Source organism: Aliikangiella coralliicola (assembly GCF_007004725.1).
GTDB lineage: Bacteria > Pseudomonadota > Gammaproteobacteria > Enterobacterales > Kangiellaceae > Aliikangiella > Aliikangiella coralliicola.
Genome location: NZ_ML660163.1, coordinates 549,424 through 601,365, shown reverse-complemented (window position 1 = coordinate 601,365; position 51,942 = coordinate 549,424). Strand labels below are relative to the sequence as shown.

Annotated in this window: 35 protein-coding genes (1 of these 35 only partly in view); 19 read left to right on the top strand and 16 right to left on the bottom strand. The window is 40.9% G+C overall.

Going from position 1 to position 51,942, the window contains the following annotated elements:
* From FLL46_RS11290 to FLL46_RS11275, 5 genes are all read left to right on the top strand, one after another.
* Positions 1 to 1,226 (top strand): RHS repeat domain-containing protein (locus FLL46_RS11290; RefSeq protein WP_210418668.1); only part of this gene is annotated, 1,226 nt, incomplete at its 5' end.
* On the top strand, positions 1,226 to 1,690 hold the full coding sequence (locus tag FLL46_RS11285) for a hypothetical protein (protein WP_142893616.1): 465 nt from the start codon (positions 1,226 to 1,228) through the stop codon (positions 1,688 to 1,690). The genes FLL46_RS11290 and FLL46_RS11285, both read left to right, overlap by 1 nt.
* A gap of 39 nt (positions 1,691 to 1,729) precedes the next feature.
* Entirely contained in the window at positions 1,730 to 1,897 is a 168-nt protein-coding gene (locus tag FLL46_RS26950) for a hypothetical protein (RefSeq protein WP_168204132.1), read from the top strand.
* A 154-nt stretch (positions 1,898 to 2,051) separates the two neighbouring features.
* Positions 2,052 to 2,408 carry a hypothetical protein gene (locus FLL46_RS11280; RefSeq protein WP_142893615.1) on the top strand — a complete coding sequence of 119 codons (357 nt, stop codon included), beginning with the start codon at positions 2,052 to 2,054 and terminating at the stop codon, positions 2,406 to 2,408.
* 1,713 nt (positions 2,409 to 4,121) lie between these two features.
* On the top strand, positions 4,122 to 4,463 hold the full coding sequence (locus tag FLL46_RS11275; protein ID WP_142893614.1) for a hypothetical protein: 342 nt from the start codon (positions 4,122 to 4,124) through the stop codon (positions 4,461 to 4,463).
* 184 nt (positions 4,464 to 4,647) lie between these two features.
* Here FLL46_RS11275 and FLL46_RS11270 read toward each other — a convergent pair whose 3' ends face one another.
* The 6 genes from FLL46_RS11270 to FLL46_RS11245 all read right to left on the bottom strand — a co-directional run bounded on the left by FLL46_RS11270 (position 4,648) and on the right by FLL46_RS11245 (position 12,590).
* Positions 4,648 to 5,526, bottom strand: coding sequence for a bile acid:sodium symporter family protein (locus FLL46_RS11270; protein WP_142893613.1), 879 nt, complete (start codon positions 5,524 to 5,526; stop codon positions 4,648 to 4,650).
* 184 nt (positions 5,527 to 5,710) lie between these two features.
* Positions 5,711 to 6,082: a cupin domain-containing protein gene (locus FLL46_RS11265; RefSeq protein ID WP_142893612.1), complete on the bottom strand. Its 372-nt coding sequence runs from the start codon at positions 6,080 to 6,082 to the stop codon at positions 5,711 to 5,713.
* Positions 6,083 to 6,259: 177 nt separating this feature from the next.
* On the bottom strand, positions 6,260 to 7,213 hold the full coding sequence (tal, locus tag FLL46_RS11260) for a transaldolase (protein ID WP_142893611.1): 954 nt from the start codon (positions 7,211 to 7,213) through the stop codon (positions 6,260 to 6,262).
* Positions 7,214 to 7,427: 214 nt separating this feature from the next.
* Positions 7,428 to 8,960, bottom strand: a complete 1,533-nt coding sequence (gene gndA / locus FLL46_RS11255) for an NADP-dependent phosphogluconate dehydrogenase (RefSeq protein WP_142893610.1) — start codon at positions 8,958 to 8,960, stop codon at positions 7,428 to 7,430.
* A 184-nt stretch (positions 8,961 to 9,144) separates the two neighbouring features.
* Positions 9,145 to 10,263: a phosphoribosylaminoimidazolesuccinocarboxamide synthase gene (locus tag FLL46_RS11250; RefSeq protein WP_142893609.1), complete on the bottom strand. Its 1,119-nt coding sequence runs from the start codon at positions 10,261 to 10,263 to the stop codon at positions 9,145 to 9,147.
* Positions 10,264 to 10,790: 527 nt separating this feature from the next.
* The gene (locus FLL46_RS11245) at positions 10,791 to 12,590 is read right to left on the bottom strand and encodes a collagenase (RefSeq protein WP_142893608.1); all 1,800 of its coding nucleotides are present in this window, start codon (positions 12,588 to 12,590) and stop codon (positions 10,791 to 10,793) included.
* Positions 12,591 to 12,928: 338 nt separating this feature from the next.
* On the opposite strand from FLL46_RS11245, the gene FLL46_RS11240 reads away from it, so the two are divergent.
* The 3 genes from FLL46_RS11240 to FLL46_RS11230 all read left to right on the top strand — a co-directional run bounded on the left by FLL46_RS11240 (position 12,929) and on the right by FLL46_RS11230 (position 16,729).
* Positions 12,929 to 14,926, top strand: coding sequence for a TonB-dependent receptor (locus FLL46_RS11240; RefSeq protein WP_142893607.1), 1,998 nt, complete (start codon positions 12,929 to 12,931; stop codon positions 14,924 to 14,926).
* A 229-nt stretch (positions 14,927 to 15,155) separates the two neighbouring features.
* The gene (locus FLL46_RS11235; protein WP_142893606.1) at positions 15,156 to 15,983 is read left to right on the top strand and encodes an SDR family oxidoreductase; all 828 of its coding nucleotides are present in this window, start codon (positions 15,156 to 15,158) and stop codon (positions 15,981 to 15,983) included.
* Positions 15,984 to 16,132: 149 nt separating this feature from the next.
* On the top strand, positions 16,133 to 16,729 hold the full coding sequence (locus FLL46_RS11230) for a YdeI/OmpD-associated family protein (RefSeq protein ID WP_142893605.1): 597 nt from the start codon (positions 16,133 to 16,135) through the stop codon (positions 16,727 to 16,729).
* A gap of 36 nt (positions 16,730 to 16,765) precedes the next feature.
* On the opposite strand, the gene ctlX is transcribed toward FLL46_RS11230, so the two are convergent.
* Positions 16,766 to 17,707, bottom strand: a complete 942-nt coding sequence (gene ctlX / locus FLL46_RS11225) for a citrulline utilization hydrolase CtlX (protein WP_142893604.1) — start codon at positions 17,705 to 17,707, stop codon at positions 16,766 to 16,768.
* Positions 17,708 to 17,865: 158 nt separating this feature from the next.
* Between ctlX and FLL46_RS11220 the strand changes: the two genes are divergently transcribed.
* A complete protein-coding gene (locus FLL46_RS11220; RefSeq protein ID WP_142893603.1) occupies positions 17,866 to 18,318 on the top strand; it encodes an Lrp/AsnC family transcriptional regulator in 453 nt (150 codons plus the stop codon).
* A gap of 116 nt (positions 18,319 to 18,434) precedes the next feature.
* Here FLL46_RS11220 and FLL46_RS11215 read toward each other — a convergent pair whose 3' ends face one another.
* Genes FLL46_RS11215 through FLL46_RS11200 form a run of 4 tightly spaced genes read right to left on the bottom strand, consistent with a single transcriptional unit; the run spans position 18,435 to position 24,951 of the window.
* Positions 18,435 to 20,483: a S8 family serine peptidase gene (locus FLL46_RS11215; protein ID WP_142893602.1), complete on the bottom strand. Its 2,049-nt coding sequence runs from the start codon at positions 20,481 to 20,483 to the stop codon at positions 18,435 to 18,437.
* Positions 20,484 to 20,499: 16 nt separating this feature from the next.
* Positions 20,500 to 23,316, bottom strand: a complete 2,817-nt coding sequence (locus tag FLL46_RS11210) for a CHAT domain-containing protein (RefSeq protein ID WP_142893601.1) — start codon at positions 23,314 to 23,316, stop codon at positions 20,500 to 20,502.
* A gap of 11 nt (positions 23,317 to 23,327) precedes the next feature.
* Positions 23,328 to 24,221 carry a hypothetical protein gene (locus FLL46_RS11205; RefSeq protein WP_142893600.1) on the bottom strand — a complete coding sequence of 298 codons (894 nt, stop codon included), beginning with the start codon at positions 24,219 to 24,221 and terminating at the stop codon, positions 23,328 to 23,330.
* Positions 24,214 to 24,951 carry an RNA polymerase sigma factor gene (locus FLL46_RS11200; protein ID WP_168204131.1) on the bottom strand — a complete coding sequence of 246 codons (738 nt, stop codon included), beginning with the start codon at positions 24,949 to 24,951 and terminating at the stop codon, positions 24,214 to 24,216. The genes FLL46_RS11205 and FLL46_RS11200 overlap by 8 nt, the downstream gene beginning before the upstream one ends.
* A gap of 386 nt (positions 24,952 to 25,337) precedes the next feature.
* On the opposite strand from FLL46_RS11200, the gene FLL46_RS11195 reads away from it, so the two are divergent.
* The 4 genes from FLL46_RS11195 (at position 25,338) to FLL46_RS26945 (ending at position 29,940) form a co-directional block, all read left to right on the top strand.
* Positions 25,338 to 25,883, top strand: a complete 546-nt coding sequence (locus FLL46_RS11195) for a hypothetical protein (RefSeq protein WP_142893598.1) — start codon at positions 25,338 to 25,340, stop codon at positions 25,881 to 25,883.
* A 12-nt stretch (positions 25,884 to 25,895) separates the two neighbouring features.
* Positions 25,896 to 28,514: a VWA domain-containing protein gene (locus tag FLL46_RS11190; RefSeq protein ID WP_142893597.1), complete on the top strand. Its 2,619-nt coding sequence runs from the start codon at positions 25,896 to 25,898 to the stop codon at positions 28,512 to 28,514.
* A 529-nt stretch (positions 28,515 to 29,043) separates the two neighbouring features.
* Positions 29,044 to 29,604, top strand: a complete 561-nt coding sequence (locus FLL46_RS11185; protein WP_142893596.1) for a glycine-rich domain-containing protein — start codon at positions 29,044 to 29,046, stop codon at positions 29,602 to 29,604.
* 171 nt (positions 29,605 to 29,775) lie between these two features.
* A complete protein-coding gene (locus tag FLL46_RS26945) occupies positions 29,776 to 29,940 on the top strand; it encodes a hypothetical protein (RefSeq protein ID WP_168204130.1) in 165 nt (54 codons plus the stop codon).
* Between the two features lie 226 nt (positions 29,941 to 30,166).
* Here the strand turns inward: FLL46_RS26945 and FLL46_RS11180 are convergent, their stop codons facing one another.
* The 4 genes from FLL46_RS11180 to FLL46_RS11165 form a co-directional block, all read right to left on the bottom strand.
* The gene (locus tag FLL46_RS11180; protein WP_142893595.1) at positions 30,167 to 31,621 is read right to left on the bottom strand and encodes an MATE family efflux transporter; all 1,455 of its coding nucleotides are present in this window, start codon (positions 31,619 to 31,621) and stop codon (positions 30,167 to 30,169) included.
* Between the two features lie 24 nt (positions 31,622 to 31,645).
* Positions 31,646 to 32,422, bottom strand: coding sequence for a class I SAM-dependent methyltransferase (locus tag FLL46_RS11175; protein ID WP_142893594.1), 777 nt, complete (start codon positions 32,420 to 32,422; stop codon positions 31,646 to 31,648).
* A gap of 275 nt (positions 32,423 to 32,697) precedes the next feature.
* The gene (locus FLL46_RS11170; RefSeq protein ID WP_142893593.1) at positions 32,698 to 36,798 is read right to left on the bottom strand and encodes a hybrid sensor histidine kinase/response regulator transcription factor; all 4,101 of its coding nucleotides are present in this window, start codon (positions 36,796 to 36,798) and stop codon (positions 32,698 to 32,700) included.
* Positions 36,799 to 36,824: 26 nt separating this feature from the next.
* On the bottom strand, positions 36,825 to 37,220 hold the full coding sequence (locus FLL46_RS11165) for a hypothetical protein (RefSeq protein ID WP_142893592.1): 396 nt from the start codon (positions 37,218 to 37,220) through the stop codon (positions 36,825 to 36,827).
* 251 nt (positions 37,221 to 37,471) lie between these two features.
* Between FLL46_RS11165 and FLL46_RS11160 the strand changes: the two genes are divergently transcribed.
* The 4 genes from FLL46_RS11160 to FLL46_RS11145 all read left to right on the top strand — a co-directional run bounded on the left by FLL46_RS11160 (position 37,472) and on the right by FLL46_RS11145 (position 44,809).
* Positions 37,472 to 38,164: a hypothetical protein gene (locus FLL46_RS11160; RefSeq protein WP_142893591.1), complete on the top strand. Its 693-nt coding sequence runs from the start codon at positions 37,472 to 37,474 to the stop codon at positions 38,162 to 38,164.
* 183 nt (positions 38,165 to 38,347) lie between these two features.
* Positions 38,348 to 43,489, top strand: coding sequence for an RHS repeat-associated core domain-containing protein (locus tag FLL46_RS11155; protein ID WP_142893590.1), 5,142 nt, complete (start codon positions 38,348 to 38,350; stop codon positions 43,487 to 43,489).
* 313 nt (positions 43,490 to 43,802) lie between these two features.
* Positions 43,803 to 44,099, top strand: a complete 297-nt coding sequence (locus FLL46_RS11150; protein ID WP_142893589.1) for a hypothetical protein — start codon at positions 43,803 to 43,805, stop codon at positions 44,097 to 44,099.
* Positions 44,100 to 44,512: 413 nt separating this feature from the next.
* Positions 44,513 to 44,809 carry a hypothetical protein gene (locus tag FLL46_RS11145; RefSeq protein WP_142893588.1) on the top strand — a complete coding sequence of 99 codons (297 nt, stop codon included), beginning with the start codon at positions 44,513 to 44,515 and terminating at the stop codon, positions 44,807 to 44,809.
* Positions 44,810 to 44,895: 86 nt separating this feature from the next.
* On the opposite strand, the gene FLL46_RS11140 is transcribed toward FLL46_RS11145, so the two are convergent.
* Positions 44,896 to 46,482, bottom strand: a complete 1,587-nt coding sequence (locus FLL46_RS11140; protein WP_142893587.1) for an amidohydrolase family protein — start codon at positions 46,480 to 46,482, stop codon at positions 44,896 to 44,898.
* Between the two features lie 214 nt (positions 46,483 to 46,696).
* Here FLL46_RS11140 and FLL46_RS11135 point away from each other — a divergent pair, with 214 nt between their 5' ends.
* Together FLL46_RS11135 and FLL46_RS11130 are read left to right on the top strand one after the other, a co-directional pair.
* Positions 46,697 to 48,961 carry a winged helix-turn-helix domain-containing protein gene (locus FLL46_RS11135; protein WP_142893586.1) on the top strand — a complete coding sequence of 755 codons (2,265 nt, stop codon included), beginning with the start codon at positions 46,697 to 46,699 and terminating at the stop codon, positions 48,959 to 48,961.
* Between the two features lie 615 nt (positions 48,962 to 49,576).
* Positions 49,577 to 51,942: the beginning of an FG-GAP-like repeat-containing protein gene (locus tag FLL46_RS11130; protein WP_142893585.1), read on the top strand. The gene runs 4,924 nt beyond the window's last position; 2,366 of the gene's 7,290 nt are visible here — the first part of the coding sequence; it begins with the start codon at positions 49,577 to 49,579; its stop codon lies off the right edge, out of view.

Genomic DNA, 51,942 nt, shown 5'->3' with positions numbered 1-51,942 from the left:
ACAAATCTTATGACCCGTTTGGCAAACCGAGGAAAGGCAATCTGGAAAGTGTTGAACCACCGACTTTAAGAGACGTGGCTTATCAGAGTGGTTTTATTTCAGAACCGGATGATTTAAAACTCGAAACCAGAAGAGGCTTTACTGACCATGAGCATCTGGATGATGCGCAGTTGATTCATATGAATGGCAGAATCTACGATTACAACGCTGGCAGGTTTCTGAGTGTTGACCCTTTCATACAATCTCCGGGTAACAGTCAGAGTATGAATCCTTATTCTTATATTATGAATAATCCGCTTTCGGGGACGGACCCGAGTGGGTATTATTCAGTGACTTGTCATGGTGCAGGATGTGGAGCGGCAAGTCCTGAGGCGCAGTCACGGGTTAAAGTAACTGATAAAAACGGTAATACTTTGTGGACAGGGAGCATCGACAAACTTAAGGGGTCTCACACGCCAAACACAGATTTGCCTTCCGGAACTGGAGGGAATTTCAGTATTCTTAACACGGATGTTGATAAGTGGTTTGATGGGGTGGTAAAGAATGCTGTAGAATCGATTTCTGGTGATGTTTCGTCGCGGGATTTTGAAGGCACCAGCGAGGCTAATGTAAATGCAGCTACAGGAAATCCTACCGTAGCAACTCCTGCAATAAGCGGGGGAAATATCGCAAAAGCTGTTTCAAAATCGCTTCTCAAAGGGGGGCCTGTCGCGTCAGCAATTATTGGTGTTGTCACTCCTTCTGATGCGGCGGTTGCGACGATGTCTGAAGCTGATAAAAAAGAATGGGCAGAGTCGAGAGCTAGAGCGGAAGAAATGATATCTACTGCCCGCCAAGCTGATGGCGCGGTGGTATTATTTCATGGCACAAGTTATGAGTCAGGAGTAGCAATATTAGGAGGAGCACCTCTTAGTGCTGAGTTTGCGAGTAAGCTAAAATATCCTTCTGAAGTAGATATATCAGATATCGGTTTTTATTTAACACCCGATCCAGATGTAGCATTTATGTTTGCGGCAAGGAGAAAAGATCCTGTTATCTTGCAGTTTACTTTCACTAAGACAGCTTTTAATAATGTTATGAATAGTGGTGGAACTATTCGACCAATTCCCGCAGGAAAATTACCAGCGTCACCTGGAATAGAAGTAGTTCTATTTCCGCAATCATACCCAATGTTTAATGCAGAAAGAGGTGCAGGGCAAATACTTGTAAATGGAGCCAATTACTAATGAGTGAATTAAAAGTAATAACTAATACCGTTGGAAAAATAAAAAAAGCAAAACATCTTTATCTTAAAGATCAAGATATTTCAGCTAATGAGTTAGCTGAAAACTTAGTTGATGATGCTAAGCATTTGGGAGTTAAAGCAAGTGTAAAAAAAATTGGTTGTTGGTGGTGTGTATACAGTGATACTGATTGGCTTGAAAAGGGGACTGATGAATCAATCGTTGAATTGTTCAATAATCTTAGAGGTCTCGCAAATGCACCACAAAATTCTTTTCGTCGTGAAGTATTGTTAACTGCATTTGCGGATCATGTTTTAACATGTAAAGATGAAGTGTGTGTGTATATTAAAGGGAAGGAAAAAACACAGAATGAGCTTAGTGATATATTAAAAAAAATCCCAAAAGGAAATAGAATTGTCGCTTTTTGCATCGAACCAAATCAAGAGAAAGATCAGGGACAACCATGACTATTCACTTGAGTGGTTGGGTTGGTAGAGTGTGATTGCTTGGCTTTATTTCAGGCGATGCCATTATTACCACTACGCAAAAAAGCGATAACACGAATTATCAAATCGGTTCATCGTGACCGGCTTGGCTCGGTGGTGACCATCACCGATGGCGATGGCACACAGGATTTTCCCGGCTTTAATACCAATGCCGAGCAAGCGGGGTAGCCTTGATAATTATCAAGGTTTTCTCAAAGTGCGAGAAGTTGGTAAATTTTTTGAAACGCGAATTCAAGTAATAAGTGCAATTTTGGAATGTTCGGGGTCAGTTTATCTGCATAAAAATACGCAAATACATCCGTTTAGACCTGAGTGTAAATAAATGCATAAAAATTATGAAGTTTTAAGTGAAAGAGACTGGCCAAAAAATAGGTATATTCCTATAGCAACGGTTAATCTTCAGCCAGAGTATTTTGTAGAAAATAATAAGGCTAAGTTTTTCCAATCTGAAGAACAGATTGGTCTAGTGCAGACTGCATATCTAAAACTTAATAGCGGTTTATATGTAATGTTAATGTTTATTGAGTTCACACCTGAGGAAGGTATATCGATATGCGTGCAAGAGTCTTTAAAGCAACCTGTGAAAGAATACCTCAATGAAATAATAAATATATTGATGTTAGATAGAAAGGTTATTTCATGGGAAATAGACCAATTTGTTTGGGAAAGTTTATTTTAATCCGCGAACTCATATCATAAGTGCAATTCCCAGTTAAATTTAAAGCATAATGGGGGGACCTCCCCAAATATTAAAGGACACCCATAATTTAAAAAGGTTAATGTTTTGAGTTTTTCTTTAATTGAGGAAGATTTCCAGAGAATAAATTTCTACGGAGAGAGACAAGTCTTAAGTCATTGAAATTAATTGATTAGCCAAAACGGAAATTTCAATGTGAATTGTTTTCAGACTGCTCTGATTTCAGAGCAGCTTAATGGACATCCAAACGGTATGGACGTTGGTATTTCACAACACTCGAATACCTTGTGTTCATTCAAGGAAGGCTAGTTTGACTCTGGATGTAAAAGTGGAGAATGGGTGTGCTAAACGAAATATCTTTATTTATTAATGAGTATCAAACGTCTATCTTTGTTGTACTTTTTGCTTGGTTTGTTATTGCAATGTTTTTTATTTTGATAAACTATTCGAAAATGAAAAACAATGAACTAGATGCGCCTCTTCTGCTAAAATATTTTCAATATCCAGTTTTTATTTAATAAGTATATTAAAGAAACGGGTAGAAGATTCAGGATTCGCTTTCTAGTAGTATCATTCTTTCTTGCATTGAATGGAGCTTGTATTGCAATTTTTCTTTCAATGTTGGATTAAATCTTAAATAGATACTCTGCTTATGGTCAATCTCTTACATCATTGTAGAAGATTGACCATGACTTCGGCAGTGATAACTTAAAACGAGATTATGCCTACGTACCACAGTGGCAGAAAAGAGATGTTTTATTTTGGTAAATATTACGAAAATATATAAATTTAAACATCGTGTACAAATCTGTGGTTTCCGTTTCATCACTGACCAAGACTCAGATTTTTTACTAGAGAAGCAAGTAGCCTCGATGAAAATCGAGGTTTTCTTAACGTGTGAGTAACAGTTGAATTATTTGTTAAGTCTTGTTGTTTCCAATTTGCTGTAAAGTTTGTTTTTTGATTTCGTAAACTCCATCAAGGCTACCTTGCTAATGGATTAATAAGTAAAGGTGATAAGTGGGGAAGAGCAGTATGAAAAAACACGTGATACTAATATTTATTTTTATATGTTTTTTATCAGTATTTTATTGCATAGAGACAAAAAGTAATGACTGGTCCTCGGAAGTTATCGTTTACAAAAGTAATGTAATATGCGGACTAAAAGTTGTTTCTGATTGGCGTAAAGGCTTTGTAGAGTTATGTGTTAAGAAGTTCGACAATGAAATATTTATATACAGCGATACATCTCGAGAAACATTCTATTTTATCATTAAGACTCTGCAGCCTGAGTTAAAATCTTCTTTTGGGATTCGATTAAGAACTTACCGGTTGGACAATGAATCGATTATGATACAGCTTGATTCTTGCATTATTGATGAAGGTTGTAGAGTGTCCGTCGATAGACGTTTGCAAGCTGCATTGTAATGTTATTCAGGTAGGCTAATGCGAAAAGAGAAAACAAAACCTTAAAACGGACACTCTGCGTAATAAAAATCAATTTTGCTAAACAGAGTGTTTTTTATTTGATCCATCGTCCACTCGATTCATGCTTTTCCGATTGAGAAAAAGATCGAAACTCTCTTTAGGTTCCTAGTACGGGAAGGAAAAAAACGTGTTAAAATCTCGAAATCGAGTAATCGGATATTGATGCTCGTTAAGTACAAAGTTATAAATGAAATAAAGGAGTAGTAAATGAAAAAAGCAATATTGGCAATGGTTGTTATGATGTTTAGCTGGCAAGTAAGTGCTGGCGCTTATTCATCTTGGGCTATACCAACTCAATTAGAGTATGTTAATGGTGGGATTCTAGTTAGTGGTGCATTTGGAAATCCAAACAATTGTGCAGTTTCAAATAAAGTATTTATATCAAGCGAGAATGTAGGTAGCGGCGAAAAGTTTCAATCACTGCTATCAATTTTACTTACTGCGTTCACTGCTAAAAAAGAAGTTAGGTTTCGCTCAGATTATTGCTTTAATGTTACTTTTCACGGTGAACAAGTTAGTGAAAGTCGAACTGCTGTTTATATAAGATGATATTTATTGAAAGCAAAAGAGGGAGAAAATTCAGCCATATGATAAGGTTGGCCAAGGAGGGAAGATGTCGAAGTTATTTTTGTATTTTTGAAAGTTAAAGGACTATCAAAAGGACATTAAGTAAGTCTTTATTTTGACCCCTCATCCGAAAAATATTTTGGGCGTCTCCCATGAGTCGCCCTGGTTATTGATAAGTTTGCGGCGCAACCCTTTTTTGATTCACCAGTTTGCCGAACAGCGCACCTGTTGCGAACATTATTAAACTATATGTGATAGATGGAATTGTCATTAATGCACTTTGTAGGATGGTCCCCGTCACCAGCAACGCGAGAGTTCCATTTTGAATACCAACTTCAATGCCAATACTGATAGCCTGGCGTTGACTTAATCCAGTTAAGTTTGCAATAAAATACCCGAGAGTTAAGGTTAGAACATTCAAAACCAGTGTAGCCACACCAGTTTGCACAAAGTAACTTGCCACATTTTGCCATTCCTTAGCAAGAATTCCTGCAATAATGACAAACAAAAATACAACAGAAAAAATCTTAACAGGTCGTTCCGCTTTAGCGCAAAATTTAGGGTATTTAACATGAAGCAACATACCAATTGCAACCGGCACAACTGTGATTACTAGCAATTGAATGATCGTCCGTAAAATTGGAATGGAAAATTCTTGTGACTCGTCCATAAACCAGCCTATCATCAAGACACTTAACAATGGAATTGTAAAAGGCGTTAAGATACTTACTACGGCGGTTAAGCTTATCGATAATGCGGTATCGCCATTTGCTAAATAACTAAACATATTAGAAGTGACGCCACCAGGACAAAACGTCAATATCATTAAACCTACGGCTAGCTCAGCGGAAAATCCAAACATCATTACGATAAAGTAACCAATCATAGGCAACAATGCCATTTGGCAAATTATTCCAATAACCACCGCTTTAGGCCGGGTTAGTACCCGTGTAAAATCTTTGACTTTTAATGATAAGCCCATTCCCCACATAATGATAAACAGCGAAAATGGCAATACAACCTGAGATAAAAACGTCGTTTCCATATCGACTCCTCTCTGCTATTAATATTTTAAATCAGGGCCGTAGGTTGGGTTAATAACCCAACAGCGAAGTATAAAGCTAAGCGAGCCCTGAACAATTATATGAAACGCCAAAACTGGTGGCCTTTCTCGTTCTTATTTTCAACAAAGCTTCTTGAATATCAAGGTTTGGTGAGATTATTGGCCGTTAGTTTTTCGATTTTTTTGTCGTGATAGGAACGCCCTCAACGCCCGCATAAAACACAATGATCTCAGCAGGCTCCTTACCTTCGTTTATACCATAGTGCCACTTGTTGACGAGTTCAACAATGGGATCTCCAGCTTTCATATGCAAAGTTTTTCCTTCGTCTGACACGACTGTCAATTTTCCTTTTAGTAATACACCAGCGTTAATCACCGAATGTTTGTGCAAAGGCAGTTTGGTTCCCGCTGGAATGGTGATTTTCAGAATGGTAACTTCCGGTTGACCTTGCTCATAATGGGGAAGCTTATCTCCAGTCCAGCTTGACTGAGATTTTGCGAGTTGTTCGACTTGTGTTTCTTGATTGTTTTTAGACATTACACTCGTGGAAAACAAAGTGGCAATGCCTACGATATAAATTAGATATTTGATTTTAATCCTCCCCGAATAAAAGCGAACTTATCAATTCGCTTTTATATCAGTTATACACTTTGAGATGTTCAGCCGCTTCTTCAGAAAAAAGAAAATCAGCAGATTTTTATAGTCAGAGAATTTCTATAAAGAGTCTGCTATTAACTTTTCTAACTTGATTTGATCTGCCGCAAAAAGCCGGATCCCTTCCGACGTTTTTTCGGTTGCCATCGCATCTTCATTTAACTGCCAACGGAATTCGCTTTCTGTTAACCGGGCCGGACGTTCTTGAATTTCGGTCGCCGGGTTTAGCTTTCGAGTGATCGGCATATTATTTTGAGATAACTCATCCATTAGTGCGGGACTTATTGTTAGTCGATCGCAACCCGCTAGCTCTATAATTTCTCCGGTATTGCGGAAGCTTGCTCCCATCACAACAGTTTCGTAACCCAGCGATTTATAATAATTATAAATTTTAGTTACCGATTGAACGCCAGGATCTTCAAATGCAGGAATATCAGTTTTGCCTGTTGCCTTTTTATACCAGTCGAGAATTCTACCGACGAATGGAGAAATCAAATAGGCGCCTGCCTCGGCGCAAGCTCTTGCCTGGGCGAAGCTGAATAGTAAGGTGAGGTTACAATTAATCCCTTCTTTTTCTAGTATTTCCGCGGCACGAATGCCTTCCCAGGTAGAAGCTATCTTGATCAATATTCTCGACTTATCTACACCGACAGATTGGTAGAGCTCAATAATTCGTCGGGCTTTTGCAACGGTTTTTTCTGTGTCAAAAGATAAACGCGCATCAACTTCAGTGGAAACTCGGCCTGGAATTAAAGACAGCAGTTTTTTACCAATGAGTACGCTCAGATAATCGACGGCTTCGGCGATTTGTTGATTGGCATCATTAGAAGCTTCTTTTGCGAAATTAATCGCCTGCGTGAGCGTTTCTGCATAGTCTGGTAATGCGGCGGCTTTTAGTAACAAAGAAGGATTTGTGGTGGCATCTTGCGGTGCGAAATCTGCAATTGCATTAAAGTCACCTGTGTCCGCGACGACGGTTGTCATCGATTTCAGTTGTTCAAGTTGATTGGGCATATCCTGGCCTTAGCATGATGATCTTAATTATTTACCGACAATAGAGATTTGTTGATGTTGAGTCAATAACGACTTCATGACGGTTCGGTATATAGCTAAAGGAGGGAGAGGGCGCTAACTAGCAATTATGAGTTATGAATTATGATTGATTTTGTTGGAAATGATGGAGAGCCCAATAGGGCCCTCTATTTTATGAGCAGGTTTTGTCAATGGATTACGCAGTTACTATTGGACGGTCTTTGCTGGCCCATTCTACGTGGAATTTTTTTCCAGATGGTTGATCAACTCTCTCGAATGTATGAGCACCAAAGAAATCCCTTTGAGCTTGTAGTAGATTGGCCGGTAGCGTTTCGCATCGGTACGAGTCGTAGTAAGCAATTGCACTACTAAAAGCGCCGCAGGGAATACCCAGTAATGTTGCGTTAGCGATTGCTTGTCGCCAGTTTGCCTGGTGAATGTTGATCTGCTCGATAAAAAAGGGATCCAACAATAAATTGTGCAGATTTTCGTTGCGAGAATAGGCATCAGTAATTGATTGTAAAAATGCTGCTCGAATAATACAGCCCGCTCGCCAGATTTTAGCGATATTGGCGAAGTCGAGAGACCACCCATGTTCGTCAGAAGCCATCTGCATTAGCTGAAATCCCTGTGCGTAGGCACAGATTTTTGCGCAGTAAAGTGCATCATGCAAACATTGAATAACAGATTGTTTATCTTGTTTTAATGCATGATTGAGCTTCGGACCTTGCAGTAATTTTGAGGCGGTGACTCGGTCATCTTTTAATGTCGATAAAGATCGAGCATAGACAGCCTGAGCAATGGTTGGTGCCGGGCTTCCTATTTCTAAACTACTGACAGCGGTCCAAAGTCCGGTTCCTTTCTGACCGGCTTTGTCGAGAATTATGTCGACAAGAGGCTGTCCGCTCTCACTGTCTTCCTGTTTCAGCACTTCAGCTGAAATTTCTATCAAATAACTTTCTAGTACACCTTCATTCCACTGACTAAATACTTCGCCGATTTCCTGAGGTGACATGGCTAATCCTTCACGCATGACATGGTAGGCTTCGCAAATGAGCTGCATGTCAGCGTACTCGATGCCATTGTGAACCATTTTGACATAGTGGCCGGCGCCACCAGGACCTATGTATGTCGCGCAGGGATCGCCAATTTTAACCGGGTTGCCAGGTTCGAATCGTTCAATCGCACGGCCTGTGTCTGGATCTACTTTCGCAGCAATCGCGTGCCAAACGGGCTCTATTCTAGCCCAGGCATACCTGTCGCCACTGGGCATGAGTGATGGGCCAAAACGCGCACCAACTTCGCCGCCTGAAACCGCTGTTGAGAAAAAGAAGAACTGTCCTTCATACTCTTTTTCGCGGCGTACAGTGTCGGTCCATAGACTATTTCCCATATCGACAATGATGTCATCGGCTTTAATTCCTGCATCAATCAATTTGTGGCAAACGTCGTCAATGATATGCCCCGCAGGGATCGATAAAATGATCAGGTGTGGTACCGATAATTTGGCGAGAAGTTCAGTGTATGAAGAGCAGCCGATAATTCTACCGCCTGTTCCAGATTCCGTTTTATCTTGCGCGATAGCCTCTTCAATTTTTTGATGTTCGAGGTCAAATGCCGCAATCTTATAACCGTTGTCAGCAAGATTTAATGCCAGGTTTTTACCCATAACGCCGAGGCCGATAAAGCCAATGTCGCAAAGGTTGTTTGACTCAGGTGATAGGGACATTTTGGAGCCTCTGGTTTTGTTGTTGATTTGGTGAGAGTGTTATTAAATATTATCAGTAAATATTATTAATAAGTACCGATTGAAACGAAAAAGGGTACTCAATGTACCCTTTTTTCAAGCTCGTTTATCAAGCCGATAATTAAATCGGCTAACAGGTGGCCAAACCCTGTCAAAGGCAATCCGACTAGTCGATCAGTCCATAGTCATTTTTCAGAATCTCGATGATTTCTGCTTTGGGATTGTCTGACAATACAATTTTTTCACCAGTAATTTTTTCTGCCACTTCCGTGTAGGTTTTTGAAACTTCCATCAATACAGATTCTGGGAGTTCATTGTCAGCTGCCAGGGCTGTTCTTTCATCCATGCGGCTTTTGTTAAGCAGAATATCTGGCTCAGGAAAATGGTTAAGCAATAATTGACGGAAAGCTTCTTTTGATTTCTCTACAATTTTACCTTCGCGCTGCGACGGACCGTCCCAGATGCGAGAAGAGTCTGGTGTACCAACTTCATCCATATAGATGAGTTTATCGTTACCTGATTTATCGGTGACGTAACCAAACTCGAATTTGGTATCGACGAAGATTTGGTCAAGTTTGGCCAGCTCATTGCTAATCATGTCAAAACCTTCTTTTAGCAATTTTTCATATAAATCGATATCTTCTTTGCTATGGAATTTGAAGGCTTCGTGATTATCTTCAATATTTTGGCGAGTGATGTTAACGTCATCCTGTGCTGGAACACCCGGAATTCCTTCAAGAATACCTTTGGTTGACGGTGTAATAAGCAGCTCAGGTAATTTCTGATCTTTTTGTAAGCCTTCTGCAATTTCAATTCCGCAGAATTCACGCTCACCTTTCTCGTAGGCTCGCCACATTGATCCAGTAATATATTGGCGAGCAATCGCTTCAATCATTACAGGTCTGGCTTTTTGCACAATCCACACAAATGGGTGAGGGATATCAAGAATGTGGCTATCAGCCAGGCCATTTTCGCGGAACAATTTAAACCAGTGGTTAGAAATAGCGTTAAGTGCAGCGCCCTTTCCAGGAACACCATTCATGCCACCTTCACCTTTCCAGATGCACTCAAAGGCTGAAATTCGGTCGCTAATGACCATAATTGCCAACGGCGAGTCAGCTGCTACATCGTAGCCTTTTTCCTCGATCAGGCGTCGGCTGTCTGCTTCTGTCAGCCAGTAAACGGAGCGTACTTTGCCGCTGTGTACTGGGAGATCAGTGCGAATTGGAAGGTCGTCGTTAACTGCTAATACCTTATTTGCAAGTCGGTTTTCAGCAAGACTCATATCAAATTGTCCTCTTTAAGACTTAGTTTATTAATGCTCTAAAATTGTAATGCGCTAAACATTTAGAATTATCTAAATTGTAGGCCTAAAAAATGCCGCTGATAATATAAATTTGCTGCCTAAGTAAGCTACTTAGTCATGTCAGCTTTAAATGGTAATACCAGGGTGATGATTTTTTAGACGCAGGATTATACCAGAACAATTTTTAGGCGCAAAAATAGTCGATGGTGAATTTATTCGAATCAGGTTGGATATTACGCTTTGGCTGCTATTATCCCCTCTCCCCAACCCTCTCCCTTAGGGAGAGGGGGTTTGTAAATGTGTAAACCGAAGAAATCGTTTACATAATCCTTAAACTGGCGGTTTATCATTTTCCCCTCTCCTTTGAAGGAGAGGGCCAGGGAGAGGTAGAAATGTCTCAGTGTGAGACCAAGCTGAATCAAACATTGTAAGTCGAATTCCCTCTCCCCAACCCTCCCGGAATGCCGCACCACCCATAGGGAGAGGAGGTAACTGAGAGCAATTCTTTAATCCACATGCCTGTGCTGCTCGCTGTAGCGAATTTCTTCTGGCATTAAATAATCACGATACAGGTATCGATATAACTTTCTTGGTTTGGTTCTTTTCACTTTATCCTCTGGTTGATAAGCGGCGAGATGGCCGTTCAGCCAACTAACGTAATTGCCCTGATGGCGCTCAGCCAGTGTCCCGAGCAGGGTTTCGTAGGTTTTAAAATCGTTATTTTTTAAAGCGTTAGCGAGTTGCTGCAGATTTTCGCGGTCAAATTCTGCAAGATAGCGGATCGCCAGATAAGACCAGCGATAAGTTAATTCCAGACCATCACTATATTTGGTAGCGAAAATAGTCGCTAAGGTGGGCCAGTCTTGTTTCGGGTTTTCATCCAGTAGTTTGAAAGCTCGTTGATTGTCACTCCCTTTAGAGACGTACTCTGCTAATCCCTCAGACCACCAGACTAACTTTGACGGAAAATGACCGAAGCGCCCATATTTAACAAATCGGCCATCGAGATAATGAACGTATTCGTGATTTAAGTTCCAGACGCTAAACTCTGGCCGGTCCCAGAAGGCTTCGAAAGAGTAAAAGGTTGCCTGATTACCTTTTTTTGAAGGATCACCTTCAATGTACATGCCGCCGTTGTTGGTATTGATATTAAATAACAACTGACCGTGTTGGTTATACTGGCTGTAGTTATCAAAGATCACCACCCGCAAAGAGTCATTTAAATCATCGCTGGTAGGCTTATTTTCTGTTGCTAACAATTCATGAAAAAATGACTCTTGTGAAGTGAGTTTGTCGCAAGAGTCAGCAAGTTCTTTAGCAGTCATCTGGTTAGCGCGAATAAATAGTGAATCGGAACAACGATGGTTTATCGGGAGCGCGTGATCGATTGTTGCGATTTCACAACGACCTTTGAAAGTTTGCTCGCAATCGTCGGTGACTCTAAATGAGTTAACGAGATAGCGATTAGAGAAAACGAACTTTTTATCTTGTTCTGATAAAAAGTCAGCGTTGTCGATAAGTGCCATCATTTGCTGATCGATGTAATCGCCGTCTTCGTCGTTACTAATGACCTGAACATAAGCGGTGGCCCAGACGCCATGTTGAAATTGCCAGTTATTAGCTGCTTGCGACTTTGTGAACTTTAACAGACTGTCAGCGAGTTGCCTGTCACTAACCAGCGCATCTTTTACCGGTTGATTGCGACGTGCTTCATAAGCCAGAAAAGCGATACTTCTCAGTGATTCCCACAGGGTAAACTTCTTCTGTTCTGTCGGCTTGGTCGTATCGGGCTGTGTAAATTGATCGAGTATTTTGATCAGATGCTTACGATGATTGGCAATGCGAGAGTGCATTTTTTTGTCACTGAAGTAGAGATAGAGCGCCACCAGGTAATTTTCCTGCAATCGCAAAGCTTGTTCGTCAGTTTGGTAAAAAGCGGAAGATTCGGCAATTCCCAGTAAAACTTTATCCAGATTTTCCTGTTGTTGTTCTGTTAACTCGATATCGGCTGCGAAGTAATAGTAACTGCGGAGATAATAAAGCAGATCATTCAGTTGCTGACTGTCTGATTGGGTTGAGTTGAGCACGCCAATGTGATTAATCACTTCGCTTAAACGGTTTGGTGCGTCGTGCTCAAAGTTGAGACTCCAGGTTTCTTTCTGGTTATCTAGTAGGTCTTGCGTTAAAGGGTTTTTATGAGCGCAAGCCGCCAATCCCAGAATAGGAATCAATAGGCTGAACAGGCGAAACAGTCGGTGTCGACTAAGAATTTTTGGGCGTGCCGCGAATGAAGATTTGATTACCACTTTTTGCTCTCCTTTATTTATATTGTACGCAATATTATATCTGCGAGCAATAAAATGCAAAATTCTCTGGAAAATTCAATGTGGTAATGAGGTTGATTAAGTGTTGCAGAAATGATTCACAGTCGCTTTTTCTGATGGCTACTTTAAGCGAGAAATGATGATATTTAAGTCAATATTCACAAAGTTACAATAGTTACAATATTTATCTTTAAAAATTCCTTTGCATACGATAGGTTAGCTCTCTTTTTGCCGCAGAATTATCTTCGGTTGGCTAGTGGCTAACGAGACGAATTGCGGTACTGATGAAATCTGAGAAATTAAGTGGTTAGCTGGTGGTAATGCAAAACAAAAAGCAAAACTTGGGGGCCTTTACATTGTGTCGAGTTACATTGTGCCGAGTTACTCTGGCATTATTGCTCGCTGGTGTCTCTCAAACGATATTAGCCGATGAAGAAACAGCGGCTGATGATGGAATCGCCCAAACTATTGAAACCAGCGAAATCAGTGAAACCAGCGAAACAGGCGCTTTTGATATGCCGTCGGGGACCGCACCAGTGGTGGTGGTGACTTCTTCCCGCCACAGCAAAGACGATGCCTTAATCAATGATTTTATTTCTCTGGAAGAAGTCGCGACGGCGCCTGGTTCAGTGACTGAATTATTGGCTGATCAACCAGGGCTAACAGTGAATGGACAACCGGGTTTATTTCAAACGCTCAGTATTCGAGGTTTAGCACGTCAGCGAGTTCATGCTTACATTAACGGCATGCGAATCACTTCCGAAAGACGTGCCGGGGTGGCGGCTTCATTTGTAGACCCGTTGTTGCTGTCGGGCGCTGAAGTGACTCAAGGGCCGGCTTCGACTTATTATGGTAGCGGCGCGATCGCGGGTTCAATTCACCTGATGACTCGCCAGGAGGATTCTCCCTGGTTTCATGTGGGATTTAATTCCGATGGCAACGAATGGGTCACCGCGGCGGGAACGGGAAATGAGCGTTATGCCGCCAGTATTGCTTACCGTGAGCGGAATAACGGTGAGACCGTGACAGGCGATCCGAAAAATAACCATTTTTCTCAGCATTCACTTTTCTACATTCGTCATTTTGAATTTGGTGATTACAATCTTGACTGGCAATTGATTGAAAGCAGTGGCGATGATATCGGTAAAGATAACTCCCGTTTTCCAGATAGTAGAATTACATCCTATCCGGAAGAAAAGCACTTATTAACCCAGCTGACCCTGACGACCAATGCTGATTGGGTGGCGAGACTTTATTTCCATGATCAAAGCTTGATTACCCAGGATATCAGGCCGGCTAATAGAATTAACCGGGTGAATACCGACTCACTGGATATTGGTTTTGCCTTTGAAAACCAGTGGCAACAGGGAGACTTTAAAGGGTTGTACGGATTTGACTATTTTGGCCGACGGGGCGTCAAAAGTTTCGAAACAGAAACCAGTTTACAAACCCAGTTGTCGACTGGTTTTAGTGCACTTGATGACGGTGAAGAAAACGAAGCAGCAGTGTTTGCCACGGTTAACCGCGATTTTGAAAGTTGGTCAATTCATGGCGGTTTACGCGCGAACTATCAATCACAAAAAAGTGCGGTTAGTAACAGCATTTCTGATGACTATACCACCTATTTTTTAACGGCTAAGAAGCCGCTTGGTCAGTTTGATCTTAGCTTCAGTTATGGAACCGGTTTTCGATTCGCCAGTTTGTCAGAGCGCTTATTTACCGGAACAACCGGACGCGGTCAAACCATTGGTAATGCCAACCTTAAACCCGAAGAATCAAAAGCCTACGATTTAGGGATAACTTATTCCGAGGACGCATACCGTGTGGATTTTCATCGGTTTTTTACCGACGTGGAAAATTTCATCGAAAGAGTCAGTGTTGATGATGACACCAGAACTTATCGAAATGTCACTAATGGTGAGATTGATGGTTGGCAGTATCAGGTTGCCTTTTTTCCAAGTAGTCAATTGACGGTAGAATTATCTGGTCAGGAAATCAGTGGCGAAGATAACCTTGGTAATCCTCTAGCGGATATTCCAGCAAAACGACACCAAATTTCGTTTATGTACGAGCAGGAAAACTGGTCAGGTCAAATGACTTATGGTCGGCGTTCGAAAAAAACTGAAGTTGGTGGCGGTGAAATTCCACTGGAGTCTGCGAACATCGCGTCACTCAAATTTAATTATAAATTCTCGAATGATTGGACCATGCAAGTTGGTATTGAAAATCTTGCGGATGAAAAATACTTTAATTCTGCTGATGACTTGGGTACATTAGCAACTGGCAGAGAGTTTTCGATTAGTGTTTACTCAAATTAAGCCATTTTAGGTGCGAATTGTTAAGTTTAGAAACAGTTAGATATCCAAGGTGCTCATTAGCGAATATGTGAGAAGAGCGCAAAAATTAAAATAATTAGATATCAGGTAGAAAACTGTCCAGGGGAGTCAACGGATTTGAAAAAACTTTTTGATCAATAAAATGACGCCATTCTGAGTGAAACCACCGAAAACCTCGAAATGAAAGTACCTAAAAATCGAGGTGAAATGCATGAAAAGAATTTTTTTGTTAACGGCAATGTTCATTGTTTTAGCAGCCACATCATTTAGTACTATTTCTCAAGTCAACGTTTCTCAAGCCAATACTTCAAAGATTACAACTTCAAAAGTCGCAACTTCTTCAAAAGCTGCAACTGCCGCAAAAGCGACCGTCTTAATAACGGGGGCCAATCGAGGCATTGGGTTAGCCCTGGCTGAAAAATTCCATCAGCAGGGTTTTCATGTTATCGCAACAGCACGCAAACCCCAAAAAGCTGATAAGTTAAAAAAGCTGGGTGTTCAAATTGAACAATTGGATATTATCGATCCTAAGAGTATTGCTGCGCTTAAACATCGTCTTGGCAATATGCCGATCGATATCCTGATTAATAACGCCGGTATTGGTGGTCACAGTACCCGAAAATTCTCTGACTTGAATGTGGAACGATTAATGCGAGTGCTCAATGTTAACAGTTTAGGCGCGTTAAGAGTTATTCAGGCTATGCTGCCGAATTTGGAAAAAAGTAATAAAAAAATTATCGCCAGTGTCAGCAGTAAAATGGGCAGTATTGAATTAAATACTAGTGGCGGAGTGTTAGGTTATCGAGCCAGTAAGACGGCGCTAAATAGTTTTAATAAGTCTTTATCGATTGAATATGCTGATCGCGGGTATGTTTTTGTCGTGTTGCATCCGGGTTGGGTTCGTACCGATATGACAAGCGACAGAGCGACCTATTCCACCCAGGAAAGTGCGGCGGGATTGTTCAAAGTCATTAGCAATTTGAAGCGAGAAGATAATGGTCGTTTTTTTGACTTACATGGAAAAGCGCTCAGTTGGTAGTCTCGTTTGGTGATTTGGACTGGTTATGATTCGTCAATCAGGTTGTTTAATTCAGTCTGTTTTATTCAGGTGGTCTATTCATTTAATTAAAGTACCTGTTTATTAGTTGATAAAGACTTTTCTGACAAAAATAGCGATGGGGTTATTTTATGAAAAAAACTGCTAATGTCGATGAGTATATTGATGCTCATCCTGAGTGGAGCGAGCTACTGGTAAAATTGAGAGCTATTTTACTGGCCACTGAATTAGAAGAGACCATTAAGTGGGGAGCGCCTGTTTACACTTTGAAAGGAAAGAATCTTGTCGGCATTGGCGCGTTTAAAAGTTATGCCGGTTTGTGGTTTTTTGACGGTGCGTTGCTTGAAGATAAGCATCATAAATTAATTAATGCGCAAGAAGGTAAAACGAAAGGAATGCGCCAGTGGCGAATGCAAGATATTGTGGAGCTAGATGAGAAGGTTCTATCGTCTTACATCCGTGAAGCAATCGTGTTATCGCAAAGTGGTCAATCGATTCAACGAGCCAAACCGAAACCGCTAGAATTACCTGAAGAATTCGCACAAGCTTTTGCAAAAGATCAGTCACTAAGTCAACAGTTCTATCAGTTGACACCTTATAAACAAAAAGAGTTTGCGGAGTATGTGAGCTCCGCAAAACGAGAAGCAACTCGTCAAAGCCGACTGGAGAAATGCATCCCTTTAATTTTAAAAGGAACCGGTCTAAATGATAAATACCGCAACTGTTGAAATCACTTTGGTTGAATAAATATATTACCAAGCGAACTAACGGAGTTCGAGATGAATGCCTGCCAGCATACATCGGATTGAACCACCTGCAGATTCAATGGTTGGAATATCGATGACAACTGGTTTTGCGTATTTTTCTATCGTTGAAATTTGCGATTGTGTTAATGCGCGAAACGCTGTGCGGGATATTGCCAGTAGCTTCCCTTGCGATGATGTTAATTCTAATGCGTTTGCAGTGAAGTTTTCGATTTGATTGCTGGAGAGTTCAATGACTTCCTTACCTGATGATACTAACAAGTTAAGAACTTGCTGACGCTCAGCTTTATCCGGTATGAGGTCAAGACCCACAAGTGCGAACTTTTCCGCGATACTTAAAAATACATTGGTATGGTAAATGGGCGTTCCAGACTTGTCTCTGGCTTCGAAGAACATTGGTCGGTAATTAAAATCACTACAAAACGCCGTTAAAGCCTCAAAGCTGGTTCGGTTTGATTTTACTGCGTAAGCAATGCGGTTAATATGATCCAGTACGACCGAACCGGTTCCTTCTAAAAAAATATTTTTATTTTCAAAATGAGAGTAATCGATTATTTTTTCGACTCGGTATTGGGATTTTAACAACTCAATTATCTCTTTCTTTCTCTCTTTTCGTCGGTTTGCGAAGTACATGGGATAAATTCCAATGCTCCCATCGGCGTGAGTTGAAAACCAGTTATTGGGAAAAACAGAGTCTGGCGTTAGCTTTTTTATATCTTCGAACAAGTGCACTGTGACGCCGTGAGAGCGAAGAATGCTGACTGCATTGGTCACTTCTTCCAGAGCACGTATTGAGGTTTCATTTTGGTTTAGCTCTGATTGTTGCACTTGAAATGTGTTGTCTGAGGTTGTCTCAGGATTTGAGCGAAAATGATGCGGTCTAACCATGACCACCGCGCGGGGAGATTGCTGATTGAAATTGATTTCGGTGAAATGTGACATTTTTAAAATCCTGAATATTGGTTTTACTCACAATTTTCGGCGTAAATCGGGCTAATTATAAGTTAGCACATCAGTATATTTTGATAAGTTACATATCAAAGTGATAAGCTAAACTTTCATTATGTCACTCTGGTAGAAAGGTTAACCTGAGGTTAGTTATGCAAAATATCGATGATATTGATCGCCAGCTAATTGGCCATTTACGCAACAATGGGAGGGCGCCTGTCGCCTGGCTGGCGAAAAGCATTGGTGTTTCTCGAGCGACGATTCAGAATCGAATGAAACGGCTCGAAAAACGAGGATTAATTACCGGCTATACCGCTTTGGTTAGCGCTGGGGCTGACGAGCAATTATCAATTGTTAATGCATTAATGAGTATTGAGCTGGAAGGAAATGTTTTTAAAAAAGTACAAGAAAGTTTGATTTCTGAGCCGAGCGTTCGCGCGATTCACTCTACTAACGGTCGATGGGACATCATTGTGGAAATTCAAACCCCTTCACTGGAAGAGTTTGATCGTGTGTTAAAGCGAGTGCGCTCAATTGTCGGTATTTCTTCTTCTGAAACCAGTTTGTTATTGTCTTCTCGGCGAATGGGGGCGGCCAAACTATAAGAATGAAACTCAATTTCGGCGTTAATACCTGCCAATAATGTTGGGTTTTGCAACCCAATCTACAATTTTTTACTAGCTCACAGCCTCTTTTTGGAGAAAGTGACCTAGTGATGAGCTTATTCGGTCAACAAAATAGGAACCCATTCGCGATAGCTATCGTTGACTAAAAAGCTTAGATAGGTAGGGCTGTTCAAGGCTTCTGGCGTCAAGTCTGAAATAACGATTTTATCGCCCAGACTGAAATCAGGAATAGTATATATTTGGTCATTAATCACCAGGTTCACGTCACTAATTTCACCGGAATAACTTGAAGAGGATTGCATCACAAGTGATTTGTTCATATTACTTTTTAAGCAGTTAGGGCAAGCTTCTGAATCTGGTTGCGGCATCGTCCAGGGCGTTGTTGCGACGCTTCCATGCTCAATAACGCTGCAGTCGGCGTCCTTGGTTGATGAGCAGCTTGCCAACTCCGCAAGTTCGAAAACATCGTTTGCAGGATTAGTGAAAATGGAAGTGCCATTCAAGTCGATAAGTGCTGGCGTCCATTGACAATCGGCAGGGCCGATGCAACTGCCGTCTTTGCAAGCGTAAGCGAGTGAGCGACACATTGAAGCACGACGTGAAAGTAGCGGTCTGCTAGAAACGCCAGAATAAAAGTCAGCTTTAATATTGAGTTGCTCTCCGGCTGAGAAAATTAAATCCATCACCTGTTCCGCGGAGAGCTCCGGTCGATGTGACCAGATCATACTAGCGGTGGCTGAGACTACTACCGTGGAAACGGAGCTGCCTGTTAGTACCTCTGTATTGGTCGCCAGAGTATTTTTAATGGCGGCGTGATCGCCGAAAGCAACAATACGTGCGTTGGCTCTTGGCCGACTGTTGGACAATGGATTTCCTAAAGAGTCTATTCCCGAGACTCCGTAAACCAGACCGGTTAAATGAGTCTCAGATTCTTTTTCTCTATTTTCTTGTGGGTCTTTGTGGTCATATCTTTGTTCTCGTTTTTCGGCAGAAACACCCGTTAGCGTGTAGCATTCTTCTGCAGACGGTCTGGGCAGTTCCTCCCAGAGCGCAGGTAGCATTGCCTCGTAGTCAGTTAGTTCACTTTTACTTTTATTTCCGGCCGCACTAATGACAATGGCACCACGACAAACCGCATTGACGATTGAATCATAGACACTTTTGACTGCTGCAGAAAATTTCGCTGGATTTGAGTCGTGTCCTCCCCATGAGTGGCCGTTCCAGCCGAGAGATAAGTTAATGATAAGGCGACTTGATGGCGCTTTTTCTTGCCACGCCTGTAGCTCCTTTTGAATGGCCAGGGATAGATCAGTGATTGAGCCGAAAAAGCCGCCCTGGTAATCGTCACGAAAAGTAAAATATTCGCCGTCACGGATTTCTGCCACGTAAGCCAGTGCCAGCTGACTGGTTAAGTTTGCATAGCAACTTGTCGTTATTTGATCACACAAAAGCTTCTGAGCAATTTCTGCTAATGAAGCGCCATGGGGGGAGCGAGTAAGACTGGATTGTGGCGAATGTTCTGCTGTTGGTAGCGTATCGAGTAATGCCAGACGCACCGGTGAAACTTCAGGTGAAATGGGAGGGAGCTCTAACTTACCAGTTTGTGATAGCAACTGCTTTTCTAAAACTGCAACGACATCGGCAGCAGCCGAAGGTGAAGCAAGTGAGGCAACGACAACACAATCTCGCTCCGCATTTCCTTCGAGGTAACCTGCATCGATCAAACTCTTTATTTCTTTTGGAATAGCTGTTGTTGAACCTGGCGTCAAACTGCTCAGTTTTTTATAAACGCAGTAATTCTCCAGCGTTCTATTGGATGTAATGTCGTCGGTATCAAAAAGTTGCGTTTCTACCCACCCTGAAGCCTTTGGACAACGCTTCGATTTATCGGTTTTTATGGTAATCCACCGGTTGTCCAGACATCCATCGCCGATGGTCAGGCTAAGGGCTTTGCTGGTAAAAACGCAACAGATAATCCCCAGAAAAACGGGTATCGACAAGGTATTTTTCAGGATATTTTTTATCCTTAAAAAATTGCTGTTTAATGGTGTTAAAGCCTGTCTATTTAAAAACGGTTTAATTAATGACAATCCGTTTGAAGATCGTTTGTTTGACGAGAGTCCGTTTGTAGACGAAAAGTTCATAGTAATCACCCTCAAACTATAAGGTTATAACACGGAATGCCAGCCAGTCGTGTTCAGGTTGATGTTCGATTAAATCCAGTTGGGCCTGTCGAAAAGTTTCAGCAAAGTTATTTCCACTTTTCCAGTGTTGATAGAACTGGGTCATTAAAAGTTTTGCCTGTTTGTCAGCAACCGGCTTGCTGGTAGCGATAACTTGTTCGCTTCCTGCAATAACGAAAGCGTGAGCCAGTCCCAAAGATTCCGTTGAAGTCATACGCCCTGGCGTCGATGAATTGCACGCGGAAAGCACGACCCACCGAGGAACCCTTTTGAGCATTAAAATATCCGTACTATTTAAATTGACATTTTTTGTTAGCGGGATCTGGTATTGGCTAAGATAATCTTCTGTTGAGAAAACATGCCCCGCATAATGAAAGTGCTGAACTTCTTGTAATTTTTGTTTCACCTCTTCTATGACTGTCTCTTCGTTAGTCAGTGTTTTACTACGCCAATTTTTTCGAGCAATAAAATTTTCAATTGACTTGGCTTCTAATTCCGTTTCCTTGAGGTCGCCCAGGGAATTGGCAACTATCAATGACTGGTTCGATATGTGATCTCGATCTTTACCCAATTGAAGACGTTTTAGGTCGACTCCGTAAAGCACGTTTTTGTATCTGAATAAGTTGGCGTCTTTATAGGGGATCGTTCGGAAGTCGACCGATTTCATTTCGCCGAATGGGAATACGATAACTGTTTTAGCTTCATCGATTGACTGAGAGAAAACGTCCACCCACTCGCTTGCCATTTGTGCATGGTTAGCTGACTGATTTTCGTTGAGCTGAATAAGGTGTGATTTCATTTCGGTTTGCTCATATGAAAAACCAATCCAGCCATTGGTGATGGGGTAGAAAAAGAGAAATAATTCATTCTCTTTTGGTTCGCCGAAATGAAATTCAGTGCTCAGATTGGCCGAATTTACAAGGCGGACGCTTTCATCAAATAATGTGGCGAGTTTTAGCTTTTGCTCTTCGAGCAATCGATTAGCATTGTCAATTTGATCGAATGGAAGACTCCATTCAAGGGTTTGTTGTGCAATAATCGACTTTCTTAAACGCTTTATGCGGCTGACCAGAGTTATCCATTCTCTATTTTGAGCCAGGTTTCCTACTGCTAGCTGGTTCATTTTAAAAATGCTACTCAACCAGTGAGAGCGAAATTTTCGTGCTTTCTCCAAGGCTTCTCGCATCTTTCCACTTCGACTTAACAGATCGACATAGCGATAGCTAAAATTTACTTTACTGGCTAAAAACTCAGGTTGTGACCCTGTAACCGGAATGCTCAGTGTATTATTGAAAACTAGCTGTTCCGCGCGTTCATAGTAGACGATTGCGGAGTCTGCCTCTCCTTTTCCTTCATGAGCTTTTGCAATGCCGACCAAAGCTTTGAGTAAAAAGTTTGAATACTTTACTTGATCTGCGAGTCGCCACAGCTGCTCAAAAATGACAATGGAAGCATCGTAGTTGTTTTGCGCCAGTTCAAACAAGGCTTCTAGTTCCAGTATTTCTAACTTCTGTTGGTAGGAAAATTGAGTCTCGATTTTTTTTACCTGCTCCAGTCTGCCATAGGCAGCATCCAACTCGTTTTCAAGATAGTGATATTTCGAAAGATTAATTAGTACGTTAATTCTGTCGGTGGAGGTTTTCGGACAAGATTTTTCGAGTAGTTGTAGCGAGTGAGTCAGTGCCGGCAATGGCGAGTTATTTTTTGTTGAAGGCTGGGTTTCAAGCAATTGATTTTGTGCCCAGCCCAACCCGTTGTGATACTTTGCTTTACGACAATCAGACCAGGCATCAGGAATCTTATTGATAATTTCTTTACGAATCGCAATAGCTTCAGCAAACTTTCCGCTGTTGACCAGTATTCGTGAGTGCATGTGTTCAGTATCAATCTCTTCTCGTTCTAAATTAAATTTGTGAGCAATTTTTTGCGCTTCAAAATAGCGTGATTCTGCCAGGCGAATTTCGCCCAAATAACTATTTAAGTGAGCTGTATAAAATGTTCGGTAAAAAACTGATTTGGCATCATTGTCGACCGATGGCAATGAGTCAAGAATAGCTTTTGCACTAATAGGATTATCTTTAAGAATAAGGTAGATATAGATTAATACCGTCGAATTATCGATAATCTTGTTGAAAGTTTCATTGACAGAGAATAATTCATTAGCACGGTCAAGATAAAACGCGGCGCGGTCAACTTCATTGTTCGCCAGGTATGCTCGGGCGAGGTAATGCATAACTAGCGCCTTATCGACATTTTTCTTTTCCTTTAGTACCAAATGAAGTTTATCTATTGCTCTTTTAAATTGATGCGATTGAGTGATCTTTTTATGTTCTACCAACCAGTCTGGTTCTGTTTGTTTTGATATGTTTATTGACCATTCTTCAGAAGACTCTCTGTCTTCGATAGTTAGCCGATGCTTTCCAATGGGTATTTTAATTTCAAAAAATAGCCCTTGTGCCCTGGGAATGAGTTCGACTTTGCTATTTAGAAAACTTTCGCTGATATTCGCTTCTTTTTCTGTCACATCACTGTTTATTGTTTCGCTGGAGAGTAATATCTTAAATCGATCTTCTTTTATGGATGGTATCCAGAAGCTTAATGATTGGGAAGTGATTAATTGACAACCTTTTTGGGGGCTCAAGTAATCACAGCCTGATGTAATGACATTAAATGCGACCACTTTAGAGCTCGCCGGATACCAATGGTATGACGCGATCAATAGAACACCTAGCGTAAAAATAATGTAACTTATTTGACTTCCATAATGATTTTTTGACAGGTTAGATTGGCGCATTGCTCTTAACTTTATTTCGCGTGAATAACGATGGGCTGAGTGAGATAGAGCCAATCTTCAGAATAGTAACTCTCAACTTGTTGATTGATTTTACCTGCGATAGTTTCGAGTTTTGGGCTATGTCCTTGTTTGGCGATAACCACGACCAGAGTTGATGGGTAGCTTCCCTGATTGACAAATACTCCGTTGAGTTCAGGTTTTACTTTGAAAGAGCCTGAGTCGGCTTTGGTAATATGGCTTTTTACCCTCGTCATCTCGTTTTTGTATTCAAGCAAAATAAATACGTCAACTTCTCCTGTGACAGCGTGTTTCGGTCTTAACAATATTGACGGGCGATTTTCTGGAAAGAAAGCGAGTCTTTCAAAACCTGAAGAGTTTGTTTCTAACGTTGGCTTATTTTCCAGGCTGGGATTTTTTTCAGTGTTAACTTTATTGTCGTTTCTATATTGTTTGTTATAGCCGCCGACTTCAATGGAGTAAGCAGGAAGTGTATGCTGCTGTGTCGAGTTGATACTGATAAAAATGAGGGCGAAGCTAGCAAGTGCTGACGCTGCAATCGAGAGGCTAGTAAAGGATTTTAGTTTGTCCTTTAATTTACTAACATACTCGATCAGGTTATAACCATGAGTTTCTTTATTGGTAACATCGGATGCTATTTTTGCTTGAGGTGTATCCTCGAAAAAAGTGCTAACGATATTATGCTCAATATCAGTCAAGGTGTCATTTTCAAGCGGTGTAAATGCATCTAGCATTGAACCGAGTGACGGATTGTGATTTGTTTCCAATTTTAGTTGCTCAACTTCCTGTTGGCTGAGCCGATTGTATACCAAGGCCTTGAGATCTTTATCGGTATCCATATCGTCAATTTCGTTGGCTAATAGCGCCAATAATTGATTCTCATTCATCGACGTAAGCCTCCTGATGTGATGTTTGCTTTTTCGCTGACGTTTTATTTTGGGCTTCTTCAAGTTCTAACTTCTGTAAAATATCTTTTGCTTTTTTGCGGAGGCGGTTTTTCCACACATAAATCGAATTTTTACTCACGCCAGTTTTTGCTGATATTTCTTCTGGCGTACGTTCAAATAAAAATAACTGTATGAAGAGGTCGTATCCCAATTCGCTAATGTCTTTTTTTAGTGACGAAATAATATTTAGCAGCAATTGTCGTTCAATAAATTGGGTTTCGATGTCCGGCACATTGCGGTGACATTCAATCTTTTGTTCGATGGTTTTGTCATCTAATCGATGAGTTAGTTTTTCTTGTCGTAAAGCGGATATGACGCGGCGTTTTGTGATCAGGCTAATAAAACTATTTAGACTCATCCCTTTATCAGGATCCCAACTTCTCAATATTTTCGAATCATTTTTGAAAAGCAGCATAAAAATATCCTGGCAGTAATCGGCGACTTCTGCGTGGATATCACAACTAGATGAATCGGAACGAGTCCGCGTGAGAATATGAGCAACTGATGATTGAATAACAGGAGTTAACAGGCGAATTAGCCTTCGAATTGCGTGCCGGTTTCCTGATATTGCCTGACTAACAATGTCCAATACTGATGAGGCTTCTATTTTGCTTTTGCAATCACTAATTAAAGATATGCCTTGCTTAGAAGCGCAGGCTTTGCTTTCCATGTTTTTTGTTCGCTCGTTCCTTGGTGACGAAACTATCATAACAGTTTTTACGCTCCTATCAAACTTTAACTCGTGTTGAGCTGGGTGAAGATTCACAAATATCTCAATCAGAAATTAAAAGCTTGATGCTTTTTAAGTTAAGGCTTCATTTTTAATATATTCGCTTCTAAAAAGGCTTTTCTTACAAGAAATTATTAAAAAAATAAAAAATAATTTTTTTTGTTAGAAAAAGGAACAAACCGCGAATATACCCCTGACACGTCTAAAAAATGAAAGTGTCATTTGCGGCGGATCTTTTTTGTCAGCCATAAACAGGCGCAGACATTTGCAACAATCGATACGCTTAACAGATGGAAATCGAAAGTTAGTTTCGAAAGGAGAAACGCATGAGTTCCGAACAGAATATTAAACGCCGGTTAGCCGGTTATTTTTGTGCGATTTTGTTTTCGCAGTGTTTGTTAATCAGCAACCCTATGGCGGCAACCAAAAAACTCAATAATCTAAATAATCAGGGCTATAACATCGAAGCGATGGTTAGTCCCAGTCAGCAAATCGTTGTGGGTAAAGTCAGCTCTTTATCTTCTCGCTGGGTCGGAAACATTATCGTGACCACAGCCAATATCGAACCATTAGAAACCATTAAAGGAAAGGCAACACGAGGCCAGCTGAAGGTTTCCTACGTTGGTGGAACTGTTGGTGTTATTCGTCAAACACTCAGCCACCAAACCACTTTAGAAGAAGGGGAAACTGCAATTTTATTTTTATCTGACGCGCCTAAAAAAAGTGCGTTGTCAGGAAGTAAAGTTTTTTCACACGCATCGGGAAAAATTCAGTTGTTAAAGAAAGGGGAAAGTATTTCTCGATTGCAAAGTAATGGCCGTTTGTCCAAGTTATTGGGGAATTTTCGCCAACAAGCCAAGATAAACAGGTAAGGAGAGCTAGAAATGAATAGGAAAACAATGAAACTTTCAGCTTTAGCCGTGGCATGTTTGTGTCTTGCGAATATTCAAGCTGGAGAAAATCTGGAAACACCCACCAACGGATTGTCAGTGATTAGTCACACATTGTGGAATGATGCTGCCATGCCATTAGAGTGGCGACTTCATGAAGACGGTGTGGTAAATAACGACGCCAACATGCAGGGGACGCCGGCAGTCAGTAATCCCGATGCAGTTAATGAAATTTCTGATGCTTTTACAGAGTGGCAAAACGTGCTGACCTCGGATATTTCGGTCGTTTATAGTGGTGAAACGCCGGTGAGCGATTCAGGATGCGATCTGGTTAATATTGTCACCTGGTCAGATAATAATGTCACCTGGCCGGCCGGCGTTATTGCCATGGGATTAACCACCACTTATGTGGGACCAACCATCGTCTTGAACAATGGCAATCGCAATGTTGATTGTGGACAAGCCGGTGGCGCAAGTAATGTCGTTAACTTACCGTTGGCAACTTATCCGAATGGAACTAACCTGACTGAGGGAACTATTCTTGACATGGATATGACCTGGAATCCAGATGAGTTCGATTATTCTACTGCGCCAAATGCGACGCCTAACGTATTCGATATTCGAGCGGTGGCAACCCATGAATTTGGCCATTTGTTTGGTTTGTCACATACAAGTATGGCTTTTGCCGGTGTTGATGCAGCAACTATGTTTCCTTCGGTAAGTGACACAAACATCGCGTTTCAGAATAATATCAGATCGCTTGAGGAAGACGATATTGCTTCTTCCGGTCGAGGCTATCCCGCTACAGGTTTTTGGCCTGACGGTGCGGCACCTTATTCCACTGGTGCAATTAGTGGTTGGGTAAGACAATCTAATGGATTGGCCGCGCAGGGCGTTCGTATCTGGGCCTATAATACAGCTGATACCAGTCAGCCTGTTTATGAGGCATTTTCGATCAGCCAGTTTGATTGGGACCCAGCTAGCTCTGCTGGTGATTATATTATCAAAGGAATGACGCCAGGCACTTACTACGTTTGTATTCTTCCCTGGAATAATGGTGTTCCTAATACGCAAGCGGACGACGACAATCGATATAATCTAACGGTATTCAACGGTGTCGGTCATACCGGATTTCCAACGGAATGTTACGATGATGCGCCATCGGGAGCTAATGCGCCGGACTTTTCGAATATTGATACCATTCGGGAAATTGAGGTAGTGGCCGGTGAAACTACGCCGGAAATTAATTTTGTCACAGGAACTGGAGACACCGATATTGCTTTAGTGTTGGATCGCAGTGGTTCGATGAACGGCATGATGGATTCGGGAGTAAAAATAGATGTATTGAAATTGTCGGCTAATTCATTTATCGACTTTCTCGATCTAGACGGTGGTCACAGACTGGGCCTGGTTCAGTTTAACTCCGCTGTTGTTCCTTTTGTGCCTGCGTTCAACTTACAGGATCTTACCGCGGCTTCAAGACCCAATGCACAGAATGCGATTAATTCGATGGTTGCCGGTGGTTTGACAAATATTATTGCGGGCGTTCAAGAGGCTGTCAGCCAGCTAACCGGCGTTGCAGATCCTCATGATCGACAAATTGTTTTTGTGTTTTCAGATGGAATGCATAACGATCCACCGGGATCTGACTTAATGGATATCAATGCACCGATAGTTAATAATGATCTTACTCTGTACAGTTTAGGATTAGGTTCTTCGTTGAGTGGTCCTGAACTCAGCCAGGTTGCACTGAATAGCGGTGGCCAGCATTTAGAGCATCAAGATTTGACCAACGTCGAGTTGCAGAAGTTTTTTATTTCTATCGCTGCGTCTGCCGTCGATTTAACAACGCTTATCGATCCCTTATATGAACTCCATGCGGGACAATCTGGTCAGCTTGATGCCATTGTGAGTGAATCAGAACGTGACCTGACTTTTACCATGAACTGGGAAACACCGAACCAAAATCAATTCGATGTTACGGTGAAGACTCCCGGAGGCTGTACCATTGGAACGGTGTTTAACATGCCTGGCGTTCAAGTTCGAAAAGGAGCAACCCATCGACATATCAAAATTCCAATGCCTTACCGGTGCAATAATAAAGATGATCATGTAGGTACATGGAGTTTACATTTCAAGGCTGCAAAAACTCATGAAAATCAGACTCGCTTAATTGCCCAGGCTTATAGTTCTTCTAAAACGAAAATGTTTTCAGATTTCAAGCTACTTGAAAAATCACCGATTGTTGAGACAAGGTTGGTGCATGAAGGCGTTGTGGTAAACGAAGCTGAGTTTATTGCTGATGTCGTTATTCCTGTTCGAACTACAAATGATAGCTATTACGATGATGTGGAACAAGGCGGAAAACTTCGTCCAATTATTCCTGCAGAAAAACGTACGGTACAGATCAGGCTTGCCGATAATGGTAAGAACGGCGATCGTAAAGCCGGCGATGGAATTTTCTCGGCGCAATTGCCGCTGAAGGAAGCTGGTAGTTATCGTATGAGAATTCGGGGACAGTTTAAAAGTGGAAAAAGTTATGGACAACGTGAGCAGGTGACATCTTACTACTTCGATGGTGATCAGGTGACTATGCCAAAGTCGGATAAGTAGATTTTATCTCAAATGGAGGGTTGAACAAACCCAGGTTCATGGAAGAAATAAAGCCACGCCGATCAGCGGCGTGGCTTTTTTGCGTTTGACGATATCTAAGAAGTCAGATCGAATTGAGCTTTTTTTTCATTTATTTTTTTGAGTTTAACTTGGGTAGGAAAGTGACATAAACGGAGAATCTGGTGAATACTTTTTGACATTGAGATTATGGGCAATACTAAAAAGTTTATGGTGTCCATCAGATATTCTTAAGTTGATTTTTTGCGAGGATTCTTTGCGCTTGTGAATATCAGAGTGTGAGATTCCAAAGCATACTTTCAGTGATACTTAGATCAAATTAACTGTAATCCAATGACAAAATTAACTAATACCAAAATTTCCCTGTTAAAAATTAAAAAAGTTACGATATATTTGAATGGAATTGATGTTGTGGTCGTCGTGAAGCTTATGCTTAAAATGACGAAGCTAAAGATAGCTAAAGATAAGGTATTTACCTAAGAGATATAATAACTAATAGCCAGAATAATATATGAAACACAAAGAAATTAATTTTAAAAGGCCATCGTTGGAACAAATCGATGCTTATGAAAACCCAAATGTAATTTCCAGGTTTGTAGATATATTTGGTGTAACTTCCGAAGAGGCAATCGATATATTTACTCACACTAAAAAGTGGCTGTGGTTAGCACACGAGCAAAGACTTGATCAGACATATACAAACAAAATGGAAATCGATGAACCGCTCCTTGTTATCGACGAAATGTGGCATAATTTCGTACTTTTTACCAAGGATTACACCAATTTTTGTTTTCATTATTTCGGTTACTATTTACATCATCAACCCACGACTGATGCTGAGAAGATTAAATTTCAAAAAGAAATTCAATCTGTCCCATTAGAACAAAAGGATGAAGTTTTAAAAGATAAGAGACGCCCTCAATATGAATGTACATATGATAAGTTGGGCCGGAAAGCATTCGAAAAGTTGTATTTTGAATACCCAAAAAAATACAGTAAAAAACAATTAGCAGAGCTTTGTTATCAACAGGTTACTAAACCTGAAACAACACAGCTGATTGGGCAGCATTAGTTGAATTTATCAGGAAATGAACAGGGGTTTAATCGAATTGATTTAGCATAAGTAACAAATGCTTTTGCCACGAATACTAGATGCCATCTCAAAATTCACGAGTACAGCTTTTCGAGATAGCTTCTGGCTACATCAATAATACTGTAACTTTTAACAAAAGGGGTACTATCAATGGATAAGAAGAGTGAAGAATTAGCGGATAAAAAAAGAGATGAGCTGATCAACCAAGCTTTGTCGGAGAATATTTCTAGTAAAAATGCGGCCTGCTCAGGTTGTAGTTGCAGCAGTCGGTGCGGCGGAAAATGTGCACAGCCTCCGTGTGCATATTGTGGATAAATCAGACTAATCTTCGAGAGCTTGAGTGAGAGAACTGGTGTATTTTATGATGAATATATGCTGGTTTATGATTTTCAATCATGCCGATGTCTGCCGTTGAAAAATAATGAGCCACGTCATTCACTGGCGTGGCTTTTTAGTTTGGCTTCATCGGGTTTTCAAATAAGCTTATAAAAATAAACGAAAGCGGTGGAAGTGGATACCGTCAAAATAATTTTTATTTGCTTTATGAATTAACAGTATCGAGATCAGGCGATTCCACTTTTGGGGAAATGTTTAACTCGTATTCACGGGAACAAATACGGTTAAGCCAGAGATAAGCTATGATCCCAATTAACAGATTTGAAATCATCATACTAATAAACAACCCGTCCAGGCTTCCCAGGTAAGCGCCGAGATAAGCAAAAGGGACAAGCAAACCAAACATGCGAATAACCGATAAAACTAACGCGGTTTTAGGGCGGTGCATAGCATTCAATGAAGATACAACCAGAATGACAACACCCTGACCGAGGTAACCTAAGGGTAAAAACCATAACATGTATACAATTAAATGGGTTACCTGTGGTGAATCACTGAATTGCTGTGCGATTTGGTTAGCACCAGTCACCAGGGCAATATAAACCACTAGTTGAACTGCGAGACTGATAAGAAGGCTTTTTCGTATGGCCGAACAACAACGGTTTATTAAATTTGCCGCATAGTTCTGACCGATAAATATGGGTAACGAAGTGGATAGCGCCATAGGTAAAAACAACGCGACGGTTTCAATGCGAGACAATACGCCAAAAGCAGCGACAGCTTCCCGGCCATAAAAAGCGACCCAGCTGGTTACAATGGCAAATGCTATGGGGGTTAAAAGGCTAATTGAGATTGCTGGTAAACCGATATGAAGTAGTCGACGGAGACTACACCAAAATTCCGTCTGAGAAAAACGTTCAAAGATTAATAACTTTTCTCGTTTAACAAGCAACACCATAGAGACGATGGAAGTCAGGCTATCGGCAATCAAATGTCCTTTACCGATATCGATCAGACTAGCGTTTTCACCAGCTTGCCACATTAATAAACTATCCAGTAACGCGGTTAAGATTGCCCAGCTCAGCATTAAGCGGCCAGCAAACTGCGCATCACCGACGGCTCGCATCACGCCATTTGCCAATAAAGGAATTAACATGAAAACAAAACCTAGATAACGTAACTGCATGTACTCGGTAATCAGCGGCATAATATCCGGTTTGGGGCCGAGGTGAAAAGAATCTGGAATTAAAGCGTAGTTCGCACCCAGATAATGAAAAAGTGGCTTTATCGTAACGATACCGATAATACCAAGTAGAATAGCAACAGTAGACGAAAAGAGAAAACTGTCTGTCACCAGTCGCTGGGTTTCATGATGATCTCCTTTTCCTAGAGAATGAGATAAAACTGCTGTTGTACCAATCGTCAACCCAATTGCAACGGCAAAGAGAATACTGGTAATCGGAATAGTAAAGCTTAGCGCGGCGAGTGATTGTGTGCCCAATTGCGATACCAGATAAATATCATATAAGTCTAGTGACATAACTGCCAAAATGGCCGGCAGCATTGGTCTGGTTAGTCGTGATAGTACGTCTACAACTGGATGGCTTAGCATCCATTGTGAACGGCTAATTCTTTGTTGTTTTTTTACACAGGGTTTCATTGGTAATCAAACAGGTATTGAGAGTTAAGCTGGTTTTCTAAAACGAAGCATGAATCGATCGGTCGGCTTACCTTTTAAATCGGCACTAAAAAATGCCTGAGTGCGATCATCATCGGGCTGAGCTAGCGCGTCGCTATCGCCATCTAGAATAAAACCAGCTTCTTGCATTTGTTTAATCACGAAGTTTTTGTCAATTCGGTGGAGACCATGCATGTCACTGGCGTGATAGGCACCGCTTCCTTCAACCGCTGCATGATCGACAACGCCGAGAATGCCGCCTGGCTTTAAGCTTATGTAAGCTTGTTGAATAATCTGTGATACATCCTGTTCCATCCAGTAAAAATCGTGAAGCACCAATACCATTAACAGTTTATCCAGGCTTTGTGCTTCAAAGCCTAAGTCAGAAAGCTCTTTGTCCCAGCGGACAACATTAGGTAATCGGTTGTCCGCAAGCCTTTCATTGACTGCTCTGTCAGTTTGAAAGTCGTAAAATTTCTGGTTGTTTTGCATGTACACTTTGCCTTTTTCACCCACGCATCGGGAGAGTAATTCCGTGTAGTAGCCATCGGCGGCCAGTAGCTCGGCGACTCGATCACCGCTTTGAATTTTAAAAAACGTCAGCACTTTTTCTGGTAATCGAACTTTATCTCTGGCGGTATCCGCTTGAGGTCGATCAATATGCCCTACAGCCAATGCAACGCCGGATTTTGAAATGTGACGTTGTTTAAGCTCTTCAGGATGATCGCATGCTGATAAAGTAATACTTATAACTGCCAGTAAAATTATTTTTCTTAAATTCATCGCAGCAATATTTTTCCTTTGAAATTTGGACTGGAATAGATACTTTTTTAATCGCCAGACATTGTGACAAAGGAGAGTGCTCTTGTTCACTGGTAGTTGTTTCAAGATATTTCGAAACTATCAAATATTCATTGTTTCACATGCTTATGCGATGAATGGAGTTAAATGAGAGACGAAAAAAACAGATAGTTAAAGTTGCCTGCTTCCAAATGTTGTTATTTTTATATTGGTTGCTATTCGATTTGAGTTAAGCTACTAAAATGGTTTTAAGTAAACTATGTCTTTGCCGATTTCTTAAACTCGCCAGGCGAAATGCCAAACTGTGCCTTAAAGCACCGTCCAAAATAACTTTGTGAAGAGAAACCCACCTCGTAAGCTGAGAAATTCGCTGATTTTCCAGCTTGTAACAAATCTTTTGCTTTTTCTAGCCGGTAACGCCGTAAATATTCGACAGGAGACATATCCGTTATATTTTTCAGTTTTCTGAAAAACTGACGTTCACTCATCTTAACTGCTTTTGCCATTTGCGGAACGGTTAATTCACTATTGGTAAAAATGCCTTCTAAACAAGAGTTAATATGATGAATAAATTCTTGTTGTTGAATCTCTTTGTTAGTATCAATATCTTGTTCGTCTTTGATCTCTGTCTTCGGCTGTTCTTTAAATGCGGTTTCGGTTAAGCGCTTCTTTAATATGTCTCGAATATTCAGTAAATTACTAATACGGAGTTTCAGTTCTTGAAGGTCAAAAGGTTTAGTCAAATATTCGTCAGCTTTCTCGTACCATCCTTTCAGTTTGCTTTCTCGGTCGCTTCGCGCGGTGAGCAAAATGATCGGAATGTGATTGGTTATTTCGCACTGTCTTATTGTGCGAGTGACTTGATAGCCGTCCATTTTAGGCATCATGATGTCACTAATAATTAAATCAGGAACTTCTTGTTTTGCTAAGCTAACCCCTTCTTCTCCATTTTTAGCGACCAGAATATTGTAGATACCCGATAGGCAACTTTCGATGTATCGACGCATATCGGGGTTATCTTCGATGATCAAAATGTTAGTTGAATGCTGGTTATGAGACAGGTATTTTTCATGGCTGACAGAAAGGGGTAAGAATTGGTTGTGAATGCTCTCTAGTTCCATCGCTAGAATTTCGTTATTCTTATTGGCTTCAATGTTTAAGTTGTCAACTTCACCGATGATTGGCAAGCTAACGGTGAAAGTCGTCCCTGCTCCTACTGTGCTCTCAACGCTTATCCTACCGTGATGTGCTTCAACGAGTTCTTTAACTAATGCCAATCCAATTCCTGCACCAGTGACTTGTTCGCTGTATTCGTTAAGAACACGATTATAGCGTTCGAATATTGAGTCAAGTTTACTTTCAGGGATACCTATGCCGGTATCTGTTACTTTTATCTGGTATTCGTTTAATTGAGAGCCGTCACCTGGTTTGCGAAGCGTCTCAATGATTATTTCGCCACCAGGCTTAGTATATTTCAGCGCATTAGAAAGTAAATTAAGAACAATTTTTTCCATCGCATCTTGAGTGAACTCAAAGTTTATTTTTTCTCGGTTTATTATTTTTATAGTGATATTTTTTTCATTGGCCAGGTCGATAAACGCCTCTGCGATAAGCTGAATATTTTTTCCAATTGCCTGTGGTATGCGTTCTGTAATTGACTTTACGCGAAAAGTTTCCAGGTTAAGGAGTTGATCAACCATGCGGAGTAGTCGATATCCATTTCTCTGAATAACATTCAGGCGATCGAGTTCTTGTGGGTTTTTATTGGTATTGAGTAATTGTGCAATTGGCCCAAGTATCAAAGTCAACGGCGTTCTAAATTCATGTGAAACATTCGCAAACTCTTCATTTTTATTTGATAGAAGTTGTTCAACTTTGTTTTTTTCCAGAACAAGCTCATGTGTTCGCTGTTTCACTGTTTTTTCGAGAGCAACGGCTCTTTCAGCCAGTATTTGAGTCCTTTTTCGTATGATCAGTATAATCGCTAAAACTAAGGCGATAATGTAAAGACTAATAGCCCACCAGGTTTCCCAGGGGGCGGGTGTTTTATATATTCTTAACGCGACGTTGTCGTCACTCCAAATGCCATTTTTACTTTTGGCTTTTAGCCGAAAGGTATACTCTCCCGCGTTAAGCCCGTCGTAAGTAATGCCTCTGTTGGTTGCATTGGTGTAATGCCAGTTGTTATCAAGTCCCTCAAGCAAGTAGGCATATTGGATTTTTTCAGGGGCGGGGTAATGGGTGGCAATAAAATCAAACCCAAAATTTGAGTCGAGGTAAGACAAATTGATTTCATCTGCATCTGCGATCGCTTCTTTTTCGGCCTGACTCTTTTCAATCGTGACAGGTTCGCCAAATTTTTTGAGTTGAGTAATCGACACTTTCGGAAGAGTGTTATTAAGGCTAATTTTTTCAGGATGAAAAATATTGAGTCCTGTCCGGCCGCCAAAGATAAGTCTGCCATCTGGAAATTGGCCGAAGGCGCCGAGGTTAAATAATTCGGAATGCAGTCCGTCTGCCGCTTTGTAATTGATGAAACTCTTTTCAACTGGGTCAATTTTATATAACCCTTGTGTTTTGGTTAACATCCAGATGTTATGGGACTGGTCGTTAAATAAACCCGAAAAGCCATGGTTTAAATATAGCCCCATAGAGTTTCCAACCGCTTGTAACTTTCCTGAGTTGCGCTCGTAAAGATACAATCCTTCACCGTCATAAGTTAGCCAGATATTTTCCTCTTGGTCGATTGACAATGAACGAATGGCTTTGTCTTTCAGCTCTTTGATCGAAACCGGCGCTTGTTCTACCGAATCGAGTTGTGAGTCAGCGTAATACAGACCGGCGGAACTGGCGATCCAGACAGTGCCGTTGGAGTCGATTGAAACAGTGTTAATATTTTGGTCAAAAATTTTTCCATCTTGATAACTTATTCGCCGAGCTGTTTCGCTAGACTTATTGAACTTGTACAGGCCGTTATCGGCGGCGAGTAGCAAGCTATCTTGAAGGTTGATTATTTTAAAGATGGCTGCTTCATCAAATAAGTGTCCATACCGGGTGATTTTATCGTCTTCAGAGTGAAGTTTATCTAGACCGTCTGAGGTGCCGAGCCAGTAAGTTTCGTCACTACCTTTTGATATGGCATATATTTCGTCATGTGAAATCGTGTTGTTGTCATTTGAATCATGCTGTAACTTCGAGCAGCTTTTTTCATTTAAATTTAATTTTACCAACCCCGAGTCGGTACCTAGCCAGACAACCTCATTATTAATAGGGTAAACGCTACGAAAATCGTTTGAAGGCAAGCAGTGAAAGCTGTTAATCGAGTTATCGAAAGAGCCAAACTCAATGGTTAACGGGTCGAAGTAGTTAACGCCTGCAGTATAAGAACCTGCCCAGATCATGCCTGAATGATCCTGTAATAAACTAATAATTGCATTGTCCGTCAGGGAGTGGGCGTTGCTTTTATCCGAACGAAAATTAATGATTTTTTTCGACTCGTCAATGCGATATATGCCGTTTTGAAAAGTGCCTATCCAAATATTGTTTTCTGAATCAATCAGAGACGATAAAACATATTTAACCGAATCAATTTCAAACTTACTTGAGGTTGCTGTAGCGGGGTCATAAGTGTATAAGCCTTGATGAGTTCCTAACCAGAGCTTGCCATTTCCATCTTCTGAAATTGTTCTGACGACAGGTTGATTACCTTCTTTTAACTTGACTGTTTTGAAGCTGTTTGTCTCAGCATGAAAATACGACAATCCCTTGCTTGAGCCAATATAGAGTTCGCCGCTTTGAGCTTTAGCTAAAGTTCTTATCCGGTTACTCGGCAATGATTCCAGGTTAGATTCATCATGGGAATAGTGAGTAAACTGGTTATTCAAGGTGTCAAATCTATCCAGGCCATTTTGGGTCGCGACCCACAGTATTCCATTATCGTCGTGTTGAAGTGCGTTAATTGTATTCGCACTCAGACTGTTACTATTTTGGGGATCATGCCTAAAAACCGTGAAATTATCGGTTGCCCGGTTATAGCGACTTAATCCGTTTTCACCGCTGGTTACCCATAGATTATTATTGCTGTCGAGTTCAATATCCAGAATGTAGGGGTCGGCGATGGAATTTGGGTTATTTTTATCGGCAAGGTATTTTTGTAAGGTGTAGCCGTCGAAACTGGCTAAACCAAGCTCAGTTCCAATCCAGATATAACCGAGATGGTCGGTAGCTAAAGACCTGACAGAGTTAAAAGGAAGACCGTCATTAATATCGAGAGATCGAAAGCGCGGGTTATTCGCTGTAGCGGAGAAAGAGATGACTAAAAACAGTGAGGCAATCTGTCGCAGCGTATTTTTTGTCATCTCGTATTATTTTTTTACTTCTTTTGTTATTCGAATTTCACATTCTCGCCATAGACGAGTTTGCCCGCAGCATCAATTAAACATTCTTCTTTTTTGTCGGTATTACCCCGATAAATCACTGTATTGCCTTGAGAGTGAGAATAATTAAAAGTGTGGGGTAATTGAGTGTTCACTATTCTGCCGTCAACCATTTTTTTGGGGTGAATAATCTCTTCCGGTGGAAGAGGACAGTTCTTACCTGGCGCCACGTGACGAACGTGAAAAACTCCGTTAACTGCATGGGATGTCATTTCTGGGTCATTACCAACATAGTTATGAGTATAGACACATTTTGTATAAGTTGGCCCGCCAGCTTCCGCAGCTTTCGGAAATGAAAGTAAGCAAAATATCAGTATTGCTCCGTATAAGTGGTTCAGTTTCATATTACTTCCCTCTACGATAAAATAATCTATATCTAGTTAAATAAGTACTTAGGATAATTGAGTCATTCGTATTTTTATCAGTTGTTAGTGGTATCCGCAATTGGCCGGCATCTGTGTTTTGTTGATACCTATGACCTATAGACCCTGGCTAAAAGCACAAGTATCTCAATTTGCTAAGTTGCGTTATTATGCCTTGTTATTGAGGTATGTAAAGGTAACTAGTAACAAGTTTTGAGAAAGGAAGAAATTGAGTGAGAAATTTTGTTTTAGGGTTTATTAGCGGACTGACAGTGCTGGCCCTGGTATTAATTGTGTATCAGTATTATGTTGTTGAATTAACACCAGAGAATCAGATTCCTGGGCAAGTCGATAATTCAATCGATGATAAAAGCGACGTTGCAAGCTCTGCTGTTAAAAACTCAGTTGTTGAAAACCCTGCCGTTAAAAACAGAATCAGGGAGTTACAAAAAGCTGACAATGAATCGTCTAAAAATCAACCGGCTAAGAAGCAAACAGGCGAGCAACCTGTGACCGCGACAAATAGTGGAAAAACTGAAACCATTGAGAAAATTCACTCGGCTTTGTATGGGTTAAACCAAAATCAGCTCGCAATGATTGAAGCGACACTTAGCCAAATCAACGAGTTAAAACCGGTTGATGCTTTCGAACTTGAGTCTGTTGATGATGACTGGGCCCAACAAAAACAAGCTGACCTGGAGTATTTCTATTATGAGAGTTCGCCACTAAAAGACATTGGTGAATTGGAGTCAATCCGCTGCAAAACCACACTTTGCAATATTCGAGTTAGAGTCCCGAATTCTGCTGACATTAAACCTTCCGACTATATCGACTGGCCACATTTACAGTCAATCAATATTCAAACATCTGCTGATGGTAACCATGAGAGAATGATCAATATTATCGTTTTTGAAGAAAATAAGTGATTGTATTCGCCATTTTAACTGAACTTCATGTTTTCTAACTTATTGTTTTGTAAGGGGTTAATTTTGATGGCGAATTTGTACTAGTTTTTGGCGGATATGAAATATAGTTAATTAAGGCCTCTTAATAACATAGAGAAAAATAAGCGCAGTGTTTTATTTACTCTATTTATTAAGGAGCTTTTTATGGGATCAAATCCTTCCAATAAAAGTCCACATCGCGATATGCGACAAAGACTTTCAATACCACGTTTATTACTAAGTTCATGTCTTTTATTTGCGGGCCAGCTATCTTATGCAAATGATAGTTTCGGGCCTGGTGGTGGTTTCGGCGGCAATGCACCACCTGAAGAAGTGAAAGATTATGGCTATAACTTCCATGAGCAAAATAACATCACGCCCGAGATTCCAACGCTGACGACAGATTTGTTTGGTGATCAAATTGATCCGTCATCGGGTAGTGTTTCATTTTCTCAGACTGATATCAGTATTCCCGGAAACTCGGGACTTCCTGTCACGATAACTCGAACACTTTCCGATCCTGATTCCTGGTTTCGTGAAACGCGTGAATTCGAGAACTGGAGTTTATCGATTCCTCATGTTCGCTCAACTTACATTACTGACAAATCAGGCAATGCGAAGAATGCCTATTGGGCTGTGGGCAAGGCTTGTTCGCGCCGCTTAAACTCTAACCCGACATTTTCTAAATATGTCTCCTATGGGCTCGGTGACAATCAAACCCAAGCCTATCAGGGGAGCAAAGATAGTTATTGGAATGGCGATACCGTTTCGATTCCTGGGCAGGGTTCGGCCAAGTTCACGGAAAAGGCCGGAAGCTATAAGCGCTATAACAATCGTAACTGGAAGGTGACCTGTATCACTAACAGCGACGGGACCGAAGGTTTTAAGATCACGCTCGATAACGGTGTGGTTTACACCATGGGTAAGCAGCGAACGGTTAAATCACTAAAGCCGTTTAACTTATCTCCAGTGATGAGTTTAACCCCATGTAATGGATCCTCTCGACCTTGTCCTATGGAAGCTGTGGGGCCGTCTGACCCTGACGAATCTGTGCAATATCCACAATATTTTGTATTTATGCAGGCCACCCGCGTGGAGGATCGTTTCGGTAACTGGGTTAAATATAGTTATCACAGTGATGGTCGTCTTAAGCAGATAACATCCAATGACGGACGTACCATAACGGTTAATTATTCCGGTAACCGAGTCAGTTCGATTTCTGCAAACGGCAAGACATGGAATTATCGGTATGATGATTATCGAATCAAAACACTGAAAACGGTTGTTCGTCCGGATAATAAAGAGTGGAGTTATAGTCACGATAAAACCAGCAACAATAGTCTATGGATCTTAAATAACGTTGCCGAGCATGCACAGGCGCCTCATCACGGGATCCAGTGTATTGAGAGTGGTACGCGTGACTTTATCGAAATGACGCATCCAGAAGGAATGCAAGGAAAGTTTGTTCTGGAAGAAGTGTGCCAGGGTCAGTCTGAAGTGCCTAAAATTCGTCGTCCTAATCCATTACGCCGCAACTACGACACGTATTTTATTCCAAGAATTTCGAACTTATTTGCTATATCCACTAAAACTTTAACGATGTCGGATGGCGAAGAGTATATTTGGAATTATGACTATTCCGACAATGACGGTGTTTATCAAGGTGATAGTATTAATTCTAGCCACCGACTCAGTCTTGGTGTTTCTGGCGTTGAAACTGCACATCTTAAGTCGACGACCACGATTAATCCTGATAATAGTAAAACGATTCAGTATTTTGATCGTCGCTATGGCAAGACTTCAGGAAACCTTTTATATAGCGAAGTTTACAATGAGCATGGCTCGTTATTAAAGCGTAGTTCGTACCAGTATACTGATGGTGAGTATCATGGTAAGCCTCTAATGTATACCGCAATTTCCCTCACCGCTGATGCGTTTACCGAGGCCGATATCACTAAAGGTCACGCTGCCTCAAGAAAGCAATTAACTTCAAAAAAAGTGGAAAACTTTGTCACAATTGGAGATGTATACACGACGACTTATAGCGATTTTGATGTTTATGATTTGCCGCAGAAAACATACGAGTATAATGATTTTAGTAATAAAAAGAAGTACACCAAAACTTATTACAATCATGATAAAACCTACAATCTTTTAGGTCGTCATAGCCGCACAGAAGTTTCATCAAGTGATTCGAATTATACGGAAGTTTCTAAAACCACTTATCACAGTGCAACAGGGTCGTATAAGTCGCAACCGAATTATCATTATGAATTTGGTCGTTGGTATAAAAGAAATCAATCGTATCATACCTCTGGTGTGCAAGCCGGTTTGCCGAAAAGAGTTCAATACAATGGGGCAAGTTATAATAGTGCAAGCCGATGGGTTGAGTTTTCAAATTACAAGCGGGGTAAAGCGCAAACTATTGGTACGCCTCAAAGTAAAAGTACCACTAGCCAATATGCTTATCTGGAAGTTAACAATGATGGCCTGGTTACCAAAGTAACAGATTTTGAAAACCACTGTACCAGATATAGTTACAATTCTATTGGTCGTTTAACTTTAATTGATCCTTGTGATAACCGTTGGTTAAATACCACTATTGGTTACACGACAACGTCAGGCAGTGACGGTCTAAATTACGTTTTTAGCGGCATGCTAAAACAAACCATTACGCGCGGTAACTATCAAAAAATAACCTACTTTGATAATTTACTTCGTCCTCGAATGATCAAAGAGTGGGATAAAGCTAAATCGTCAACGACTCGCTATACGCGAACAAGTTACGATGCATTTAATCGACCGACTTACCAAAGTAATCCCTGGCTGAGTTCAACGACTAACTATGGCCGAGAAACGAAATATGATGCTTTGGGAAGAGTCGTCAATGTAGATGACAATACGAGCTCTGGTTCCATCGGCTACAGTTATCTATCAGGTAATCGAGTTCGTGTTAATGATAATAAAGGTCATCAAACGACCACTACGTATTTGGCTTATGGTTCGCCGAGTCAAAGTTTGGCGACTTATATTGCTGCGCCAGAAAATACCAATACCACTCTTAACTATAATATTTTTGGCAATTTAACTTCGATAACTCAAGGAGGTATTACCGAGCGTCGTGTTTATGATGGTTATCAAAGACACTGTAAAACAACTCGTCCAGATGTAGGCAATACTGCGGTCTCTTATAACGCACTCAACGAGTTGTTGTGGAGCGCAAAAGGAAGTTCAGTATCAAGCAGCACTGGTTCTTGTGATAATTCAGTGAGTTCAAGCGATAAAGCCACCTATGCATACGATAATTTAGGAAACGTGCGTAGTATTAATTATGCTGACAATAGCCCGGATAAAACTTTTGTTTATGACAAAAATAATCTGTTAAAAACATTAACTGCGGGTAATGTTACTACCGCTTACACATACAACAGTGAGAAGTTATTAGAGAAAGAAACATTATCGGTTGATTCAAATAATTTTGTTTTGGATTATTTCTATAACAGTAATGGCCATTTAAGTGACTTAAGATATCCAAGTGGTACTAAAATCGCATTCGTGCCTAATGCGCTAGGACAGCCAACCACTGCAGGAGCTCATGCGACGCACGCGACTTACCATGCAAATGGCGCACTAAAATCACATCTGTACGGTAATGACTATTACTATAAGATGACCCAAAACACTTCAGGGTTACCATCAACTACCTACGACAAAATCACTCAACAAGGTGGTGGTGGCGGTGGTCTGACACCAATTGATCCGATAGGCATTAAACCGATTGGAATCGATCCCATTAAGAATCCGCCTATAGCAACTCGGAGTTTGGAGTCTGCCGGTACAGCGACAACGTCGGCAACAATCTCAGCGCCGAGTAGAGCGGTTGCCGCTAGACGACCTGATGGGGCTGTCGATGTCTACGCAATTAAACAAGCATTTACATATGACGCGAATAGCAATCTAACTTTCTGGGATGATCAAATTTCCAGCAATAAAAATGTTTATGATTTTAGAGCGACTTATGATGGGCTTGATCGACTAGATCGCATCACTGACAGTTATTCTGGTACTGGTGAGGTCGCTTATGATTCGATGGGGAATATCACTTTCTACAAAATCGGTAATAAGTCTCTTAATTATCATTACAACAGCAATAAACAGCTTGCTTCAGTGACCGGCTATTTATCGCGTTCATTCCAGTATGACGATAAAGGTAATGTGACTAGCAATGGTGTTCATACTTTTAATTACAACACTGCTGAGCAAATGTATTCATCGGATGCCGGTTCTTATGTTTATGATGGTAATGGTAAGCGTGTTAAAACTGTTGATGACCAAGGAACTAGCTACTCAATGTATTCACGTGATGGACAGTTGGTTTACCGAAAAATCAACGGAACTCATGTTAATTATTATCACCTGGGTAAAAAGTTAGTCGCTCGCAAAAAAGGTTCAACAATCACTTATGTGCACACAGACTTTTTAGGAAGTCCGGCTGCGGAATCTAATTCATCTGGAACGGTTACTGCAAATATGCATTACCAGCCATTTGGTGAAAGTATTGAAACGCCGAAAGATGAGGTTGGGTATACAGGCCACAAGTTTGATAAGAGTCTTGGACTTAACTACATGCAGGCTCGATATTATGATCCTGTTATTGGAAGGTTTTATTCGAATGATCCAGTAGGCTATCGTGATGTATATACTTTTAACAGGTTTGCTTATGCTAATAACAATCCTTATAAATTTACAGATCCTAATGGTGAGGCACCATGGGTTTTATTTGGTGCACTCGTTGGAGGCGGGGTTAATTTCGTTGCTCAAGGCTTAACAAAAGGCTTTGATAATGTTGATTATACGCAAGTTGCGGTTGCAGCGGCTGTTGGTGCTACTGGAGTGGGATTAGCTGAGTCAATTGGCGCGAGTGTCGCAGGTATGGGGCTGACAGCTGCTCAAAGCATGGCTGTGAATGCTGGTGGGAATGCAGCTGTTGGTGCGACTTTAGGTGCTCTAGGAACTGTCACAAATAGCCTAGTTGATGGTTTACAGGGTGATTCGGATGGAAGTTTCCCCTCGCTCGATGCATTAGGGAGTTCTGCCACTGAAGGGGCTATTTTTGGAGGTTTGGGTTCTGTGGTTGGAGAAGGGTTAAGCAATGCGACAGTTGGCGCTAATAATGTTTTATTTGGAAAAAAAGGTACTCCTAACGCTTTCGGAAAGTTTGTTACTGACTTGGGGGCCGATATTGTGGGCGCTGGTAGTGACGTAAAAAATACTGTAATGGATTATTTTAAAGATGAAAAAGACTAAATTAAAATTACTCTATACAAAGTACTTTGTGAGTCTATTTTTCTTGAGTTTTCTTAGTGTTTGGATACTTGATTTTGTATTTGATATTTGGAAGTGGGAAACTGATTTTTTTGAATTTCTGATAGTTACCACAATCACCTGCTTCCTTGTTTCAATAGTAACAGTGGTTATTGATCTTATTATATATTTACGTGGAAGGAGCTAGTTGCTAGTCAATTCACGAGTAATACAAAATTGGAGTTTGTAAGAATTACACTTGCAAAAACCAATTGTTAATGAGTTCAATGCCAAAGTAATTAATAAGGATTTCTATATGAAACTTTTAAAAACTATAACTTCTTTTGCGATAGCTGGCTCTATTCTATTTTCAATTAATACCAATGCTGTGCAAACTGGAGGAAAAACCTATGTCACTGAATGCGAATACATGCCGGTCGGTGAGTTTACCATTCCTCTGGTCGATACCCTTGAAAGTACGAATGGTTACAAGTCTTGTCCTGCAACTAAAATTGTGAATACTATCGTGCATAATTTTGATAGCGGAGAAGTCGAGTACGTGAGAAAAGCAGTTCATTATCATTTGTTTTATGAGAAAAAATATATGAAGTGACAATCATCATTCTCGACAGACAACTAATTAAGCCTCGACAAATCTCACTAAGATTGTTCGAGGTTTTTAGTCATTGAGTTTTGCCTGTATTTCCTATTGCCAACGACAATTGCTCCCCTTTTATCTACAGTTACTTTATTAATCGCAAAGTAGCTGAGAACTGAAACTCAAAAATAATGACTGTAACAAGTTTAGACTTAGATACTAATTGTGCCTTGCCACTAAGTGAGGTTCTTGTGGGGGGGAGCAAAATTATGCAGTTATCACTCATGTGGCGAATATGTACTACTTTTTGGCGAATATTTAAAATCTTTTGTGTGTCATTTCTGAAAAAATCACCTTGTTAATTAGTGACAAATTTTGATTTAAATCTAATTAATTTTTTTTCTAAACTAATCAATAAGGATTTTTATATGAAACTTTTAAAAACTATAACATCTATTACAATGGCCAGTTCCATCTTGCTTTCAATAAATGCTAGTGCAGTACAAACAGGTGGTAACACCTACGTTACTGAATGTGAATATATGCCTGTCAATGTTTTTACTATTCCATTGGTGGATACTCACGAAAGTTCAACTGGATATGTGAGCTGTCCTGCGACCAAGGTTACTACTGATTGGGTGATGAGTTATGAGTTTGGCATACCTAAATTAGTAAAAAAGACAGTTCACTATCAATTATTTCATGAGAAAAAATATTTGAAGTGATAATTGCACTCATATTCTTGCAATAGATTATTGATGAAACCTCGACGAGTCTCTATGAGCTTGTTCGAGGTTTTATTAGTTGTGCTCTATTGATGTTTGCTATTACCAACAGCCAGAGATTCCCTTTCAATCACCTCACCATTAACAATTACTTTATCAATTGCGTTATAAGCTTCAATTGTTTTTAAAGGGCTCTCATCAAGAATCAACAAGTTGGCTACTTTCCCTGGTTCTACAGTTCCATAACTTTTATCCAGTTTAAATGCTTTCGCATTGTTGATAGTCGCAGCTTCAAAAATTCGTTGCAACGAAACACCTACTTTATGTAAGTGTTTTAACTCCGCAAATGTCGAATAGCCTGGCTGTGCTGCGAATGTGGGTGACGATGGTGTATCGCTTGCGAGCACTAATGGATAATTTTGTCCGTCTAAATACTGAACTACACGCTCGCCTTGAGAGATAACAATATCCTGGCGTCGATGTATTTTTTCCAGCGGAAGGTCTCCAAACCCGTTGACCATTTCATCTCTAAACCACAGTCCTTCCTTCGAGTGATACCAATCCAGCGCAGCTTTCGAAACGACTTTTTGGTAAAGTGGCTCGTTGAGTACGCCCGGAACTGTAACGCCTTTTAATCCATCCATTACATTAAAGGTCGGTTGAAAAATGATGTTTTGTTCTATCACGCCATCCAGTATTTCACGAATTTCAATAGGCAATCCCTTGTGTCCGTCGTATTGATTCCAATTCCACATGCCGTGTGCAATTGCATCCACTTCAAGCTGCAGAGCAATTTTTTGCATATCTATAGCATTTGCATGAGCCAACATGATTAATCCGTGTTTTTTGGCGGCTTTCTTTACTCTGAGCAATAATCCCTCGCTGATTAGCGGCCAGTTTTTATCCGTGCCGAAACCATCCTCAATAAATACTTTAACGCAGATAGCGCCATCTTCAGCCATGCGCCTGACAACGGCTTCTGGCGTATGTTGAGCAAGGTCAATGTTTTCCGGCAACGACTGAGCCGTGTCCTGATCCAGAATGATGTAGTCAAAAACCTTCGGCGCTTCGTGCTTGTCAATCCAGACTGTTGGATAACCACCCAATATTGGTGCCGCTCCGCAATGAAAAAGCTTGGGTTTTTGTAGGCTGGAATTAAAGGTAACGATAGACTGTTTTGATTGTGAGGGATCAAGTAATTGAGTAACACCAAAATAAAGATAACTTCTCGGTTGTTGAGCTAAAAATGAGTTTTGCAGCTGAAGCAATTTTGTCGGATCTTTACCTTTGAATACTATTCCGGGCATTCTTGAAACATGGACATGGGAATCCATCAAACCTGGCGTAAGATATTTCCCTGTTCCGTCAATCTGCGCTGCATTATTCGGTGAGATGATTGGTTTTGTAGAAACTTCTTTAATTTCCCCGTTAACAATTCGAACATAAGCATTTTCCAAAGCTGTGTGACGCTCTGGAGAAATTAAGGTAATGTTTTTGATTACTAGCTCATCTGCCGCTAAATTTTTTGGGGGGATATTCGCGGCAACGCAGAAAATAGAAAGCCCTGAAAGTATTGAAAGGCTAAACAGGGTAAAAGTACGCACCAGTTCTAACGAACGTAAGTAGTTTCGTATCTGCGATATTAAATAAAATCTCTTACTCGGTTGGTTCATTATTTGTCCTCATAGGCGTCAACAAAGTGTTTTAATTGTTGAAAATTAGCCGTTAATATTGTGTCGAGTAGTGACTGTGCCATTGACCAGAGATTGAATGCTTAAAAATAGTCTGAAAATTTCTAAAATTTTTCTTAATCCTTAAAAATCAATCAGATAGATGCTAGTATTTTGATAGAATAACCCTTGTCATTACCTTCAGATAGGAAGACATTTGAGCGCTCAATCAACATTCAAACTAGGAAAGTGGACAGTAGAACCTGCACTTAATCGCATTAGCCGAAACGAGCTGGCTGATAGCGGTTGCGGAAATGATAAGTCTAATGCTGATGAAATTAAAGCAGACAGGCAAGAAGTCGTTCTCGTTCCTAAAGTGATGACATTACTGGTTTGTCTGGCTGAGAAGGCTGGAGAGCCGGTCAGTCAGGAACTACTATTTGAGAAAATCTGGCCTGGACAGGTTGTTTCTGACAGCTCGCTTTATCAGGCGGTTGCACAACTGCGTAAAGCGCTTGGTGATACCGGCAAACAGAAACAGTTTATTGAAAGAGTCTCAGGAAAAGGATATCGGTTAATTGTGCCGGTTGAACTGCCATCACCAACAGCAACCACGCCAGACGCGCAGCCAAAAGTAACTAATGAAAATAAAGCGAAAGTGACCGGCCGCTATCGTTGGCTAGGTGTATTACTGCCAGCTATTTTGCTTGTTGGGCTATTGTTCTTGTATGAATTGGGGCCAGATGATGCAACGATTGAGCAGCAAACTCCGACCGCTGATTTGAAAATTAACAAAATTTCCTCGGTGGCGTTTGTCAAACTACGTTTCGAGCAACATAGTCAATCTGATCGACTATCCGCTTTGAACGACGTGTTGTTAACTCAGCTGATGCATATTGGTGGGCTTAAAATCATTAATCTGCAGTCGGAAAATGACGTTGTTGAGTCGCAAACAATTCTAAGAGGCCGCATCAGCCAGCAAGCTGGAAAAGTTCGCGTATTTCTGCAACTTGAGAACGTCAACAATAAAGAAGTCGTTTGGGCGAAGGTATTTGAAGGTAGCGAAAGGGATTTGTTTGGCTTACAGGATTTGATTGTTGAAGATTTGCTTGCCCTGTTTCAAAAGCAGCAATCAGTCAATACCTTTTCTGAAAGTGCTGTAGAAAAGCGTGTTTTCGATCAATATTTGTTGGCCCGCCATTTGTGGGAGCAAAGAACGGTAAACAGTCTTGAACAAGCAAAATCAATTCTTGAACAGTTGCAACTCGAAGAAAAATTATTTCCACTCGCTTCTGTCGCACTTTGCGAAACTTATCATTTTTTATATATTTATTCAGACTTGAATCTGTCACAGGCTTTAAGGAAATGTAAACCGCTGCTGGATAGTGCTTTGTCCAAGCAACCTGATCTTGGACAAGCTATTGCCGCCAAAGCCTTTCTTTTGAATAGCGAGGGACAGCGTGAAGAAGCTGAGAAGCTATTTGATCGCGCTGTTCAGCTATCACCGAATTATCCATTTGTTTACATGTGGTACGGCAATCTAATCAGGGATATGGGACAATACGACAAGGCTTTGGAGATGACCAAACAGGCTTATGAACTATCGCCAATGTCACCGATTATTAATCGAAGTCTGGCGTACTCCTTTTTAAACCTGCGCAAAGTCTCTCAAGCTGAGTATTATTATCAGCGAGCACTGACTCTTGAGCCTGATTATCATAATCGCCCCGTTGAGCAACTTGATTTTTTTCCATTGACAACTTCGCGAGCAAAGGCTTTTTTAAATTGGGCTGACGAGAACCCGCTTATGTTAGAACGGCAACCCAATTATCGATTGACTCAGGCGCAGGTTCTTTTATCTCTCGGTAAGCATGATCGTGTTAGTCAGATTGTTGAAGAGTTTGAGGGAAAAAATCTGAATCCGTCTTTCACGCTGTATGTGAAGGCAACATTAAAAGTAGCACTTGGAGAGTTTGACGCTGCGGCAAAAGTCTTTAACCAAAGACGTCAATTGCACCACGACAACAATAAATTCGATATGCCTTATGCACAGTCGTTGTTTTTTAGTGGGCAGTATGAAGAGGCAGAACGACTTTTCTTAAGAGCAGTTCCTGAATTTAAGTTAGAAAAAGTCGAAATAACGAAAAATAATTTTTATCTTGGAATCTTTTACGTGCAATTACTACGGGCTAAGTCGAGTGATAAAAACTGGCAAGGAATTGCAAGCCAGATTGATAGCCAATTAGCGAACCTTGAATACCCTCAGGACTTATATGTCGCTGACTGGTTGGTCTTTCGTGGACAAACAGAAAAAGTAAAAGATATGCTGCGCGGATTAATGGCTGATGGTTGGTTACCTGATTCGAACGCAGAGCCATTTGCCTATTATTCTATGCGGCAACTCTTTATTCAGAGCGGTTTAGGAGGCGATGAGTATGAGAGAATGCTTGCGGAAAATATTCGACAAACTTTAGAAAAATAACATAGTGAGATATTTGCGTGTTGTTCGCTCAATTCGCTATAAAGTTGTTGCAATAGTATTTCTAATTGAATAGTATTTTTGCCCTGTGGGCGTACTTTTAGTATTTATACATACCTTCTGATAATGAACTTTGCAAGGAGCAAAAAAACTAGGATAAAGTTAAAAAGTTCAAAGAGTAAAAATGACACGGAGATTTTTATAAGCACTCCGGTAAGTCTGCATCAACAATTCACTTTTGTTAGCTAAAGAATTTGTTCAACCAACTTGTCCTTTATTAAAAATATACAATCTAGCGTATCGGTTTAGATTCAGATGTTAGTCAAGCTATGCTCTCGGTTTTTACATGATTGTTAAATTTTAAGTATTTAAAATCGAAGATAACAATGATGTTGGAGTAGCACTCACTTTCGATACTAAGTGTGCAAGTACTTGGGATGTTGTCGAAAAAACTGAATGTGAAAAAACTAATTTAGGTATGCGTCAATGAGCGCATGAGTTGGCTTGTCACAGCTCTCGACTATCTCTGCTTAATAGCAAAACAACCTAAAATATTTATTTTTGGTTTAAAAAGTTAGTGATTCAAAATAGAAATAACAAAACAGGAACAGAGGAATTATGAAAAACCTTAAGGGGCTCATTGTCTTATGTATAATGTTATTCACCATTTTTTCAGGCGTCGCTGGCGCGACTAATGAAATCCTTGGTGACTTTAACGGCGATGGTGATCAAGATGCCTTCAATCAAGCACTTAACTCTGGCGAAACCTCTAGCTTAACGCCCAAAGTTGGTGGCAGTATTTCTGGCTTTCACCGAAGTTGGGTAAGCACTCATCCTGACGTGCCTGATATTCTTGATTGGAGTGCCGGCGCTTATGGTGCTTTTAGTGCTGATCTCAATTCCAATCCCGGCGATGAGCTTTTATTGTTGGGTAAAAAAAATATCGTTCTTCTGCATGGCGAAATCATTATCCCAATAGTCATTTCGCCTACCCTACCTAATGTTATTGTTTCCTGGAATGCAAGTGGGGTTGCTTCCTATACCAGTTTCGAACTGGATGCTGATCCTGACAATTTTGTTGTTCACTTTGGTGATTTTGATGGTGATGGTTATCAAGAAATCTTATTGCAGGGTAAAAACACGGGAGATACCACTTATATTCTTGAAAGCAACGGTACCGTCAGTCAAACGCTCAATGATGGTGATCACGGCATGGACTGGTCCGCGGCGGCCTATAGTCTGACAATTGCAGATTTGAATAACGATGGCGTCGATGACATTCAGGCGACCAGTAATATTTCTGGCCAGGCTGATGAATATGCCTATATGTCAGGATCAAATGTTGATTATGTCGACTCAGTCAATTTAAATAATCAACCTACAGGCACACCGCTGGGGACGACTGCCGGTGAATTCCGGGTCAACGAACAGGGGGCTGCAACTTATTCTATTCCTATTTCGGTACCAACAGGCACTGCTGGCGTTTCTCCGCAAATTTCATTGAATTACTCCAGCCAAGGAGGTGATGGTGTACTTGGAATTGGTTGGTCGTTATCTGCCGGTGGTGCGATTACTCGTTGCCCGAAAACGCTGGCCCAGGATAATGAAATTAGCGGGATTAGTTTAACTAATAGCGATCCTTTCTGTCTGAATGGCCAGCGTCTGGTGCTGAAATCCGGTACACATGGTCAGGGTGGTGCAACGTATCACACCGAAATTGAAGGTTTTTCGAAAATAGCCGCTTATGGAAATGCAAACACTGCAGGGCCGTTAGGATTTACCGTTGAGACCAAGTCTGGTGAAGTACATTATTATGGCTATGTCGATGCGGTTACAGGTACTCAGGCGATTACCTTAAAGGATTATTGGAGTAACGCGGAAACTGGTGCCGATGCGTTTAATGAGCCGAGTGGTTCGGCGACCAAGTCGGTTGCTAAAGCTTATTTACTGAAAGCGGTTGTTGATGTTAGCGGTAATAGTATTCTTTTCGAATATAACGAAAATAATGGCGATAGTAATCTGGCGCGAGTGAGTTATGGCGGTAATGGAACACTTAGTCAAACGCCTTACGCGTATGTTGAAGCCAATTATTCGACGAAAGTAAATGCAGCCATTAAAGCAGGTTTTATTAATGGCACTTCATTTTTAAATGATCAATTGCTTAACAATATTACTGTCAAGCTTCACGGTCAGGAATATCGGAAATACCTGTTTGCTTATGACACACCTGCTTACGCTGAGGATAACTATATGCTGCAAAGTGTTCAGGAATGTGTCGGCACTGATTGTTATCCCGCGACAGCGTTTGAGTGGGAAAGACCGGTTCCGGCTAGTCAAAGCACTCAGGAATATTGTGAGTACGAACCAGGTACGCCGACAACTTGCTGGGATGTCACTGTCACCACAGGATTTAATCCGTTTGGCAATAAAAGTAACAAATTACGCAATGCACCCAATCATTATTCCAGTCGAGTGCTTGATTTAAATGGTGATGGATTTAGCGATATCGTTTATCTGGAAAATAGTTATTGGAAAGTTGCGCTGGGGCCGTCATTTACTTCCACACGCACTTTAACCAATATTGGTAATAGCAATAGTCAATATCTGTTAACACTTGACTATAACGGTGACGGAAGACGCGATTTATTGGTGGCCAATTCGGCATCATCAAGCTGGCATGTCGTGTCGTTTGAAAATTGGATCGATCAGGTTCAAAGCTGTGAGCCGATGCCTAATGGTGGGCAGTTCTGTGAAACACACGATGTTCCTAAAGATTTGAAGGTCGCCAGCATTGGAAAAACAGCCATTGGATTTGATGGCAAGTCTCAGGTTCTGGATATCGACGGCGACGGTTTGGAAGATATTGTTTACCAGAATGGTAATGCGCTCTACTGGTATAAAAATAATGGCGGGAGTTTTGCCAATGGGGTTGTTCTTTCCAATTTTTCTTCGAGCAGTAGCAACGCTTTCCTAAATGGCAGGAC

What these genes read in the sequence shown, in the direction of transcription:
- FLL46_RS11285 (WP_142893616.1), top strand. Translation starts at nt 1,226, where the DNA reads ATGAGTGAATTAAAAGTAATAACTAATACCGTTGGAAAAATAAAAAAA.
- FLL46_RS11280 (WP_142893615.1), top strand. Translation starts at nt 2,052, where the DNA reads ATGCATAAAAATTATGAAGTTTTAAGTGAAAGAGACTGGCCAAAAAAT.
- FLL46_RS11275 (WP_142893614.1), top strand. Translation starts at nt 4,122, where the DNA reads ATGAAAAAAGCAATATTGGCAATGGTTGTTATGATGTTTAGCTGGCAA.
- FLL46_RS11270 (WP_142893613.1), bottom strand. Translation starts at nt 5,526, where the DNA reads ATGGAAACGACGTTTTTATCTCAGGTTGTATTGCCATTTTCGCTGTTT.
- FLL46_RS11265 (WP_142893612.1), bottom strand. Translation starts at nt 6,082, where the DNA reads ATGTCTAAAAACAATCAAGAAACACAAGTCGAACAACTCGCAAAATCT.
- tal (WP_142893611.1), bottom strand. Translation starts at nt 7,213, where the DNA reads ATGCCCAATCAACTTGAACAACTGAAATCGATGACAACCGTCGTCGCG.
- gndA (WP_142893610.1), bottom strand. Translation starts at nt 8,960, where the DNA reads ATGTCCCTATCACCTGAGTCAAACAACCTTTGCGACATTGGCTTTATC.
- FLL46_RS11250 (WP_142893609.1), bottom strand. Translation starts at nt 10,263, where the DNA reads ATGAGTCTTGCTGAAAACCGACTTGCAAATAAGGTATTAGCAGTTAAC.
- FLL46_RS11240 (WP_142893607.1), top strand. Translation starts at nt 12,929, where the DNA reads ATGCAAAACAAAAAGCAAAACTTGGGGGCCTTTACATTGTGTCGAGTT.
- FLL46_RS11235 (WP_142893606.1), top strand. Translation starts at nt 15,156, where the DNA reads ATGAAAAGAATTTTTTTGTTAACGGCAATGTTCATTGTTTTAGCAGCC.
- FLL46_RS11230 (WP_142893605.1), top strand. Translation starts at nt 16,133, where the DNA reads ATGAAAAAAACTGCTAATGTCGATGAGTATATTGATGCTCATCCTGAG.
- ctlX (WP_142893604.1), bottom strand. Translation starts at nt 17,707, where the DNA reads ATGTCACATTTCACCGAAATCAATTTCAATCAGCAATCTCCCCGCGCG.
- FLL46_RS11220 (WP_142893603.1), top strand. Translation starts at nt 17,866, where the DNA reads ATGCAAAATATCGATGATATTGATCGCCAGCTAATTGGCCATTTACGC.
- FLL46_RS11215 (WP_142893602.1), bottom strand. Translation starts at nt 20,483, where the DNA reads ATGAACTTTTCGTCTACAAACGGACTCTCGTCAAACAAACGATCTTCA.
- FLL46_RS11210 (WP_142893601.1), bottom strand. Translation starts at nt 23,316, where the DNA reads ATGCGCCAATCTAACCTGTCAAAAAATCATTATGGAAGTCAAATAAGT.
- FLL46_RS11205 (WP_142893600.1), bottom strand. Translation starts at nt 24,221, where the DNA reads ATGAATGAGAATCAATTATTGGCGCTATTAGCCAACGAAATTGACGAT.
- FLL46_RS11200 (WP_168204131.1), bottom strand. Translation starts at nt 24,951, where the DNA reads ATGGAAAGCAAAGCCTGCGCTTCTAAGCAAGGCATATCTTTAATTAGT.
- FLL46_RS11195 (WP_142893598.1), top strand. Translation starts at nt 25,338, where the DNA reads ATGAGTTCCGAACAGAATATTAAACGCCGGTTAGCCGGTTATTTTTGT.
- FLL46_RS11190 (WP_142893597.1), top strand. Translation starts at nt 25,896, where the DNA reads ATGAATAGGAAAACAATGAAACTTTCAGCTTTAGCCGTGGCATGTTTG.
- FLL46_RS11185 (WP_142893596.1), top strand. Translation starts at nt 29,044, where the DNA reads ATGAAACACAAAGAAATTAATTTTAAAAGGCCATCGTTGGAACAAATC.
- FLL46_RS26945 (WP_168204130.1), top strand. Translation starts at nt 29,776, where the DNA reads ATGGATAAGAAGAGTGAAGAATTAGCGGATAAAAAAAGAGATGAGCTG.
- FLL46_RS11180 (WP_142893595.1), bottom strand. Translation starts at nt 31,621, where the DNA reads ATGAAACCCTGTGTAAAAAAACAACAAAGAATTAGCCGTTCACAATGG.
- FLL46_RS11175 (WP_142893594.1), bottom strand. Translation starts at nt 32,422, where the DNA reads ATGAATTTAAGAAAAATAATTTTACTGGCAGTTATAAGTATTACTTTA.
- FLL46_RS11170 (WP_142893593.1), bottom strand. Translation starts at nt 36,798, where the DNA reads ATGACAAAAAATACGCTGCGACAGATTGCCTCACTGTTTTTAGTCATC.
- FLL46_RS11165 (WP_142893592.1), bottom strand. Translation starts at nt 37,220, where the DNA reads ATGAAACTGAACCACTTATACGGAGCAATACTGATATTTTGCTTACTT.
- FLL46_RS11155 (WP_142893590.1), top strand. Translation starts at nt 38,348, where the DNA reads ATGGGATCAAATCCTTCCAATAAAAGTCCACATCGCGATATGCGACAA.
- FLL46_RS11150 (WP_142893589.1), top strand. Translation starts at nt 43,803, where the DNA reads ATGAAACTTTTAAAAACTATAACTTCTTTTGCGATAGCTGGCTCTATT.
- FLL46_RS11145 (WP_142893588.1), top strand. Translation starts at nt 44,513, where the DNA reads ATGAAACTTTTAAAAACTATAACATCTATTACAATGGCCAGTTCCATC.
- FLL46_RS11140 (WP_142893587.1), bottom strand. Translation starts at nt 46,482, where the DNA reads ATGAACCAACCGAGTAAGAGATTTTATTTAATATCGCAGATACGAAAC.